The sequence below is a fragment of the Streptomyces sp. NPDC007088 genome, assembly GCF_042869355.1.
Taxonomy (GTDB): domain Bacteria; phylum Actinomycetota; class Actinomycetes; order Streptomycetales; family Streptomycetaceae; genus Streptomyces.
Genome location: NZ_JBIAFO010000021.1, coordinates 1 through 57,671, shown reverse-complemented (window position 1 = coordinate 57,671; position 57,671 = coordinate 1). Strand labels below are relative to the sequence as shown.

General features: G+C 69.7%; 46 protein-coding genes and 5 pseudogenes (1 of these 51 running past the window's edge). 35 read left to right on the top strand and 16 right to left on the bottom strand.

The annotated features are described in order from the left end of the window. On the top strand, window positions 1-2,977 hold the 3' portion of the coding sequence (locus ACFYMP_RS26750; protein WP_388862275.1) for a right-handed parallel beta-helix repeat-containing protein. Its footprint begins 335 nt before the window's first position; only the last 2,977 of its 3,312 coding nucleotides appear in the window; its start codon lies beyond the left edge, outside the window; the stop codon is at window positions 2,975-2,977. A 231-nt stretch (window positions 2,978-3,208) separates the two neighbouring features. On the opposite strand, the gene ACFYMP_RS26745 is transcribed toward ACFYMP_RS26750, so the two are convergent. Further along, the gene (locus tag ACFYMP_RS26745; protein WP_388862273.1) at window positions 3,209-4,102 is read right to left on the bottom strand and encodes an NADP-dependent oxidoreductase; all 894 of its coding nucleotides are present in this window, start codon (window positions 4,100-4,102) and stop codon (window positions 3,209-3,211) included. 70 nt (window positions 4,103-4,172) lie between these two features. On the opposite strand from ACFYMP_RS26745, the gene ACFYMP_RS26740 reads away from it, so the two are divergent. Both ACFYMP_RS26740 and ACFYMP_RS26735 read left to right on the top strand, forming a co-directional pair. Next, window positions 4,173-4,760, top strand: a complete 588-nt coding sequence (locus tag ACFYMP_RS26740; protein ID WP_388862271.1) for a TetR/AcrR family transcriptional regulator — start codon at window positions 4,173-4,175, stop codon at window positions 4,758-4,760. Between the two features lie 506 nt (window positions 4,761-5,266). Next, on the top strand, window positions 5,267-5,461 hold the full coding sequence (locus tag ACFYMP_RS26735) for a hypothetical protein (RefSeq protein WP_388862269.1): 195 nt from the start codon (window positions 5,267-5,269) through the stop codon (window positions 5,459-5,461). 282 nt (window positions 5,462-5,743) lie between these two features. On the opposite strand, the gene ACFYMP_RS26730 is transcribed toward ACFYMP_RS26735, so the two are convergent. Next, window positions 5,744-6,793, bottom strand: a complete 1,050-nt coding sequence (locus ACFYMP_RS26730) for an alpha/beta fold hydrolase (RefSeq protein ID WP_388862267.1) — start codon at window positions 6,791-6,793, stop codon at window positions 5,744-5,746. Window positions 6,794-7,384: 591 nt separating this feature from the next. On the opposite strand from ACFYMP_RS26730, the gene ACFYMP_RS26725 reads away from it, so the two are divergent. Beyond that, the gene (locus ACFYMP_RS26725) at window positions 7,385-7,594 is read left to right on the top strand and encodes a hypothetical protein (RefSeq protein WP_388862265.1); all 210 of its coding nucleotides are present in this window, start codon (window positions 7,385-7,387) and stop codon (window positions 7,592-7,594) included. A gap of 94 nt (window positions 7,595-7,688) precedes the next feature. On the opposite strand, the gene ACFYMP_RS26720 is transcribed toward ACFYMP_RS26725, so the two are convergent. Then, complete coding sequence (locus tag ACFYMP_RS26720; protein WP_388862263.1) at window positions 7,689-8,918, bottom strand: acyl-CoA dehydrogenase family protein; 1,230 nt, start codon at window positions 8,916-8,918, stop codon at window positions 7,689-7,691. Window positions 8,919-9,209: 291 nt separating this feature from the next. Here ACFYMP_RS26720 and ACFYMP_RS26715 point away from each other — a divergent pair, with 291 nt between their 5' ends. Both ACFYMP_RS26715 and ACFYMP_RS26710 read left to right on the top strand, forming a co-directional pair. After that, complete coding sequence (locus tag ACFYMP_RS26715) at window positions 9,210-9,788, top strand: TetR/AcrR family transcriptional regulator (protein ID WP_388862261.1); 579 nt, start codon at window positions 9,210-9,212, stop codon at window positions 9,786-9,788. A 333-nt stretch (window positions 9,789-10,121) separates the two neighbouring features. Further along, window positions 10,122-11,039, top strand: coding sequence for a TIGR03619 family F420-dependent LLM class oxidoreductase (locus ACFYMP_RS26710; protein ID WP_388862316.1), 918 nt, complete (start codon window positions 10,122-10,124; stop codon window positions 11,037-11,039). 201 nt (window positions 11,040-11,240) lie between these two features. Here the strand turns inward: ACFYMP_RS26710 and ACFYMP_RS26705 are convergent, their stop codons facing one another. Then, entirely contained in the window at window positions 11,241-11,777 is a 537-nt protein-coding gene (locus tag ACFYMP_RS26705) for a GMC oxidoreductase (protein WP_388862259.1), read from the bottom strand. Between the two features lie 561 nt (window positions 11,778-12,338). Here ACFYMP_RS26705 and ACFYMP_RS26700 point away from each other — a divergent pair. Together ACFYMP_RS26700 and ACFYMP_RS26695 are read left to right on the top strand one after the other, a co-directional pair. Further along, on the top strand, window positions 12,339-13,916 hold the full coding sequence (locus tag ACFYMP_RS26700) for a tannase/feruloyl esterase family alpha/beta hydrolase (protein WP_388862257.1): 1,578 nt from the start codon (window positions 12,339-12,341) through the stop codon (window positions 13,914-13,916). A 53-nt stretch (window positions 13,917-13,969) separates the two neighbouring features. Beyond that, on the top strand, window positions 13,970-14,560 hold the full coding sequence (locus ACFYMP_RS26695) for a DUF308 domain-containing protein (RefSeq protein WP_388862255.1): 591 nt from the start codon (window positions 13,970-13,972) through the stop codon (window positions 14,558-14,560). Between the two features lie 66 nt (window positions 14,561-14,626). Here ACFYMP_RS26695 and ACFYMP_RS26690 read toward each other — a convergent pair whose 3' ends face one another. Next, entirely contained in the window at window positions 14,627-15,463 is an 837-nt protein-coding gene (locus tag ACFYMP_RS26690) for a maleylpyruvate isomerase N-terminal domain-containing protein (protein WP_388862254.1), read from the bottom strand. A gap of 502 nt (window positions 15,464-15,965) precedes the next feature. Then, on the bottom strand, window positions 15,966-16,577 hold the full coding sequence (locus tag ACFYMP_RS26685; protein WP_388862252.1) for a GPP34 family phosphoprotein: 612 nt from the start codon (window positions 16,575-16,577) through the stop codon (window positions 15,966-15,968). Between the two features lie 361 nt (window positions 16,578-16,938). On the opposite strand from ACFYMP_RS26685, the gene ACFYMP_RS26680 reads away from it, so the two are divergent. The 4 genes from ACFYMP_RS26680 (at window position 16,939) to ACFYMP_RS26665 (ending at window position 20,244) form a co-directional block, all read left to right on the top strand. Next, a complete protein-coding gene (locus ACFYMP_RS26680) occupies window positions 16,939-17,307 on the top strand; it encodes a hypothetical protein (protein WP_388862250.1) in 369 nt (122 codons plus the stop codon). 1,330 nt (window positions 17,308-18,637) lie between these two features. Continuing rightward, window positions 18,638-18,913, top strand: coding sequence for a hypothetical protein (locus ACFYMP_RS26675; protein WP_388862248.1), 276 nt, complete (start codon window positions 18,638-18,640; stop codon window positions 18,911-18,913). A 93-nt stretch (window positions 18,914-19,006) separates the two neighbouring features. After that, window positions 19,007-19,330, top strand: a complete 324-nt coding sequence (locus ACFYMP_RS26670; protein WP_388862246.1) for an alpha/beta hydrolase domain-containing protein — start codon at window positions 19,007-19,009, stop codon at window positions 19,328-19,330. Window positions 19,331-19,551: 221 nt separating this feature from the next. After that, on the top strand, window positions 19,552-20,244 hold the full coding sequence (locus ACFYMP_RS26665; RefSeq protein ID WP_388862244.1) for a carboxylesterase family protein: 693 nt from the start codon (window positions 19,552-19,554) through the stop codon (window positions 20,242-20,244). Window positions 20,245-20,437: 193 nt separating this feature from the next. Here the strand turns inward: ACFYMP_RS26665 and ACFYMP_RS26660 are convergent, their stop codons facing one another. Next, window positions 20,438-21,640, bottom strand: coding sequence for an MFS transporter (locus ACFYMP_RS26660; protein WP_388862242.1), 1,203 nt, complete (start codon window positions 21,638-21,640; stop codon window positions 20,438-20,440). A 90-nt stretch (window positions 21,641-21,730) separates the two neighbouring features. Here ACFYMP_RS26660 and ACFYMP_RS26655 point away from each other — a divergent pair, with 90 nt between their 5' ends. Continuing rightward, window positions 21,731-22,330, top strand: a complete 600-nt coding sequence (locus ACFYMP_RS26655) for a TetR/AcrR family transcriptional regulator (protein ID WP_388862240.1) — start codon at window positions 21,731-21,733, stop codon at window positions 22,328-22,330. Window positions 22,331-22,401: 71 nt separating this feature from the next. Here ACFYMP_RS26655 and ACFYMP_RS26650 read toward each other — a convergent pair whose 3' ends face one another. Then, window positions 22,402-22,485 carry a hypothetical protein gene (locus ACFYMP_RS26650; RefSeq protein WP_388862314.1) on the bottom strand — a complete coding sequence of 28 codons (84 nt, stop codon included), beginning with the start codon at window positions 22,483-22,485 and terminating at the stop codon, window positions 22,402-22,404. A 195-nt stretch (window positions 22,486-22,680) separates the two neighbouring features. On the opposite strand from ACFYMP_RS26650, the gene ACFYMP_RS26645 reads away from it, so the two are divergent. The 4 genes and pseudogenes from ACFYMP_RS26645 to ACFYMP_RS26630 all read left to right on the top strand — a co-directional run bounded on the left by ACFYMP_RS26645 (window position 22,681) and on the right by ACFYMP_RS26630 (window position 28,282). Further along, window positions 22,681-23,400 carry a hypothetical protein gene (locus tag ACFYMP_RS26645; RefSeq protein ID WP_388862238.1) on the top strand — a complete coding sequence of 240 codons (720 nt, stop codon included), beginning with the start codon at window positions 22,681-22,683 and terminating at the stop codon, window positions 23,398-23,400. Between the two features lie 71 nt (window positions 23,401-23,471). Then, window positions 23,472-23,711 (top strand): hypothetical protein, encoded by a 240-nt coding sequence (locus ACFYMP_RS26640; RefSeq protein WP_388862236.1) that lies wholly within the window; start codon window positions 23,472-23,474, stop codon window positions 23,709-23,711. Window positions 23,712-23,790: 79 nt separating this feature from the next. Then, the gene (locus ACFYMP_RS26635; protein ID WP_388862234.1) at window positions 23,791-24,633 is read left to right on the top strand and encodes a helix-turn-helix domain-containing protein; all 843 of its coding nucleotides are present in this window, start codon (window positions 23,791-23,793) and stop codon (window positions 24,631-24,633) included. A 2,547-nt stretch (window positions 24,634-27,180) separates the two neighbouring features. Then, a pseudogene (locus tag ACFYMP_RS26630) lies at window positions 27,181-28,282 on the top strand (IS701 family transposase). 273 nt (window positions 28,283-28,555) lie between these two features. Here the strand turns inward: ACFYMP_RS26630 and ACFYMP_RS26625 are convergent. Next, a complete protein-coding gene (locus ACFYMP_RS26625; RefSeq protein WP_388862232.1) occupies window positions 28,556-29,137 on the bottom strand; it encodes a hypothetical protein in 582 nt (193 codons plus the stop codon). A 66-nt stretch (window positions 29,138-29,203) separates the two neighbouring features. Beyond that, entirely contained in the window at window positions 29,204-29,368 is a 165-nt protein-coding gene (locus ACFYMP_RS26620; RefSeq protein WP_388862230.1) for a hypothetical protein, read from the bottom strand. 355 nt (window positions 29,369-29,723) lie between these two features. Here ACFYMP_RS26620 and ACFYMP_RS26615 point away from each other — a divergent pair, with 355 nt between their 5' ends. The 3 genes and pseudogenes from ACFYMP_RS26615 to ACFYMP_RS26605 all read left to right on the top strand — a co-directional run. Beyond that, entirely contained in the window at window positions 29,724-33,242 is a 3,519-nt protein-coding gene (locus ACFYMP_RS26615; RefSeq protein WP_388862228.1) for an RHS repeat-associated core domain-containing protein, read from the top strand. 466 nt (window positions 33,243-33,708) lie between these two features. Further along, a pseudogene (locus tag ACFYMP_RS26610) lies at window positions 33,709-34,519 on the top strand (IS5 family transposase). Window positions 34,520-34,562: 43 nt separating this feature from the next. Then, window positions 34,563-34,883: pseudogene (locus ACFYMP_RS26605) on the top strand (transposase); the annotation flags it as partial. 170 nt (window positions 34,884-35,053) lie between these two features. On the opposite strand, the gene ACFYMP_RS26600 reads toward ACFYMP_RS26605, so the two are convergent. The 5 genes and pseudogenes from ACFYMP_RS26600 to ectA form a co-directional block, all read right to left on the bottom strand. Beyond that, window positions 35,054-36,334: an MFS transporter gene (locus tag ACFYMP_RS26600; RefSeq protein WP_388862226.1), complete on the bottom strand. Its 1,281-nt coding sequence runs from the start codon at window positions 36,332-36,334 to the stop codon at window positions 35,054-35,056. A 181-nt stretch (window positions 36,335-36,515) separates the two neighbouring features. Next, a pseudogene (locus tag ACFYMP_RS26595) lies at window positions 36,516-36,839 on the bottom strand (DUF4291 family protein); the annotation flags it as partial. A gap of 58 nt (window positions 36,840-36,897) precedes the next feature. Further along, window positions 36,898-37,398 (bottom strand): hypothetical protein, encoded by a 501-nt coding sequence (locus ACFYMP_RS26590; protein WP_388862224.1) that lies wholly within the window; start codon window positions 37,396-37,398, stop codon window positions 36,898-36,900. Window positions 37,399-37,417: 19 nt separating this feature from the next. Further along, a complete protein-coding gene (locus tag ACFYMP_RS26585; RefSeq protein WP_388862222.1) occupies window positions 37,418-38,200 on the bottom strand; it encodes an enoyl-CoA hydratase-related protein in 783 nt (260 codons plus the stop codon). A gap of 5 nt (window positions 38,201-38,205) precedes the next feature. Beyond that, window positions 38,206-38,778, bottom strand: a complete 573-nt coding sequence (gene ectA / locus ACFYMP_RS26580) for a diaminobutyrate acetyltransferase (RefSeq protein WP_388862220.1) — start codon at window positions 38,776-38,778, stop codon at window positions 38,206-38,208. Window positions 38,779-39,650: 872 nt separating this feature from the next. On the opposite strand from ectA, the gene ACFYMP_RS26575 reads away from it, so the two are divergent. The 14 genes and pseudogenes from ACFYMP_RS26575 (at window position 39,651) to ACFYMP_RS26510 (ending at window position 54,186) form a co-directional block, all read left to right on the top strand. Then, window positions 39,651-40,040 carry an acyl carrier protein gene (locus ACFYMP_RS26575; protein ID WP_388862218.1) on the top strand — a complete coding sequence of 130 codons (390 nt, stop codon included), beginning with the start codon at window positions 39,651-39,653 and terminating at the stop codon, window positions 40,038-40,040. Between the two features lie 38 nt (window positions 40,041-40,078). Then, window positions 40,079-41,350: an acyl carrier protein gene (locus ACFYMP_RS26570; protein WP_388862216.1), complete on the top strand. Its 1,272-nt coding sequence runs from the start codon at window positions 40,079-40,081 to the stop codon at window positions 41,348-41,350. Beyond that, a complete protein-coding gene (locus tag ACFYMP_RS26565) occupies window positions 41,347-42,846 on the top strand; it encodes a class I adenylate-forming enzyme family protein (protein ID WP_388862214.1) in 1,500 nt (499 codons plus the stop codon). The genes ACFYMP_RS26570 and ACFYMP_RS26565 overlap by 4 nt, the downstream gene beginning before the upstream one ends. Further along, entirely contained in the window at window positions 42,843-44,183 is a 1,341-nt protein-coding gene (locus ACFYMP_RS26560; RefSeq protein ID WP_388862212.1) for a type III PLP-dependent enzyme, read from the top strand. Before ACFYMP_RS26565 ends, ACFYMP_RS26560 begins: the two co-directional genes overlap by 4 nt. A 52-nt stretch (window positions 44,184-44,235) precedes the next feature. Next, the gene (locus ACFYMP_RS26555; RefSeq protein ID WP_388862210.1) at window positions 44,236-44,508 is read left to right on the top strand and encodes an acyl carrier protein; all 273 of its coding nucleotides are present in this window, start codon (window positions 44,236-44,238) and stop codon (window positions 44,506-44,508) included. Beyond that, window positions 44,505-45,674, top strand: coding sequence for an acyl-CoA dehydrogenase family protein (locus tag ACFYMP_RS26550; protein ID WP_388862208.1), 1,170 nt, complete (start codon window positions 44,505-44,507; stop codon window positions 45,672-45,674). Before ACFYMP_RS26555 ends, ACFYMP_RS26550 begins: the two co-directional genes overlap by 4 nt. Window positions 45,675-45,867: 193 nt before the next feature. Then, window positions 45,868-46,500, top strand: coding sequence for a 4'-phosphopantetheinyl transferase family protein (locus tag ACFYMP_RS26545; RefSeq protein WP_388862206.1), 633 nt, complete (start codon window positions 45,868-45,870; stop codon window positions 46,498-46,500). Continuing rightward, window positions 46,490-47,545 (top strand): hypothetical protein, encoded by a 1,056-nt coding sequence (locus ACFYMP_RS26540; protein ID WP_388862204.1) that lies wholly within the window; start codon window positions 46,490-46,492, stop codon window positions 47,543-47,545. Before ACFYMP_RS26545 ends, ACFYMP_RS26540 begins: the two co-directional genes overlap by 11 nt. Beyond that, window positions 47,542-49,254: an amino acid adenylation domain-containing protein gene (locus tag ACFYMP_RS26535; protein ID WP_388862202.1), complete on the top strand. Its 1,713-nt coding sequence runs from the start codon at window positions 47,542-47,544 to the stop codon at window positions 49,252-49,254. Before ACFYMP_RS26540 ends, ACFYMP_RS26535 begins: the two co-directional genes overlap by 4 nt. Beyond that, window positions 49,251-49,754: a flavin reductase family protein gene (locus tag ACFYMP_RS26530; RefSeq protein ID WP_388862200.1), complete on the top strand. Its 504-nt coding sequence runs from the start codon at window positions 49,251-49,253 to the stop codon at window positions 49,752-49,754. Before ACFYMP_RS26535 ends, ACFYMP_RS26530 begins: the two co-directional genes overlap by 4 nt. Window positions 49,755-49,834: 80 nt before the next feature. Beyond that, the gene (gene ectB, locus ACFYMP_RS26525) at window positions 49,835-51,094 is read left to right on the top strand and encodes a diaminobutyrate--2-oxoglutarate transaminase (RefSeq protein WP_388862198.1); all 1,260 of its coding nucleotides are present in this window, start codon (window positions 49,835-49,837) and stop codon (window positions 51,092-51,094) included. A gap of 86 nt (window positions 51,095-51,180) precedes the next feature. Next, window positions 51,181-51,924 carry a LysE family translocator gene (locus ACFYMP_RS26520; protein WP_388862196.1) on the top strand — a complete coding sequence of 248 codons (744 nt, stop codon included), beginning with the start codon at window positions 51,181-51,183 and terminating at the stop codon, window positions 51,922-51,924. 1,427 nt (window positions 51,925-53,351) lie between these two features. Continuing rightward, window positions 53,352-53,984: pseudogene (locus ACFYMP_RS26515) on the top strand (replication-relaxation family protein); the annotation flags it as partial. Window positions 53,985-54,015: 31 nt separating this feature from the next. Continuing rightward, complete coding sequence (locus ACFYMP_RS26510; protein WP_388862194.1) at window positions 54,016-54,186, top strand: hypothetical protein; 171 nt, start codon at window positions 54,016-54,018, stop codon at window positions 54,184-54,186. A 63-nt stretch (window positions 54,187-54,249) separates the two neighbouring features. Here ACFYMP_RS26510 and ACFYMP_RS26505 read toward each other — a convergent pair whose 3' ends face one another. After that, a complete protein-coding gene (locus ACFYMP_RS26505; protein WP_388862192.1) occupies window positions 54,250-56,802 on the bottom strand; it encodes a Helicase associated domain protein in 2,553 nt (850 codons plus the stop codon). A gap of 316 nt (window positions 56,803-57,118) precedes the next feature. On the opposite strand from ACFYMP_RS26505, the gene ACFYMP_RS26500 reads away from it, so the two are divergent. Continuing rightward, a complete protein-coding gene (locus ACFYMP_RS26500; protein ID WP_148002520.1) occupies window positions 57,119-57,355 on the top strand; it encodes a hypothetical protein in 237 nt (78 codons plus the stop codon). Window positions 57,356-57,671: the final 316 nt, after the last annotated feature.

The following is a 57,671-nucleotide window of genomic DNA, read 5'->3' as shown; positions in this document are numbered from 1 at the left end:
CTGGACGGCGCTGCTCGCCCGCGAGAGCGGCTCGCTCGCCGTGCGGGACTGCCGCGTCTCCAACCCGGAGGGCGCGGGCGTCGTGGACACCGCGCCCACCGGCAGTGTCGTCGCCAACTGCGTCATCGAACACCTGGGCACCTCCGCCGTCGTCCTCGGCGAACAGGCACGCACCTCCGTACGCGACTGCCGCATACGCGACGCGCGCGGCAACGGCGTCCTCGCCAACGGCGAGGCGCAGGGCCGCGTCGAGGACTGCGACATCTCCGGCACCGAGAAGCCCGCCATCGCTCTGGAGGGCAGGTGCGCCACCCGCGTGGTGCGCACCACCGTGCACGACACCTCCGTCGGGGTCTACGTGACCAGCGCCGCCCGCCCCGTGCTGGAAGAGGTCACGGTCACCGACACCACCGGGCCCGGCATCGTCCTCGCCTCGGGCAGCGACCCGGAACTGACGCGCTGCGCCACCTCACGCACCCAGGGCAACGGCCTGGCCGTCACCGAGCGGTCGCGCGGCACCTTCCAGGACTGCCGGTTCGACAGCTCCACCGCGTCCGCGATCCGCGTCAGCGGCAGCAGCTCGCCCCTGCTCACCGACACCGCCGTGCGCGACTGCGCGGACCGTACGGCGGCCGTGATGCTGGCCGAGGAGTCCTCCGCCGAGTTCGACCGCCTCACGGTGACGGACGCGGCCGGCGTCGGCATCGCGATACGCACCGGCGCCAACCCTCTGCTGCGCCGCGCCCGGCTCGAAGGGATGGGCGGCCACGGCGTGGAGGTGGCCGACAACGGCCGGGGACGTCTGGAGGGCTGCGCGGTCGAGCGCGCAGCCGGCGCCGGGGTCCGGGCCACGACCGGCGGCGCGCCCGAACTCGGCGACACGGTGCTCCACTCGACCGGCCAGGCCGGGGTCTGGATCGGCACCGACGGCCGGGTCGCCGTGCGCGACACCGAGATCCGCTCAAGCGCGGCCGCGGGGATGCACGTCGAGAGCGGCGGCGAACTGCGCGCCGACCGCGTCCACGTGACCGGGTCGGCGGCGCACGGCTTGCTCGTCGGCAACGGCGGCCGCGCCGCACTCACCGGCTGCCGCATCACGAGCAGCGTCGGGGACGGTGTCCGCGTCGACAGCTCGGAGCAGGTCACTCTCACCGACTGCGTCGTCCGCGACAACCGGGGCGCCGGACTGAAGCAGACCCGCGCCGGTGAACGCCTCACCGTCGAGCGGCTCGACTCCAGCGGCAACGCGACGCCCGACTCCTGGGGCGAGAACGCCGTCGACGTCGCCGCCGAGGGCTCCGGCCCCGCCGGGCGGGACAAGCGGCCGGCGGGCCCCCTGGCCGAGCTGGAGGCGCTCGTCGGCCTCGCCGACGTCAAACGCCAGGTGCACACCCTGGTCAACCTCAACCAGCTCAACCAGCGCCGCGCCAGCCTCGGCATGCCGGCCCCGCCCATGAGCCGTCATCTGGTCTTCTCAGGCCCGCCCGGCACCGGCAAGACCACCGTCGCCCGCCTGTACGGCGGCATCCTCGCCGAGCTCGGCGTGCTGCGCTCAGGGCACCTGATCGAGGTGTCCCGGGCCGACCTCGTCGCCCAGGTCATCGGCGGTACGGCCATCAAGACCACCGAGGCGTTCCAGGAAGCCCTGGGCGGCGTCCTGTTCGTCGACGAGGCGTACACCCTGCTGTCCGACGGCAAGGGCTCCGGCGCCGACTTCGGCCGGGAGGCCATCGACACGCTGCTCAAACTCATGGAGGACCACCGCGAGGACGTCGTGGTCATCGTCGCCGGGTACACCGACGACATGACCACCTTCCTCTCGTCCAACCCGGGCCTCGCCTCCCGCTTCACCCGTGTGGTCGAGTTCGCCAACTACTCCGTCGAGGAACTGGTGACCATCACCCAGAACATGTGCGAGACCCACCGCTACGAACTGGACGCGCGCACGCTCGACGCCCTCGCCACGCACTACGAACGGATGCCGCGCGACGCCGGGTTCGGCAACGGCCGCGCCGCCCGCCAGGTCTTCGAGGAGATGGTGGACCGGCAGGCGTTCCGCCTCGGCTCGATGGAGAACCCCGCCGAGTCCGACCTGTCCCTGCTGCTGCCCGAGGACGTCGCGGAACTCGCGGCGGGCAGCGGCCCGGCCGTTCCCAGCTCCGCCGGCCTGCTGGCCGAACTCGACGCCATGACGGGCCTGCACGCCGCCAAGCGGGAGGTGACCGACCTCGTCAACCTCCTCTCGGCGTCCCGGCAACGCCGGGCCGCCGGCCTGCCCGCACCCCGTATCGGGCACCATCTGGTCTTCTCGGGTCCGCCCGGCACCGGCAAGACCACCGTCGCCCGCCTCTACGCCGGCCTGCTGCACTCCCTCGGTGTGCTGTCCACCGGTCAGTTGGTCGAAGTGGCCCGCGCCGATCTGGTGGGCCGCTACGTCGGGCACACCGCGCAGCTCACCAAGGAGGCTTTCGAACGAGCTCTGGGCGGCGTCCTGTTCATCGACGAGGCGTACACCCTGACGCCCGAGGGCGGCGGTTCCGACTTCGGCCGTGAGGCCGTCGACACCCTGCTGAAACTCATGGAGGACCACCGCGACGAGATGGTCGTCATCGTCGCCGGCTACACCGAGGAGATGGGCCGGTTCCTCGGCTCCAACCCGGGTCTGGCCTCCCGCTTCGCCCGCACCGTCGAGTTCGAGAACTACAGCACCGACGAACTGGTCGAGATCATGAGCGGATACGCCTCGGTGTCCGGCTACAACTGCGCGCCCGAAACCCTGGAACACCTTCGCGCCTACGTGGACACCCTCCCGCGCGACCGCTCCTTCGGCAACGCCCGCACCTCCCGCCAGATCCTGGAGGCCATGATGACCCACCAGGCCCGCCGGATCGGCGCCATGACGGCCCCCGATCTGGAGGACCTGCAACTCCTCCTCCCCGAGGACCTGCCGGCCGCCGCCCGCCAGCCGGCGGGGTGACGGGGCCGGAGCACCGGCACGCTGTCCTCGGTGTGGGGGCAGCCCCCGGCGGACAGCGCGACCGGCACGTAGCGCAGGCCCCTCCCGGCCGCGCGCACGACGGTGCGGCCCCGTCGGACGCACGGACCGGGAAGTGACGAGGTGGTGGACGGGCCGATCGGGCGCCGGCCCGTCCGCTTCAGGTGCCGCGAGCGCCCCGGCCGCGGAGGGGGAGCGGGGTCCGCGAACGGCTCAGACGACCATGACCCGGCGCCCGCGCGTGTGACCGGCCTGGCTGTCGATGTGTGCCGCCGCGGCCTCGGCGAGCGGGTACGACTTCTCGACCGGGATGTGGAGCTTTCCCCGTGAGATGAGTTCCGCGGCCTCGGCGAGCGCGTCCGGCACGCTCCCGGCCACGCCGGAGAACCGGACACCGAGTTCCGGTGCGCCGAGATCGGCGATGGAGATCACCGTCCGCGGGTCTCCGGTCAGCTCGACGAGTTCACGGATCACGCCCGAGCCGGCCAGGTCGAGCGCCGCGTCCACCCTGCCGAGCCGCCGCACCCGCTCCACCCAGCCCTCCCCGTAGGTCGTGGCGAGGGCGCCCAGGCCGCGCAGATAGTCCTGGTTCGCCGCCCCGGCGGTGCCGATCACCGTGACGCCGCGCTCGCGGGCGATCTGCAGCACCGCCGATCCGACCCCGCCGGACGCACCGCTGACCAGCAGTGTCTGTCCGGCCCGTACACCGACCTCACGGAGCAGGCGCAGCGCCGTCTCCACGACGGACGGGTATCCGGCGGCCTCTTCGAAGGACAGGCCCTCGGGCATACGGGCCCAGGCCGTCAGGACGGCGAACTCGGCATACGTGCTGGACCCTTCGCCGAACACCCGGTCGCCGACTGCGACGTCCTCGACGCCCGCACCGATCTCGTCCACCACCCCGGCGGCGTCCAGCCCCACTCCGGCGGGCAGGTGAAGCGGATGTGCCGCGAGGACCTGGCCCTCGCGGACCCTCCAGTCGACGGGGTTCACCCCCGCCGCCCGCACGGCGACACGTACCTGACCGGGACCCGCGTGGGGCTCCTCGGCATCGATGAGGTGCAGAACATCTGGACCGCCGAACTCGGCGAAGCTCACTTTCTTCATGCGGTGGACCGTAGCACTAACCGTTAGCCTTTTGAACCTGTTGTTGATTCGTACCTGATAGGGTCAGGGCATGACCGTGCCGCCCGGACGCCGCGAGCGCAAGAAGGCCGCGACCCGCCAGAAGATCGCCGACGCCGCCCTGCGGCTCTTCCTGGAACGCGGGTACGACGCCGTGGGTATCCGAGAAGTCGCCGCCGAGGCCGATGTGGCCGTCACCACGCTCTTCTCCCACTTCGCCTCGAAAGAGGCCCTGGTGTTCGAGCAGGACGAGAACTTCGAGCAACGTCTCACTCGGGCGGTCACCGGCCGGACGCCCCACGAGCCGCTCATCCCCGCGCTGCGAAGGGAGATCCACGCCCTGGTACGGCACTGCACGGCGGACGGTGCCGCCCCGATCTGGCACATGATCGACACCTCGCCCGCCCTGCGGGGGTACGAGAAGTCGATGAGGCTGCGCCACGCGGAGTCACTGGCGGCGGCCGTCGCCGCCGATCCCGGCCTGTCACTGTCCACCACGGCCTGCCGGGCGATCGCGGCCTTCGTGATCGACGCCTTCGCGCTGGCCCGCGCGGCGGACGAGCCGGAGGCCGCGGTGGACGAGATCTTCCGGATGATCGAGGCCGCCTGGGACGTAGCCACCCTCTCTGAGCGTGCGTGAGCCGCTACTCCTTTACATGGACGGGTGCGCGTGCCCGTAGGAGGCTCGCGGTACAGCCCCCGCGGCCTGCCCCGCGCCGCGGGCGCTGAGAGTCGAATCGCTCAGCCCCCAGGTGCGTGTCGCGAAGTGGCGGAGGCGGTCCAGGGCACCCTGTCGACGGTGACGCGCCGGAACGGAGTCGCCCAGGCCCCGCGGGCGGCCGGCCGTCCGGACGTAGCGGCCACTGGTCAGGATCGGGGCGGTTCACCGGTCCCGAACCGGTGAGCGCCGCCCCACCGCCCACGGCGGGGCCGAGGGCCGCCCCCGGCCCCTCGGCGGTCAGCGCCGCCGCCGCACGGTCCGTGGGGGCTCCGCGCGGAACGGGCCCCGCGTAGCAGACACGCCGGACGTACCAACTCCTCACGCGCGCAAATGCGTCACCGCCTTGACAGGTGACGGGAGTGTGTACATGCTGGATGTCACGGAACAGGGCGGCCAGCCCGCCACCGATGGAGCGGAGGCTCACGGTGAACACCGAAGGAACCATCGACAACGCCGCAGCGGTACGTCACGCCAGGTTCGGCACGCTGCCGGAGCGGATCCGCTACGAGGACATGAGCGAGGCGAAGGTAGCCACGCCGGACGACGGGACGGGCAACCGGTACAACCCGGAGGCTTCGTGGAACCACTTCTCCTGCCTGGCCCTGGACCTGAGCCTCTGACAGGCTCACACCCGACGGACTGGTCCCAGCCGCCAGGTGTGACCTTTCCGGCCGGCCGGAAAGGTCACACCGGCAGATGTCCCGCGCGGTGGGGCGGACGAGGTCGGCCAGGGCCGTCTTCATCGCTTGCACCGTCCGGTGACGCCGGAGAGGCAGAGCCGGGGCCAAGGGCTGGCCGGGAGGTCTCTCGCCTTGGTGGTTGCCGCGGCGAGCGGCCGGCTACCGCGCGGTGGCGTCCGCCCGGCCGTCGTCGCGCTCGAAGCCTTACGGGAGTGGCGGGCCTCAGAGTCGGTCGGCGTCGACGACGGCCTGGGCGAAGGCGGTGGGCGCCTCCTGCGGCAGGTTGTGGCCGATACCCTCCAGCGTCCGGTGCTCGTACGCGCCGGTGAACCGGTCACGGTAGGAACTGCCGTCGCCGGCCGGTGTGAAGGGGTCGCGCTCGGCGTCCAGGGTCACGGTGGGCACCGTGACGAAGGGCCGCGCGGCCAGCCGCTTCTCGTAGCGGTCGTAACGCCGTTCACCGTCGGCCAGACCCAGGCGCCAGCGGTAGTTGTGGATGACGACGGCGGGGTAGTCCGGGTTCTCGAACGCCCTCGCCGTGCGCTGGAAGGTGGCCTCGTCGAAGTCCCAGGTCGGAGAGACGGTGTCCCAGACCAGCCGGCACAGCTCGGGCCGGTACTCGTCGCTCTCCATGGCGCTGCGGCCGCGCTCGGTGGCGAAGTAGTACTGGTACCACCACGTGTGCTCGGCCGCCGGGGCCAGCGGGGACTTCTGGGCCTCGACGTCGGTGACGAGGTAGCCGCTGACCGACACCAGCGCCCTGACCCGTCCGGGCCACAGCGCGGCCAGGATGTCGGCGGTGCGCGAGCCCCAGTCGAAGCCGGCGAGTACGGCCTTCTCGATCTTGAGCGCGTCCATCAGGGCGATGACGTCGAGCGCGATCGCCGACTGCTGCGCGTTGCGGAAGGTCCGTGGGGAGAGGAAGCGCGTCGTGCCGTGCCCGCGCAGGTACGGGACGATGACGCGGTAGCCCAGGTCGGCCAGCAGCGGGGCCACGTCGACGAAACTGTGGATGTCGTAGGGCCAGCCGTGCAGGCAGACGACCACGGGGCCGTGCGCGGGGCCCGCCTCCGCGTAGCCGACGTCCAGCAGACCGGCCCTGACCTGCTTCAGCCTGCTGAAGGACGTGTGGGAGCCGGGTGTCACGGCGGGCACGGCAGGGGCCGGCCCTGCGCCACCCTTCCCCGGGGCGGCGGAGGCCGGGCCCGTCAGTGAGACCGCCGCGCCCGTGGCCAGGCCGACGGCCTTGCTGAAGGTACGCCTGTTGATCATCTGAAGCCTTTCGTCGTGCGGGTGAACTGGTGTGGGCAGGGGCATCGGTGCGAGGGGCCTGTACCGGAAGCGGGAGCCGGGAGCGCCGGTCCGCTCCGGGAGCCCCCGCAGTGTGCCGGGGTGTGACCCCGTGCGGCGTGCGTCCGCCGGAGCGTGTCGCCCGGTCCGTCGTGCCGTAGGAGTCGAGTCGCAGCCACGCCGTAGCCCGCCCGTGGTCCGTACGGGGCGTCGGGCACACCTGGACGACACCGAGGTCCGCATAACGAGAACCGCGGCCGGGGCCCCCTCGGCAGGATCGGCCTGGACACGTGCGCGGACCACTACAGACACAACGGCCCCGGCCGCCCGCCCCCGGACCCCGGGGACCGCGGTGAGCGGGTACGGGCTCGTGTCCCTGCCGCGCGAACGCTCCCGGCACACGTCTTCGCCGACACGGCCGGACCGCACGAGTCCGACGGGCTCGGCTCTTCGAGCGCTCTGTGGTGCCCGCGCCGCGCCGCCCGCGCACCGACCTCGGCCTCGCGGACACCGTCCGCCGCCCCGGCCGCCTTCGCGGACGTCGGCAAGGCGGCGCGCGGGCCGCTACTGCTGATGTCGAGGCAGGAGGACCGGACGGTGCCCGGCCCCGTGACCCGCGCCGGGTACCGGCTGTACGGCGACTCCGTGGCCGTGAGCGAGCTGAAGGCGTTCGCGGACCGGGGCCAGTCCTTGGTCGTCGAGTGCGGATGGCGCGCGGTCCCCGGGCACGTCCTGGGCCGGCTGGGCACCCTCGGCGTCCACGCGTGCGCGAGGGAACGCTGAACGAGCCGCGTCCGGGGCGGGGACGCGTGGGACCTCGCGACCCAGCGCCGGAGGACGCGCGGGCACATCGTGTCGGAGCGGGCGGGCACCGCTGTCACACCATCGGGCTGACGGGCCGCTGGTCGCCCACCAGAGCGCGGCCGTACATCTCCCGGGCGAGGCCGGGGTTCAGGGTCGGGTGCCGGGCCGCCGTCTCCAGGTCGCGCCAGTAGCGCTGGACGGCCCTGGCCCGCGAGAAACCACTCGCCCCGTTCACCGTCAGCAGCAGTCGTACCGCCTGGAGCAGACACGTGCAGGCGTGTCCCACGTCCATGCGCACCCGTGCCCGGTCCAGGAGGGACGGGGCGGCCGGTGAGGCCGCCGCCGCGTCGACCGCCGCGGCGGAGCGCGCGAGGTGCAGGGAGGCGGAATCGATCAGAGTGGTCGCGTCGGCGAGCGCCGCCTGGACACTGGGGGAGTCGGCCAGGCGCGGATGGAGGGACATGGCCATCGGCTTGCCGCGCTCGACGGACTCCAGGGTCGTACGCAGGACGGCGCGGGCGGCCCCGAGCAGCGGCGCCGCGGTCGTCAGCGTCAGGGACCCCGGCGGGACCCGGTACAGCGGCTCGCAGGCCCGCTCCTCGTGCGCCACCACCTCGGCGAAGGGCCGGGTCCTGTGGTGCGGGACGAAGACGCCGTCGGCCACGACGGTGTCGCTGCCGGTACCGCGCATGCCCGCCATGTCCCACGTCGCCTCGACGGCCAGACGGCTCATCGGCAGGAGCGCGACCCCCGGCCGGGTCCCGGGACCGGCCCCCGGCTCGGTCCCTCGCGCCCCGGAGCGGGCCAGAGGCACTCCGAACACCCCCCACTCGGCCTGTCGGCAGCCGGACGCCCACGACCACCGGCCGAAGACCAGAAGCCCGCCCTCGACCGGCTCCGCGGTGACCCCCGCGCTGCCGAACACCCCGCACATCGGTACGTCCGCACCGTCGCCCCACAGATCGAGGCGGGCCTGTTCGCCGAAGGAGGCGGCGATCTGCTGGGCCCCGTAGGAGAGCATGACGACCCAGGCGCTGGACGGGCAGGACTGGCCGAGTTCGGCCAGGACGTCGACGCAGGCGGTGAGGGGGAGTTCGTGACCGCCCAGGCTCCGGGGCACGCCGAGCCGGAACATGCCGGCGAGCCGCAGCGCCCGCGTCGCCTCAGCGGTGAGCCGGCTCTCCCGCTCCGCCTCGTCGGCCTCGCGGAGCAGTACGGGGGACAGGGCGCGGGCCGCCTCGACGAGCGAAGAGGCCGAGTCGAGGGGCGGGGTGTTGTCCTGCGGATCGTTCAACCGGTTCATCAACGCTCCAGCCGATCATTCGGATCTGATGATCCGCTTGCTGTCTCCGGATAGACGGAACCAGCAGAGCAAAAGGTTCACAGTCCCGGAACAGGCCCGGCCTGCCCGGAACGAGCCGGACCTTTCCCACAAGCTACGAAACGGCTGCGAACGTGCCCGGCCGACATCCGCGGGGCCCTTCCGGGTACAGGGAGGTCTCTTCCGGGTGGCAGGGCAGTTCGCCGCGGCACAGGGCGGTGTCACACGGCGCAGGGCGGCACCGCGGAGGCGGCCAGTGGGCACAATGGGTGAGTGAAACCCGTGGAGACGAGCCCGAGCCCCGCCGTGTCCGGCCCACCCCGGCGCCGCGCCGACGCCCGTCGCAACCACGAGCGCGTGTTCGCGGCGGCGCTCGCCGTCTTCCAGGAGGCCGGCCTCAAGGGCACCGTTCCCCAGATCGCCGAACGGGCGGAAGTGGGCAAGGCGACCGTCTACCGCAGCTACCCCACGAAGGAAGACCTCGTGGCAGCCGCCGTGGAACACCGGCTGGCCCGGCTCCACAAAATCACCGCTCCCGCGCTGTCCCAGTCGGACCCGTACCGGGCGTTCAGCGACTACGTACTCCTGCTCTTCGAGAGCCTCGCCGACGACCGGCTGCTGTCCGAGGTGCTCGCCGACGCCGGGTTCAGGGGCACCTCCGGCCTGCTGACCCAGCTCTCGGACCTCATGGAGGCGGCCAAGACCACCGGAAAGGTGCGCGCCGACGCCACGACCCGCGACCTGCGCGTGGTGCTGTGCGGCTCGGCGGTCCAGCTGATCGGGATCGCCGAACGGGAACCCGCGCTGTGGCGCCGGTACGGCGAACTGACACTCCAGGCCCTGCGCCCCTGACGAGCCCCGCGGTGTTCACCTGACCGTGTGACCGCCCTCGCCCCGCGCCCGGTTGACGACGCCAAGCGTCAACGGGCGCCCACCGCGCTCGGATGCGTGAGCACAAGCGCCGACACACGCGCCACCGCCACCCAACTGACCGTCCACAAGACCGAACCGGCCGACACCGTGCAGCCCACCGGCGTCGAGGGCACCGCTGGGTGTCCCCCTGTCCGCGGGGCGGGTCCCAACACCACCCGCCTGCATATAGTCGTGCGGTACAGGACACGGTCGGTCGGCTGAGCCCCCGGATGAGCGGCACCTCTGCCGGCCTGGTACAGGGAGAACATGCATATGCGCATAGGTCTGGCCCTCCCCACGTTCGGTCCCGAAGCGGGGCCGGAGGCGATCGCCGGCGTCAGCCGCGCCGCCGAGGAAATGGGATACGACTCCCTGTGGAGCGGGGACCGCGTGCTGGCCCCGGCCACACCGAGCGTGCCCTATCCGGGCGAGGACGGTGTGATGCCCCGGGCCTACGAGAACCACCTGGACCCCCTGGTGGCGCTGACGTTCGCCGCGGCCCACACCACCCGCGTCCGGCTCGGAACGAGCACGCTGAACGGACTGTGGCTGCCGCCGCTCATGCTCGCCCGGTCGCTGACCACCCTCGACCTGCTCAGCGCCGGACGCCTCGACGTCGGCCTCGGGCTCGGCTGGATGCCCGAGGAGTACACCGCGGTCGGCGTGCCCTGGAAGGGCCGCGGCGCGCGGCTCGACGAGACGCTCGACATCCTGCGGGGGTACTGGACCAGTGATGTCTACGCCCACGACGGGCCGTTGTTCACCATCCCCGAGACCAAGGTCGGGCTGAAGCCACACCAGCGGCCCGGACCCCCCGTCCTGCTGGCGGCCTTCACACCCCGGGGCCTGCGACGTATCGGACGGCGCCTCGACGGCTGGCTCCCGGCGGCCATGCCACTGCCGAACCTCCTGGGCATGTGGGCCACCGTCGTGCGGGAGGCCGAGGCGGCGGAGCGCGACCCCGCCGCCCTGCGGATGGCCCTGCGCGTCAACGTCGGACTGACCGACACCGGGACCGGTCCCGACGAGGTACCGCGGCGGGGAACGCTCCAGCAGTACATCGACTACGCGCGGGCCGCGGCCGAGGCCGGTGTGCACGAACTCTTCGTGGACTTCGGGCAGCGGACCACCACGCTCGACGAGAGCACCGACCTGGCCGGACGGTTCCTCACGGGCGTCCGCGCGGGCTGACGGACGACGCCCCACCCGGGTACGCGCCCCGGACACCGGCGCCCGCACGCGCGTATCCGCACCGGGCGCCTCACCGTCGCGAGGACGCGTCCGTACGACCGAGCGGGCACCGGGTGCCCGGAGGGAACCCGAGAAGGACCCGGGCCCCGGGGCGGGCCCGCCCGTCGGCGGAACGGCCCTCGCGCGCTGCCCACGGCGCGGTCAGATGCGGCACGGCAGGTCGGCGGCGCGTCCGGCGATCGTGTGGACCGTGGCGTCGGTGCTGTCGGCCGGGATCGAGGGGATGACCGACGCGTCGGCGACACGCGGACCGTCGAGTCCGGGCACGCGCGGCACGGACTCGGCGACAGACGTCCCGTCCTCGCCCAGGGCGCAGGCGCCGACGGGGGCAGTACGAGCAGTACGAACCGAAGTGTGTGCGGGCACGAGCGCTGGTCGACTGCTCGTCCACGGCGTCGAACCCCGTGCTGACCTCCTCGACGCCCCAGTCGGCGAGCGCCGGGGAGCAGGCGATCCCACCAGCCGCCGTAATACCCGCGAGTACCACCCGTACGTCCCCCTCGCCGGCGAAGTAGCGGGATGGATCAGGGGTGGTGGGGCATACGGATCGGCCGAGGTGATCCTGAGCGTGCCAAGGCCGGCCGCGGAGGGGAGACGCCGGCGGTGAAGTCGTTCGTCACCGGGGCGACCGGACGGTACTGAGCCGAGGACGGCACCCGTGTGCCGGGTTCCGCACACCGGGCGCCGACGTGGCGCGCTCCCGGCCGACCGCGGCGGACGACCCCGCGGCGTACCTGCGCCGCAGGGCCGGAGAGCGGCCACCGAGGTCCCGACGGCGGGGACTGACCGTCAGCTGACAGACCGGCCGTGCCCGGTGACTGGGCGAAGTGAGTGGTGTCAGTCCCGCCTCGGAGGCGGAGCGCGCCTCGCTCTCTACGAGTGGCGCTCCATCGTCCGGCACGTCGGGGGACATCTCATCGCGCGCAAGCGCCGCGAACGCCGCACGCCTGGCACAGGCCGCCCCGGGACCGACGACTCCGGCTAACCGTCACCTGCTTGACCGGTGACGGTTAGCCGTGTCAGTCTTTTCCCGTCACCCCGAGGCGGCAGAGGGCTTCGGGTGAGAACGGCATGTCGTCACCCGTCGCCGGGCGAAAACCGGGGGAACCCAAGTCGCGGGCGTGCGGCGGGAGTCGCACCAGAGCCCTACCCGCGTCGACCGGCCGAGCCGTCCGCCCTGTCGCGGTGCCCAGTCCTGTGTCTCCGGGCAGACACGCAACTTCTCGGAAGAGGAAAGTCATGAAACGACTTCTGACCGTTCTCGCGGCCGGTGTGCCGCTGGCGGCGGCGGTGTACCTGCCGACCGCCTCGGCGGCCGGCGAGGGCTCCGCCGCCGCACCCCTCAACTGCTCGGCCGTCTCCGTGAAGGCCCCGCCCGGCACCAAGGTGGAGTCCGTGACGGCGACCCGCCAGGCCGGAGGGACCGTGAACGGGACCGGAGTCCTGGGGGGCCAGGTCCTCGACGTCCCGGCCTACTGCGAGGTGACGGTCACCCTCACCCACCCGGGCGCCGGTGACCACGCCAAGGTGCGCACCTGGCTGCCGGAAACACACTGGAACGGCCGCTTCCAGGCGTTCGGCGGCGCGGCCTTCGCCGCCGGGGACAACAACCCCGGGCTGGCCACGGCGGTCAAGGAGGGGTATGCCGCGGCGACCACCGACGCGGGCGTCGGTGACGCCATCGACAGCGACTGGGCGCTGAACAGCAAGGGCGAGGTCAACACCGGGCTGCTGAAGAACTTCGCCGAGCGCTCCCAGCACGAGACGGCGATCGTCGGCAAGGCACTGGTCGACGCGGTCTACGGCAGGGCCGCCACCTACTCCTACTTCAACGGATGCTCGACCGGCGGACGGCAGGGGTACATGGAGGCCCAACGCCACCCCGACGACTACGACGGCATCCTCGCCAACGCGCCAGCCATCAACTGGGACGAGTTCGAGGTCGCGACGCTGTGGCCGCAGGTCGTGATGAACGAGGAGAAAACCCGCCCCACCGACTGCGAGTTCAACCTCTTCACCGAGGCCGCGATCCAGGCCTGCGACCCGCTCGACGGCGCCAGGGACGGCCTGGTCTCGGACGCCGCGCGCTGCGACTACGACCCGCGCCGGCTGATCGGTACGAAGGTCCTGTGCGAGGGCGAGGAGGAGACCGTCACGGCGGCCGACGCGGCCGTGGTACGCAAGATCTGGGACGGCCCGCGCGGCGGCTCGGGGGAGAAGCTCTGGTACGGCGTGCCGGTCGGCGCCGATCTTCCCCACGGCCTCGCCGGTCCCAGGCCCTTCAGCGTCCCGGACGACTGGACCGCGAAGTGGGTGGAGAAGCAGCCCGGCCTCGACACCGCCAAGCTGACCTACCGTCAGTTCGCCCAGGCGTTCAAGAAGTCCCAGGCCGAGTACGACGAGATCATCGGCACGGACGACCCGGACCTGTCGGCCTTCCGCGAGTCGGGCGGCAAGCTCCTCACCTACCACGGCCAGTCCGACCAGTTCATCCCCACCCAGGGCACCGTGGACTACCGCGAGCGCGTCGAGCGCACGATGGGCGGACCGCGGAGGGTCGACGACTTCTACCGTCTCTACCTCGCCCCCGGCACCAGCCACTGCGGACTCAAGGGCCAGAGCGGTGACCTGACGGCCCTGACCAAGTGGGTCGAGCAGGGCAAGGCACCCGCCACCCTCACCGCCGACCTCACCGACTCCACCGGCCGGACGCTCACCCGAGACCTGTGCCGCTACCCCCTGGTGTCCCGCTACAGCGGCCACGGCGACCCCACCGCGGCCGACAGCTTCCGCTGCGTCACCGCTCACCGGCGCTGACCAGCCCACAAACTCCCACCACACCTCCCTCCCCCCGGAAAGGCCGGTTCCTGATGACCGCGCGCACCCTGACGACCGGGACGCCCACCGCGAACGGTGAACGCTCCCCCCTGCTGAGGCTGTACCTGAGCCGCGGCGTCCTGGCCGTGGTCTGGGCCGCGGTCTTCGCCGGAGCCCATGACCGCCTCGACGGCCCGGCGATCACCCTGCTCGTCCTCTACCCGTTGATCGACGCGGTGTCCTCACTGATCGACCACCGCGCCCTGCCGTACGGCCCCGAACGCCGGGTCACGGCGTTCAACGCGGTGCTGAGCGCCCTCGCCGCCCTCGCCGTCGGCATCGCGGGCGCCGGCTCCTTCGCCACGGTGCTCGGCGTGTTCGGGGCCTGGGCCGCGCTGTCCGGAGCGGCCCAGACGGTGGTCGGCCTGCGGCGGCGCGGCCCCGAGCTGGGCACGCAGTGGCCGATGCTGATCGCGGGCGGCCTGTCCTTCGTCGTCGGCATCTTCTACGGCGTCCAGGCCGCGGGCGACGCCCCGACCCTCGACGTCCTGTCCGTGTACGCCACCGGCGGGGGCGTCTTCTTCCTCGCCCAGGCCGCCCTGCTCGCCCAGAAGGCCCGTCAGCCGCGGGTCCGTACCGCCTGACCGCCTTTCGGCCCGTCCTGACCCGCACCCTTCGGGGCGCGGGTCGCGACGCGTCCGGGCCGCCCTTCAGGTCACCCTTCTTCGCAGGAGCGAGAGTTGCTCGACGGCGGGGGAGGAGCCGTCCAGGACCTCCGCCAGGTCCGGGCCGCGACCGGCAAGGCTGTCCAGCGTCGCGCCCACCGCACCCGTCAGCTCCTCCGACCCGTCGCCCGGAGTCCCCAGCACGCGCAGGACGCCGTCGACCGCCGTCAGGACGTAGGCACCGTCGGCGCCGCCCTCCAGCCGAAGGCGGGTGTGCACGTAGTCCTCCCGTCGGCTCGCCGGGGCGGCGGCGCACAGCAGTCCGTACATCGTGGCCAGTCGCGTCTCGTGGACCGGGCACTCCACCAGCTGGCCTCGGGGCAGCACGACATCCCGTTCGTGCATCCACGCGTCCCAGAACGTGTGGGCCGAGGCCACCGACCAGTCGAGGGTTCGCCCGAGCGGCCCTACCGCCGCCTCCCCGGGATCCGCCCCCGCCTTGGCCCGCAGCAGGCGCTCCTCCTCCCGCACCAGCCGGGTCAACTCCCGCATGGTGTCCGACGGGCTCTCTCCGGACGAAGCCTCCAGCCACCGCTTCGGCGTCACCACCGGATCGAACTCCCGCGTGAGAGGGAAACCGGGTGGAGGGCCACCGAGCTGGAACACGTGCAGCGAGGCCACGTCGCGGACATGCCGCACCACGTCGTGGACGTTCCACTCCGCACACCGGGTGGCCGAGCCCCACGCCGCGCCGACGAGACCCCGCGCGAAACCCAGGAAACGGGCGCGCTGGCTGACGAACGCGTCGACGACGGCGAACGGCCCTCCGCTGTAACCCCTCAGCTCGTCGAGAACCCTGCCGGGTACCGCACCGGACGCCATAGGGAATCCTCCACACCTCCGAGGGGCGCGACGACCGCGCCGTCCTCCCGCACATCCTCGCCCCCGCAGGCACCTACGGGGAGACCTGCGAACGGGCGAACCGCGAACAGAAGGCGCGCCGCCGGAAACCCGCGGGCGGACGACGCGTGAACGGATGACTCGCGGGCGGAGGGCTTCGCGAGACGCAGCGAGCCCGACCTGACGACGTCCCACGGACACGTGCTGTTCGCCCACCACAGCAGGGCCTATCCGGCCCTACTGGCCGCGAGGCGACGCCAGTTGGACCGCGCGCGCGAGTCGCAGGCCCCTCTGCTCCTGGCACGCCCGCGCGGCGTGGGCCTCCTGACCCAGAACGCCGACGCCGTCACCACACGGCGGCTGCGCTCAGCGAAGGGGACACGAGACCGCGTACCCGTACGCGACCAGCATCACGTCACCCCAGGCCCTTAACCCCTGGAACGGGCCGGTGTCCGGTGATGCCGGGACGCGTGTGACGCGGGCGTCACAGTCCGGGGCCGCGCCAGACGTTGTCGAACGCCTTCCGCTCGATGTCCCTGCGCTGCCGCTCCGCCTCCAGCTCCAGTGTGGCGTCACCGACACCGGCCAGAATGGACGCCACCGTGTCATCGGTGACTGAGGGTGCTTCCTGGACCCGATCACCGGGGACACCCACGGTCGTCGCGAGGGTCACCAGCACCGGGTCCGCTGAGGACCACGACCGCGCCGCCTCGCTGCGGACAGCCGAATTCTCCAGCACCAGATCACCGGCCTGGAAGGGATGTCCGCGGCGCCGCCGCCTGGTCAGCAGCCCCGCTGCCTCGAAGTCGGCCGTGTAGGCATCAGCAAGCCCCTCCCCCCGGCGCCACAGCCAGTCACCGACCGACTCGTACGGCTCCTCCCGGCGTAGCGACGCGAAGGCCCGCTCCAGCATCCCGTCGGCCGGCGCCGAAGGGCGAGCGGGCACGACGCGGTCCTCACGTACCTCCACCGCGCCGGCCCGGAACAGGTCGATCAGTTCGGCTCCGGCCAGCGCGAGTGACAGCTCACCGGACCGGACGGGGTGGTCGTCGGCCGCGTCCATGCTGATCACGAGAAGGTGCCGCGGTGTGGTCATGAGGGCTGCACGTCCAAATGTCGGGGCCGGCACCGAGGGGACCGGCTGTCAGGAGCGGGGACGAGACTGAACGAGTCACATGGCCATCAGCGTACGTGGCCCGGCCGGAGAACGACCCGCAACGGAACACGCGAGGGCGTGGCCAGACACGCCCGTCAAACAAGTCCCCCATGCCACCACCGCACCGCCACGATCACCGCCATTCGAGGCCGCCTCGGGCATGCGCGTGAGCGAGCTGATGGAACTCCGCCGGGGCTGCCGCCGACCGCCCGAGGAACTGGTCCCGCGCCTGGTCCGATACCGAATCGCCAGCAAAGTCGTCAAAGGCCAGCCGCTGGGAGGGGCCGCGGACCAGTAAGTCGTGATCGAGCCGGTCCATCGGGCGATCGCCCTGGCCGAACTCCTCCACGCGACACCGGCGGACGGCGCCCCGCTGTTCGGGCGGTTCGCCTTCGGCGTCCGCTGCAAGTGGTTCCGGAAGCGGGTCAACTCCGACGCCGCGGGCAGGCTCGGACTCGCCTGCCTCCCGGCAGGACCAGCGAACCTCCGGATGCTGCGAAGAGCACTCGCGCGGGAGATGGCCTACCGGCCCGGCGGCGTCCTGGCCACCAAGACCCATCTCGAGCACATCAGCGTCGCCACCACTCCATCTAGGCCCGGCCAACTACTGCTGGTTCACCGACCCGCACCCGGCCCTCTGCCTGAAGCCGGCCGGGACCCCGACGGCTGACCGGCCACCGATGGGGATGTGTGACTCGGCCTGCTGCGCACAGGCCACCCACCCCCCTGCCACCGGCCTGTCCGGGCTGAACACGCCGAGCGGACCCAGTTCTTCCTCGGCCGGCTCGGCACCACTCGCAAGGCCGAACGCACCCGGCTGCGAACCGACTTCGACCGGGCAGCCCGCGTGGTCGCGGAGATCGATGCGGCCTCCGGCGCGAACAATGGCGAGAAGTCAGCATGAGGATCTCGGCAGCCCAGCGGGCCGAGAACGAGAACCGCATCAGGTCCGCGTTGACCGGCTCCCGCGCGGAGAGGTCCCGCCCGGCGGGAAGTGCGACGTCAAGACCCTCGGCCAAGAGGCAGGAGTCGACCGCATCGCGTTCTATGGAAACCGCGCCTGCGGCCATCTTCGCGCCGAGTTCGAACGGCGCCTGCAAGCCCTACAGCGGGCCGGCGAGACACCCGACCCACGAGAGGCACAGATAGCCCGCCTCAAGGGCCGAGAACGTCAAACTCAAGGAGCGACTCGCGAAGGCCGAGCAGTCGAACAGCGAGCTCGCCGACTTTCGCCACCAGGCCCTTGCTCGGCTCCCCGCCCAGCACGAGGAAACCACCCGACTTCACGATGCCGCTGCGGGCCAGAGCCGGGTGAGTCGGCTTCCTGCACCCCGGACCACAGTCTTCGGGACCTGCAGTTGGGGCCGACCACGGCAGTCGGACTGGTCCTCACCGGCGGGAACGCGCACGACGCAGTGGCGGTTCTCCATGAACACTGTCCCTCTGGGGGAAGGAGGAGGTCGCGGCACTCGCCAGAAAGGGCTCGCGGCGCATCAGCGTCGACGGCGGCACCTACAGATGGACGGTCCGCGGACGGGCGACTTACGCTCGCGGCCTGGCCTGGCGGCCGCTCGCCTACGCGGTCGAACGAGGAGACGCCGGGCGCCACGTTGGTGGTTACCACGGATCAGCCAGACCCGAGCAACTGGTTTGGTTTGCCTGCTCGCGCCGTCCTTCCCGCCCGCTGCGGTGGCTGCTGCAATCCGGACGGCCCGAGCCGGTGGCTGGACACCCGAGAAGCCCGGCTCGCCCTTCTGCCTCGACCAGTCAGAAGGGTTCACTCCTGCCAGCTGAGCGGCAACGGAGCGAACGGCACCACAGTGGCAGGGGCGTAATGCAACACTCGCTGATCTCAGTGCCCGCGTACGCGGCGTCGGCGACCGACCAGTTCAATGACCCACACGCACCCGAGCGCACACGGCCTCTGTGGACACAAGGCACTCCTTCGCCCAGCGCCACGCGGAAGCCGGTGTCGCCTTCGACGACCTCCTGGTCGAGCTGTGGACCACGACAGCTACGAGACCATCAGGTCGTACCACCGGGTCACGCAAGTACGCCTGCGCGAGGCGGTCGAGCGCGTCAGGAAGATGCAGTTCGACCGCCAGGGCAAACGCATCTGGGGCACGGTCACCACCGTCCTCGACGCCGGACGCACCCGCCGGGCCGTCGGCGCGGTCGTCGTCCCCATCGGCACCTGCTCCTCACCCGCCAACGTCGCCGCCGGCGGCGGGGCCTGCCCACTGCGCTTCGGACGCATTCCGCGAGTCCCACCTTGAACTCACTTTCATGACTCAGGGACCTCGCGCGAATCACCGTGCGGAACGGGGCCGGGAAACTGGGCTGGGCCGAGGAGACGACCGCGAGCGTGGTTGAGTGGCTGCCGGTCTTTCGACGCGGCCCTCGGGCACGTCGAGCGCTGGGCCCGCGAGGGCGTGCTCGTCCCTGCGCAGCCGCGGGTCGCGCTCGATGCCTCCGAGGATCTGGCCAGAGACGAGTACGGCAACGCGCGTGGTGGCATCCGGGTCCCCGAACTTGACGTGCCTACTGGCACCCATGTGGGCCCGTACCCCGCGAGCCGCCTCACCGGCCACACCGAGCCCTCCCCGCCCGAGCGGCCGCGCGCCCTCCATCCCGACCATGCGGACCGCGTGGCCCGGGTGAGCCGGGCGGCCCTGGGCCGCGCTCGCCGTTGAGATGCTGCTCCCTGAGCACGTGGAACGGTACGAGGCCCAGGCGCGCGCCGCGGACGTACCCCCTGCGTGCTGAACCGCGCGCCGCCTCGGGACCGAGCCGCCCAGGCCCTCGGCCGGAGCCCTGATCCCCGGCACGCGAGCCCAGCGCCCCGGCCCCCCGCCGGTGGCCGCCCCCGCCCCGGCCCGACCGCTCACCGCCCCGCACGACCTGAGAGGTTCCCATGAACGCAGTCACGCCGCCCCGCGCGAGTAGGCCGGTCGAGACGACAGGTGGCACGGTGCGGGGACGGCACGCGCGGCGCGTCGTGGAATTCCTTGGCATCCCGTACGGGGAACCGGCGGGCAGCGCACACCGGTTCCCTCCGCCGCGCCCCCGCGCTCCGCGACCGGGCGTCCTCGATGCGCATGCGCACGGTCCCGCCGCACCGCAGCTCACCCGGTGCCCGCAGCCGTGGAGCGAGGACTGCCTCGTCCTCAACGTGTGGACGCCCGCGCTCGACGCGCCGCGCCGCCCCGTAGCCGTCTACACCAACCGCCGCCAAGCTGGGCGGTCACGCCCCGTACTGGCAGTCCTCACGACAAGGCGGGCAGCCCGCTCACTACCGCCGAGGGCGGGAAGGCAACGGGGACGGTCGACTGTGGCTACGACGCAACCGGGAACACCGCGGACCACGACGCCCAGCTGTTGGAGAGGGACGCGGAGGGCCCCGCCAAGGTGGTGGAGCCGGTCGCCGCTCTCCTCCGCCCTCGGCGCCGACTCCCGGCGAGACACCGAGTGCGAAGAGAGTCGCAGCGAGCTTCGCGAGGACGCCGAAGCACGACACACCTTGGAGAGCCTCGCGGCGGGCGGCGGCCCCGAAACCCCTCCCCACCTCGTCCGCGCACCGTCTCCCCGAATGGGGGCCGGCCTGTGAGCCCCCGGACCACGAAGCAGGCGCCCGACGCAGAAGCGGGAACCAGCAAGATCGCCTCTCGGCGGACGACCTGGATCGTACAGATGCTGGAGCGCACGGCCCCTCCTGCTGACGGAAGGTGGCCGGGGCGGAAGACACCATGACGCCGCCGGGTGCGGGTCCCCGGTGGCGCCACGGTATCTCGCGGAGGGGGTCAGCGCACCGCCTCGTTGCGGCGGGCGGACCAGATCGCGAGGGCGGCCAGCAGGGCGCAGGCGCCGCCGAGCCATAGGACACCCCGCAGGGTGACGGTGTCGACGATGACGCCGCCGGCGAGCGCGCCCAGGCCGATGGAGAGGTTGAAGACCGCGACCCACAGCGAGGAAGCAGCCTCCACGGCCTGGGGGGCGGCCTTGATCATCCAGGTCTGGAGCGCGACGGAGACACCGCCGTAGGCGAGACCCCAGAGGATGAGCAGTATCGCGCCGCCGACGCGCGTCTGGCCGAGGAGGAGGAAGAGCGGCATCGCCAGCGCGAGGGAGACCGCGATCACCAGCGCGCTTCGGTGCACACGGCGCGAGAGGGCGGAACCCGCGACGAAGTTGCCGATCATGCCCGCGACACCGAAACCGAACAGCAGCGGACCGACGTAGCGTTCGTCGATGCCGGAGAGCTTCTGGAGGGCGGGACTCACGAAGGTGTAGGCGGCGAAGTGCCCGAAGACGATGAGGATCGTAGCGAGGATGCCGATGCGCACGCCCGGGTTGCGGAACTGCTCTGCGAACAGCTTGGGACGGATGGCCTGCGAGGCGGCGAGCGCCGGAAGGACGACGATCAGGGTCACCAGGGCGACCAGGGCCAGGCCGCTGAGCGAGGCGAAGGCGACGCGCCAGCCGGTGAAGTCACCCAGGAGCGTACCGAGCGGCACGCCGAACACGTTGGCCGCGCCCACACCGCCGAAGATGATCGCGGTCGCCTTGGGGACGTCCGCCGGGGTCACGAGCCGGACGGCGAGTCCGCTGGCGATCGCCCAGAAGCCGCCGATCGCGATACCGACCAGGACGCGTGAGCCAACGAGCAGGGCGAAGTTCGGCGCCACGGACGTGGCGAGGTTGGCGAGCGTCATCAGCGCCATGAGGCCGAGCAACAGCAGCCGGCGGTCGAGGCCGCCGACGAGCATGGGGACCAGGGGGGCGGCGAAGGCCGCGACCAGGCTCGGCACCGTCACCATCAGGCCCGCGGTGCCCTCGGAGACCGACAGCGCCGAACCGACGGAGGTCAGCAGGCCGATAGGGAGTTGCTCGGCGGTCACGAGCAGGAAGGTTCCCAGGGCCACGGCACTCACCGCCGCCCAGCGGCTGACTTCCGGGGTTCGCGGTTCCTTGGTCTCGCTCGCGAACTCTTCTGTGCTCGTCACCGGGGGCCTCCCTCTCATTGGGGAGCGATCGCTCCCAAACGAGAACGTAGTATGGGAGCGATCGCTTCACAAGTGCGAGAGGGTGAGGACATGGCACGCCCCCGGCAGTTCGACGAGCAGGACGCGGTCGCTTCGGCTTCCCGGCTGTTCTGGCGGCGCGGTTACCACGCCACCTCGGTCCGCGACCTCGGCGACGAGCTGCACCTGACACCCAGCAGCCTGTACCGGACGTTCACGGATAAGCACACCCTGTATCTCCGCGCGCTCGACCACTACCGCCGCACCGAGTCGACGCAGGCCGAGCAGTGGCTGCGGGTGGAGGAGCGGCCCGTCCGCGACGTTTTGCGGGAGTGGATGACGCGCCTGCTCGACTGCCCGGCGGGGGGTGAGGCCGGGATGGGCTGTTTCGTGGTCAACGCGGCGACCGAACTGGGCACCGGCGACGCGCAGGTGCACGCCAGCACCGAGGCGGCGTTCGAGGTCACGCGGACGGCGCTGCGCGCCGTACTGGACGAGGGGCGGGAGCGCGGCGAACTGGCGGCGGGAATCGACCTGGACGCCGCGACGGAACTGCTGTTCACGACCGTGCTCGGCCTGCGGGTGCGAGAGCGCGCGGGCCACGAGCCCGCCCGGCTGACGGCCGCCATCGACGCGGCGATCGGCACGCTCGGGCCCGTCCCCACCTCGTGAGGGACCGAGAGGCCGGCCGTGCCCCGAGGCCGGGGGCGGTACCCCGGGGCACGACCCGTTCACGGGCGCGGTCAGGCCGGAGTGCCGAACCACGCCTCGGCCACCGCAGTCAGTGTGGGCACACGCTCCGCGCCCCCCGGGGCGCTCCACAGCACGTACCCGTCGGGACGGATGAGGAGTGCCGGAGCGGGCAGGGGGGGCGGGGCCGTTCGCGTGCACCTCCACGACACGGACGCGGTCGGTCCAGCCCTTGAGCACTTCACGACTGCATCGCCCACCGGCCCCTGCTCCGCTACTCCCGCCGTCACACGTTCACGAAACCCGGCCGGGAAGCGCCGGCGGCGGACTGGATGACCTACACCGCCGACTTCCCCATGCCGCACCGGTGGTGGATCGCTTCCCCCGAAGGGCCGCCGCCGCGGGAGTCCAGCCGCTACGAGCGCGCTCAGGTCGCCACCCTCGCCGTGCAGAACGCGATCCGCGACGCCCGCATCCGAACCGACACCGCCACCGAGGCGACGACGACCTCGGCCTCGGCCGTCTCCGCACCCGCCGATCACCGCGACCTTGAGGGCGAGACCGCGTCCGCTCCCCACGCCGTCGACCACCTGGGCCCCGACACCGCCCTGACCCCGGAGCAGCGGGCCGAGATGCCCGAGGAGTATTTGGAGGGCCACACGACCGACCCGGCGACATGGCTGAGCACACCCAAGAACCTGGACCGGCTCGCCGCCTACACCCGCGCCGCCGACACCCGCCGCCGCGTCATGGGGGGCCGGAAGGCCCCGGCCGCCGACCCGGCCAGTCCGGTTGACCAGCACTGCCAGGAGCACGAGCAGCGGCGCCAGCAGCCGGGCCCCGGCCAAGGGGCAGGGCCTCCGGTCGTGAGGCGCCGTGCGGGCCGCCGACGGGACGGACGACGAAGTCATCGCGCGCGTCGCGCTGGAGCCGGAGTACTCCGGACGGCACTCAGATCTCGGTTGAACACGGGCGTTCTGCGGGGAAATGCACTGCAACTTTACGCAAGTATTCGCTGCGCACGGGAAACTTGCGCAAGTATGCGCAAGTAACTGGATGGTGACCCTGCGTGGCGGTCATGCTTCCAAGGGTCGGTGAACCCGAGCTTTTAGGGAGAAAAACCATGGCCATTCGGCTGGTGTGCAAGGACCCGGCGAGTCCGAACAACAACAGTCCCACCCTCTACTACGACGAGGAGAAAGGCACCTTCCTGCTCCAGTCCTGGATCGTCCAGGACTCCAGCCGCCTGGACTCCCTCTCGGTACCGGACCACGAGACCGTGGTCGAGTTCCCCAGGCGGCTCTTCGCGCTGTTCCCGAGCGCGGGCGAGGTCCTGGCGATGGAGCGCGACACCGGGAATTAGGGCGCGGTTGCGGACAAGCAGGGCGATCCGGGTGGCCGGGGGCTGGGGCGACACCTTCGCGCACGCCACACTGAAGGGCATGTCTGCCTCCTCCGATTTCGACGCCGCACGGATCGCCCTGGGCAACCGCTTACGCACTCTGCGACGGCAAAAGGGCATCACAGCGCGGGCGTTGGCAGCCACCTGCGGCTGGCACGAATCCAAGATCAGCAGGATCGAGAACGGCAAAGCACTGCCTTCCAACCAGGACATCACCAAGTGGGGGGAGGCGTGCGGTGCCTCCGCCGAAGTCGACGAACTCGTGGCGATGGCGCAGAACATCGAGCTGCTGTACGTCGAGTGGCGCCACCTGGAGCGCAGCGGCCTGCGCCGCGCCCATGACCAGGCGCGCCCGCTGTGGAGCGCGACCCAGCGCTTCAAAAGCTACAGCCAGTGCCTGCTCCCGGGCATCCTGCAGACCGAGGCGTACACGCGAGCCGTCCTCGAAGGGATCCGTCGTCGCCGGTCAGTGCCGGACGACCTGGAAGAGACCATGTGGGCGCGCATGGAGCGGCAGAAGATCCTTAAAGACGGCAGCCGGCGCTTCTCCCTCGTCCTGGAGGAGGCCGCCCTGCACTACCAGCTCGGCGACCGTGCGCTCATGATCGAGCAGCTCAGCAGGATCATCACCGTTTCCGCGTACTCCAACGTCAGTATCGGCATCATCCCCCGTTCGGTCCCCCGCACGGAGATGTGGCCGGTCGAGGACTTCTGGCTCTTCGACGACCGCGAGGCCAGCGTCGAGACCGTGTCCGCCCTCCTGACCCTGAAACAGCGCAGCGAAGTCGCCCTCTACCAGGACGCCTTCACGCGCTTGCACAAACTGGCACGGCACGGCAGCGACGCCTTCCCCCTCATCATGGGGGCCTTCCCGAGCGAGTAGCCGCAGGCGGAGGGCCCCGGGGCCAGGCAGCGTTGCCAAGGCCGTCGCCCTTTCGCTGGAGGCACTGTGTCACCCCTGGTTCGCCGCGCGGACCCCTCACCGAAAACCCCGACACTGCGTGGACGGGAGACCCCCTACCCGAAGTCGCTGCGCCGCGCGGCCCTCGCAGCGGCCACCGCATGCTGCCTGGTCCTCGTCGTTCTCTCAAGCACGGGAGATCAACGGGAAGAGCAGCTGGGCGGCGTACACGAGCAGTTCCTCCAGCGCCTCCAGCGGGAGCCCCTTCCCGGCGAACGCGTCCGGCGTAGCGGTGTCGCGCGCGTTGATACGCAGCGGAGAATCCGGCTTGACGGGTCACCGAGCAGTGGCAACGAGATCATCCTGACGTGCCCGGGCACGGGAAACCTGAACATCGTCATACGTCCCCCTCAGCCGATTGGCGCTCCAGCCCGGCGCTGCTCGAAATCGGCTCTCATCCGGATCCGGACCGACCAGGCCCTGAACATCGAAGTGAGTCCGTCTGCCGCGAATGGGGATGTGCAGTGGGTGATCGCCTTCTCTTCGTCATGCGCCATGTGCGCACATAGATGAGGCTGGCATGCGACCGGGCTGACAGGGGGGCGCATCGCGTAGACGCTGCCTGCCTACAAGCACCGCGACCCCTGCCCGGCTGCTCCGTCCTTCGCGTTCGCAGGCAGGAACGGGAACCCCGGAAGAACCCGGTCGTCGCGGACCGGACGAGACGATCAGCCAGCCAACCGGTGGCTCGTGGACGCCAGGGGCACAGCGGACGCGCTTGATGCGGTGGCCGGCGCGGAAGGGGCATCTGGAGCGGAGGTCGATGACGAAGGCGTTGACGGCCTGGAGGAAGGCACGGCGTTGGGCGAGGGTGAGGCGGTGGTGGTCGAGGAGGCGTGGTCGACGCTGGCCGCGGCGCCGGACACCAGCGCGGGAGAGGCCCGCTCCCGTCTCCACCGGTACGTGCGCGGCTCCTGAACCGGTCCCCGGCCGCCCTGCTCCAGCGACTGGCGTGCGTCGTCAACATCGTCGGCTTGGACGCCCGGAGGTGGCTAAGGCGCTGACGGCCGCGTGCGGGACTACCGGGGCGAGCGCCGTGGGCCGGACATGTTTGCTCCTGAACGTCGGCCCGGTCCGCTCGGCTTGGCTCGGCTCGTCAAGACCTCGCACGACTTCCGGCCGTTTTTCCAAGAGGCTGCGCCGACGTGCCCGGGTACGCCGCACACTGTCTAAGTATCCGTCCCTGCTCGAAAGGACGTTCGCGTGCGTCGGTTCACCGTTGCTGTTGTCGGTCTCGCCGTTGCGGCCACTCTTGGTTTGGCCGGGGTTGCCTCGGCGGCTCCGGCTTCCTCTCCCGTCACCCCGGCTCGGTGCGTGCTGGGTGGTGGCAGCATCCTCATTACCGCCGGTGCTGTCCCTGTCTGTAACGGCGGCACCTACGATGGCAGGTCTCTCACCTTCAGCTGACCCTCGTCCCGTATACCTCGACGCTTTCCCTCGCCGGAGACGGGGCAGGCGCTGGATCCCGCAGCGTGCCGTCCACATTCGAGTCCGCCCGGATTACCAGTCTTTCTCCGTACGCGCGCTCGCCGGCGTGGGGTTCCTGCGCGTCACGCCCGCCCTCCGGCCCTTTTCTGCGAACCGGACGCCCACCACTCGCGCCGCCGGCTTGCCCCCGGTCGTGCGCGCCGCGCGCCCGACGCGCACGCAGGCCGCGTTCACCGTGTCACTGCCCCCGATCTGCGGGCCTGCGCCCGTTACCGGGCCTCAAAGGCTGACGCTCCGCTGCTGAGGTCCGCGCCCGCTGCCCGCCGTGCCGGTCACCGCCCGCTCCTCATGGGGCGCCGGAGCCGGGACCCCGGTCCGCTGCTGCCCAGGCCTGTGTCTGAGCGCCGTTCGCGGCTCCGCCCGCGCTGTGCCGTCACGTCCTCTGGGCCCCCGGCCGCGCCCGTCTGTCACTGCTCCCCGCATCCCCGCCGAGCCCTCCCTGAAGGGATGGGAGGGCGGGTGCGGGCGGCGGCAGAGAGGGCCGGGGCGGCATCGGGCTCCCCGCGCGTCGGCGGGGCCGCCGCACCGCCGGGCGGGAATCCCTAGCCGTTCTCGGCGTGGTGAGCATTCGACCCCCTATCAAGAAGTAGGGACTGCGGTGAGCTAACAAATCAGCTCGATCGCACCACAACTCGGATAGGGGTCGTCACGGCCTGGTGGGCTTGCGAGTCTCCGTCGGGCGGCTGCTCGTGCTTCGGATCGGCATTCCTTATGCGCTGTGCGCATAAAGCTGTTGCCGTTCCAGGGCTAGTGAGGGGTTGCGGGGCTAGTCCTACGAGGCAGCCCTCACCCTCGCATCGCTCCTGATGTGGGCGTGACATTTGAAGACAGCTCCTAGTAGGGCTTTGTTACGTCTCTAGGCAGGTGGTCGTTCGGTGGTTTCCTGCTGGTATGAGGGTGGATGAACTTGCTGCGTGTCGGGTTCGGTTGGAGGAGTTCGCCGGGGAGGTGTTCGCGCCTCTAGCGCGTGCTGATTAGCGAGTGAAGGGCGGGCTGTACCTGCGAGGCCTGCTGCTGGACGGGCGTCGGAAGTCGATGCAGCCGATGGCTGGACGGCTCGGCGTGGACCATCAGCAGTTGCAGCAGTTCATGACCTCGTCGACCTGGCCGGTGGACATCGTCCGCGCCAGGCTGGCCCGCCGGGCAGTGGCGGTGGTGCGGCCGCAGGTGTGGGTGGTGGACGACACCGGGTTCCCGAAGGAGGGGACGTCCTCGCCCGGGGTGGCCAGGCAGTACTCCGGCACCCTGGGCAAGGTCGGGAACTGCCAGATCGGGGTCAGTGTCCACGCGGCGTCCGACGCCGCGTCGTGTCCGCTGTCCTGGCAGCTGGGACGGGAGCGAGGCTGCCGGTCGTCGGGCCCGGTGCCGGGTCCCCAAGAGTGAGCATCACCGGCCGAAGTGGCAGCTTGCGCTGGACATGCTCGACGAACTGGCCACGGTTGGGCTGCGGCCGGCGGTGCTGGTCGTGGACGCCGGCTACGGGGCGAACGCCGAGTTCCGCCATGGCCTGGAGGACCGCGGCTTGGCCTACGCGCTGCAGGTCAAGGGCGAGATGACAGCTCACGCCGAGACAGCCGAGCCCTACGGGCCGCCCTACGGCGGGCTGGGGCCCAGGCCGCTGCCCCGTTACCGCACCCGCCCGATCAGTCTGCGCGAGCACGTCCTGGCCGCTGGACGCGACAAGGCAGTCGCGGTCACCTGGCGCAAGGGCTCGAAAGCAGCGATGTCCGCCCGCTTCGTGTTCATGCGCGTCCGTATCGCCGGCCGCCGCCCCCAACCCGCACCGGACGGTGTCATCGCACTGCGGTGGCTGATCGCCCAGTGGCCGGAAGGGGAGAACGAGCCGGTCAAGTACTGGATCTCCAACCTGCCGGCCGACATCCCGGCCCGGGATCTTGTCCGGCTCGCGAAGCTACGGTGGCGCATCGAGCACGACTACCGCGAGCTGAAGTCGACGCTCGGCCCCGACCATTTCGAGGGGCGCTCGTTCACCGGCTGGCACCGCCACGTCACCCTCGTGACCGCCGCCCACCTCTTCCTGACCGAGCAGCGGTACTGCCCAAAAGTCCCTGCCAGGGCCTGACCCTCTACCAGGCCCTGGCACTCCTCCAACACCTGTTAGCCACCTGGACCGGCACCTGCCCCACCTGTCGGCAACCCACCCCATGGCAGCCCTACGACACCACCTAACAAAGCCCTACTAGGACACGCTCGGCTTCGGCTGACTCGAAGGCAGCGGGCCCGGACAGGGTCACCCCGTTCGGGCCTGCTGCTCGTTCCCGGTTGCTCACCGGCTGAGGCGGATGTGCGGTCCCCACGCGACCTCGAGGTTGCCCAGGAAGACGGTCTCCAGTTCCTATTCCCACTGACCGTGCAGGAGGAACGGCACGCTCTCCATCCGCTCCACGATGACCAGGGTCCCGGGCTCTCCGATCAGCGTGTGACGGCCGTGCGAGGCGGGCGTGCTGCCCGGCCCGTGCGTGCGCAGCATCTCTTCCAGGCGGGCGCGGTGCTGTTCCACGAACGCCTCCAGGCGCTCGGCGTACCCCTCGCGTTCCTCGGGGTGCAGCGTGCTCAGGGCGACGTCCAGGAAGTCACTGCCGTCCGGCCAGTGCCACTCGCCCGGCGCCGCTACGGCCCACGGGAAGCGTTCCGCTGCCGCCGGGACGTCCCTCGCGTCCAGCGCCCGGAACCGCGACCGGGTTCGGCTCCTCCACGGGACTCTCCTGCGCGGCGGGGAGGCGGGCCGCTGCAGGTGGGCGGCTGGCAGGGCGCTGGATGCGGCGGTGATTGGCAGCTGCGTGCCCAGCGCTTCCAGCTGGGCGAGGAGGAGGCAGGCCAGGGTACGGCCGTGGTCGCTGCTGCCGTCGTCTTGATCGCCGGGGTAGGCGAAGTGCCAGGGGTGTACGACGGTGCGGTGGAAGAAGTCGGCGAGCACCTCGGACAGGTCGCGGGTGTCGGGTCCGGGCTCGTACGCGCTGGCCGCCCGGTTCGCGGGTGTGTGTCAGCCGGTTTTGTCGGTGGCGGGCCGTTCGCGCAGGACGTGTGTGATGTGGAGGCGGCTGGGGCGGGTGCGGCGGCGGACAGCAGTGGCAAGGAGGAGGCCGGTAATGACGGCGCTGGCGGTCCAGATGGTCATGAAGATGATGACGGTGTGAAGGCTGGGCATGGGTGATCCCTGGTCCGGGAGGGGTGGGTGGGATGCTGGGCCTCGTTTACCCAAGCCGATCACACTATTCCTGTGGCACATGTCACAAGCCTTGGTGAAAGCTTCACATTCGAGCGAAAGCGCTTGCTGAATCCGCGTAATCTCAGGCGTCAAGCGCTCGCATGCCTTCGTTTTCCCTGTGGCAACTATCTGAATCCATGGGATTACGGTGTGACATCGTTATCACAGTGCGTGTTTTCCGTGAGGAAGGTGCGCTTCCGGTGAAGGTGGGGGGTGACGATGCGTGGGCGTGCCGGTGCGGTGCGCTCATTCTCGTGGGGGTTGCATGTATCGCTCTGGCGTACACAGACGCTCGGTGCAGATCGGTTTGTCGGTCGCGGTGGTGTCCGCGATCACGGCGTGGGGGATGACGCCGGCGATGGCGGCGGCGCCGGAGGGCCCGTCGCAGTTGGTGGCGTTGACGGACAGTGTGACGCCGTATGTGACGGCGAAGGTGAGCGCGCCTTCGGGCAGCGGGAAGGTGACGGCGAGGTTCTACGCCGGCACCTACGCGGCCAACGGTGCCAATGATCTGGCCGACGGCAAGGAGGTGACGGTCGATTCGGGTGAGGTGGCGCGCCTGAAGCTGCCGGACATGCGGATCGGGACGCAGTTCCAGTGGCAGGTCAAGGCCTGTGTGGACGACGCGTGTTCGGACCTGTCGCCGTTGCAGTTGACGCGGGTGAGCCCGATGGCGGGTGCGGGGGAGCGCCCGGGTGCGACGCGGCTGAAGTTCGCCACCGGCGACTCGACGGCCGCTCAGGTGGATGTCGGCTCGGGCAACCTGCTGCTGAACGCGAGCGGCCTGAGTCTGCCGGGGATCAGTGGTGACGTCGGGCTGGGCGCGGCGTACAACAGTGCGGCGCTCGGCACGGACGCCACCTCTGCGACGGCCCCCCTGGGCTACGGCTGGCGCCTGACGCCCTATGACATCGCGCTGAAGATCCGCGGGGAGGGCTCGGTCACCTACTACGGGCAGGGCGGTGTCACCGGCCTGTTCGTGAAGAGCGGGTCGGGGTTCACGACGCCGGGTGGCTTCAAGGCGGACCTGAAGAAGAACGACGACGGCACCTACACCCTCACCGACCACGGCTCGCAGTCGAAGCAGACCTTCAACAGCTCCGGCAGGCTTACGAAGATCACCGACCGCAACGGCAACGCGACCACTCTGGCCTACAACGGGGACCTGCCCTCGACGATCGTCTCCACCAGGGGCACCCAGGCCCAGAAGACGGCCGTCTACGCCTCCGCGGGCGGCCGTGTCACCACGCTGTCCCAGACGGGCTCGGACGGCAAGAAGCGCACCGTCACCTACACCGTCGACGGCGCCGGCGACCTCGCCTCCGTCAAGGACACCCTGGGCCGGACCACCAGCTTCACCTACAGCGGGCACCAGCTGGTCTCGGTGACCAACCCGGGCGGCGGGGTGACGCGCTTCGAGTTCGGCGCGATCGGCGCCACGAAGATCACCCAGGAGAACAAGGCGGCCGGCTCGCCCGGTGACTCGGTCACCCGCCTGTCCTACGCGGACCCGGCCAAAACGGTGGTGGCCTCCCCGGACACGGATCAGTCCAAGGCGGTCACCGCGGTCCCGCACATCACCTACGAGCTGACGGACAACCACTCCGCCCGGGTGGCAAAGGCGACGGACGCGGAGGGCCGGGAGCGCTCCAAGACCTATACGGCGAACTTCGACACCGCCTCCTCCACGGACGGTTCCGGTGCGAGTGCGGGCACGACGTCCAACAGCTTCGGTGCGAACGACGGTGAGTCGCTGACGAAGTCGGAGAGCGCGGACGGCTCCACCTTCGCCGCCGCCTACGGCAACACATCGGCGAGCTCGAAGTACTCGCCCTCGGAGTCGACGGACGGGCAGTCGAACAAGTCGACCTACTCCTACAACGGCGCCGGGAACATGGCTTCGTCCTCGAACGCGGAGGCGGCGGAGGCGAAGGTCGACTACAACGACGACGGCACCGTCAAGACGTCCACCGACCCGGGAAACAGCACCGACACCTCGTACTCGTACAACAGTGACAAGCAGTTGACGGGGGTGAACCCGGCGGGTGGTTCGCTCAAGGCCCAGTCCTACACCTACGACACCTTCGGGCGTCTGGCGACGGCGAAGGACGGCCGCGGCATCACCACGACCACGACGTACGACGACGCCGACCGCGTCCTGAAGGTCGACTACTCCGACGCCACCCCCGACGTCTCCTACACCTACGACGCCTTCGGCCGCACCAAGACCCGCACGGACGCCTCGGGCACGACGACGTACGGCTACGACGACCTGGGCGCCATGACCTCCCGCACCGCCACCTCCGGCGGCGGGACGCTGTCGTACACCTACGACAAGAACGGCAACCGCCTCACCACCACGGACGCCCGCGGCACCACGCAGTACAAGTACGACCAGGCCGACAAGCTCACCCAGGTGATCACGGACGCGCCCTCGACGAAGACGAAGATCGGCTTCACCTACGACGACCGCGGCCGGCGCACCGACACCTACTACGGCACCAACGACGCCAAGAGCATCTTCAAGGCCCGCGTGCACCAGGACTACGACAAGTCCGGCCGCATCAGCCGCGTCTGGGCCGACCAGGGCCCCGCCACCGACACCACCCGGCAGTTCGACGCCACCTACTGCCGCTCGGCCGGTTCCACCACCTCCTGCTCCACGGCGAAAGCCGACAACCGGACCCTGATTCAGTGGAGTAAGGACAACCTTTCGGGCAAGACCACGAAGTACACGTACGACAAAGCGAACCGGCTGACGAAGGTCGCGACGGACGGGGGTGGCAAGACGTACACCTACGGCTACGACGCCCGCGGTAACCGCAAAACCTCCTCCGACGGCACGACCGACCAAGCGCTGGCCTACGACGCGGCCAACCAGATCACCACCTCGGGCTACACCTACGACGCCAAGGGAGGCCTGACCAAGACCCCCAAGCTCTCGGCGCTCACCTACGACGCGGCCGGCCGCATGGCCACCGCGAAGACGGACACCGGCACCGGCACCTACACCTACGCCGGTGAGGACGCCACCGAACTCACCCATCAGACCACCGACAAGGGCGAGAGCGTCGACTACGTGTACGGCGCCCCGGACCAGTACGGGATGCCGGTGATCGAGCAGGTCGGGCTGAAGGAAGGCACCGCCTTCATCGACCACGACCCCACCACCGGCCAGCCCCTGTCCCTGCGCACCACGAACGGGTACGAGGCGTACTACATCGTGGACGGCATCGGGAACCCGGTGCAGTTCATCAACCAGTCCACCGTCCAGTCCGCGGTCTTCGACTACGACCCCTACGGCGCCGTCCAGATCGACAAGCCCACCGGCACCGCCGCCGTCCAGAACCCCTACCGCTTCGTCGGCGGCACCTACGACCGCACCACCGGCTACGTCAAATACGGCCAGCGCTGGTACGACCCTTCGACCGGCCGCTTCACCACCCAGGACCAGTTGAGTTTCCTCGCCAATCCCGTTCGAGGAAACCGCTACGCCTACGCCGGCGACGACCCCATCAACAACATCGACCCCTCCGGCCGGGCGAGTGGACTGAGCGGCTTCGTGGACAAGGTCAGTAAGGTCAAGGACTATGTCGATATTGGAAAGGATGCCTATAATGGCGACTGGAAAGGTGTCGGCTCGACAGTAGCTGGAATGGTCGGTGGGGCGATGACGGGAAGCACCTGTGGCGCAATAGCTGTCGGGTTCGGAGTCGCCACCGGAGGAGCCGGACTGGTTACTGGAGCCGCCTGCCTGGTTGCAAGCGAAGTCGGAAGTTACGCCGCAAGCGACTTTGTCGACCGGCAGTTCTGAAAAGGGTTAATCAATGATCGGTCCGCTTATTGCGGCTCTCGCTGGCGTCGTCTGCATCCTGATCGGCATTTATGCCGCTCGAGGGCAACGGAAGATGTTGTCGCGGCAGGCTAGCGAATCCGGGGCGAAGGTGATGGCGGCAGTAACCCGTACCATATGGCTATGGATCGGGATAGTCCTCATCTTGGCGGCATTGATAGGATTCATCGGCGAGATGAGTCGACAATAGTGCGGATTTTGTGGGCGGTCGACCAACTACGTCGACCGCCCCTCCCGACTTGTCACCTACGTCGCACGGAAAGAGAATCAGATGGAACTTGCCCGTGAGTACGCATTCGAAGGGAAAGCCGCTGGCATCGCGGGCCTAGTGGCTCTCGCGTTGCTTTTGGGGGCTATCGCTTGGCGTAAATTCAAGAGGCCACGCTAAGAAGTCATCTCATTTGGGTGACTCGGTATTCTGTGGGTCATGGTGGGGATCGTTGAGCGGCTGGTGCCGGACGAGTTGTGAGTTGTTCCAGCGGGTGGTGCCGGAGGCGCCGTCGCGGCCGCAGGGTGGTGGGCGGCGTCGGCACGGTGACCGGGAAGTGCTGGCCGCGATCGTCTTCGTGGCCACGTCGGGTTGTACCTGGCAGCAGCTGCCTTCGGCGTCGTTCGGCCCGTCTGGAGCGACCGCCCACCGACGGTTCTCGGAGTGGTCGAAGGCCAGGGTGTGGGCCAGGCTCCACCGCCTGGTCCTAGACGAACTCGGTGCCCGCGGCGAGTTGGACTGGTCGAGGTGCGCGATCGACTCGGTGAACATGCGGGCCTTGAAAAGGGGGACCTGACAGGTCCGAATCCTGTCCACCGGGGCAAGTACGGGTCGAAGTTCCACCTGATCACCGAACGGACCGGTCTGCCCATATCCGTCGCAATCTCCGGCGCCAACCTCCACGACAGCCAAGCCCTGATCCCGCTCGTGAAGGGCCATACCGCCTATCCGCTCCCACCGAGGCCTCCGTCGACGCCGGCCCGGCAAGCTCCACGCCGACAAGGGCTACGACTACCGTCACCTACGGCAATGGCTATCCAGGCGCGGCAGCCGGCACCGCATCGTCCGCAAAGGCATCGAGACCTCACAGCGACTCGGCTGCCACCGCTGGACCATCGAACGCACCATGGCCTGGCTCGCCGGCTGCCGACGACCCCACCGCCGCTACGAACGCAAGGCCGACCACTTCCTGGCCTTCACCAGCATCGCCTGCACCCTCATCTGCTACCGCAGGGCTCGCCAAATGTGATGACTTCTGAGCCGCAACCGCCGCCAGCCGTGCCTCCCTCAGCGACCGCGAATCGGCCAAGGAAATCCTCTTCCGCCTCCGCCTCACTCACCCCGAGATCACGATCGTCTGGACCGACTCCGCCTACGCGGGCAAGCTCGTGACCTGGGCGAAGACCTACCTGAACCTGACGATCAAGACCGTCAGCCGCCCGAAAGACGTCCCCGGGTTCGTCGTCCTGCCCCGACGCTGGGTCGTCGAACGCTCACACGCCTGGGTCATGCACGCCCGTCGGCACGCGCGCGACTACGAACGGCTCATCCAGCACTCGGAATCGCTCATCACCTGGGCTGCGATCACGCTGATGACCAGGCGAATTACCCGCCGCAGCTCCCGCAGGAGCGGACAGTCGGCCTCCCGCGAGGCCCACCGCGACTGAATCCTCCTGGCACTGACGGTCAGCAGCCCCACCGAGAGGCCACCAGGCCCGGATCGCAGCCCCTGAGTACTACCCTCCCACCGGCAAAGCCGTATCACTGCAATCCGGCGAAACCGCTATGCGGAGGGACTATCCGTCACCGGCGACGGAGCCGCTTCCGTCGCGGGCGCCGGAACATTCCCCGTGGCGATGCGTTCCTTCCGCCATGGCAGGAGCAGCGCGCTCGCCGTACACAGCAGCCCAGCGATGAGCAGGGCACCGCGCACCCCCAAGGGGGCGACGATGAGACCACCAGCGATCATGAAGGTGGCCTGGCACGTCTTCGAGCCGACGGACCAGGATGTGCCGACGCGGGACATGAAAGCGTCCGGTGTGGCTGCCATGCGATACGTGGTGAAGGACGGGTTGAAGACTCCGGCGGAGAAGAGCAGGCCGAAGTCGGCAGCCACGATGACGAACACGCCGAGGGCACCGGAGGGCGTCAGTGGCAGCAGGACCGTCCAGAGCGTGCGCGCGACACCAGACAGCAACAGAATGCGGCGCTGACCAAATCGACGAGTGAGCAGCGAGGCCAAGCGTGAGCCCAGCACGCCGCCCAGGCACGGCAGTCCCAGGGCGAGTCCGTACTGCCACGATGCCAGGCCGAGGTCATTCAGCATGAGGACGGCCATCAGCGGTGACGTCATCATGATGGATCCACCAAAGAGCAGCGCGTTGAAGAACAGCGGCCGCAGTCCTGGGTGCCGCAGGAGGTATTGCCAACCGGCAGCGATGTCGCGGCCCAGGTGAGAGGTGGCGGCGCGGGCCGGTGGCGCGGGTTCAGGCTGCCGGATGCGACGGATACCCAGGGCTGATCCGAGGAAGGACAGGGCGTCGACCGCCATCGTGGCAGCCGTGCCCAGTGCCCCGATGAGAAGCCCGCCGACGGGCGGGCCGGCGCTGACGCTGATCCAGTTGGTTGTCTCGAACAGGCTGTTGGCACGAAGGCGGTGCTCGGGCAGGACAAGTGCCTTCAGATGCGCGCCACTCGCCGCGTCGAACGCGACAGACGCCGCTGTGTGAAGAACGCCGACGACACACAGCTGGGTGTAGGTGAGCCTGCCGAAAGCCACGGCGACCGGAACACTCGCCAGCAGAACACAGCGGGCCAGGTCGGCGGTGATCATGACGGGCCGCTTGTACTGGTGCTCGATGCGCACACCGAGCGGCAGAGCGATCACTCCACTGGCCACTGCAGACAACGCAGCGAGTAGAGAGACCTGGAACGCAGAGGAGTCCAGGACCAGCAGGGCAATCAACGGCAATGCCCCCATGCCGACGGCACTGCCCGCTGCGCTGACCGCGTAGGCGCCCCACAACTGCCGGAAGTCCTGCCCGAGCGTGCTCCGCCGTACCAACCGAACCTCCCGAGGTGTGAAAGCGCTCAGCGTAGTGACTCGGACCAACCACCACCTCGTGATCAAGACATCACCAGACGCATCTCAGAGCTACTGATGGCATCACGTATTGGATTGTCGTGAGTTGCCAGACGGGCGGCGCCGGAACGAGGGGTGGCGGTATCGGGTTGCCGGAGACGGCTCAACCCCGCAGATGGGCCAGAAGCCTGTCGCTCGCCGGGTAGGGACGTTCTGCAGGTAGCAGTTGATGGGCGGCGTCCAGAGCTCCGTCCCTGACGTGGGCATGGATCGTGTGCGCGAGCGTGGTGACGTCGCTGATCGAGACGATCCAGTCCTCCGCGTAGCGTTCAGCGGCTTCACCGGCGAGGCCGAGTTGCAAGGAGCGGTGAGCAAGCGGTTGTAGGTGCAGGTCGCGTTCGGGGTCCCATTGCACTCGGGTCGGGGCTCGCTTGAGCTGGCGTTTCCAGGTGGCCCGGTCGGGGTGCAGCCCGTGCTCGTAGTGGGCTTTCGCTGCTCAGGTCCGCGTCGTGCATAGACTATTTCGCCGAGTCGGAGATCTCCGGTCATGCAGCTCTGAGGAGTCGGGTGCGACCCGCGGCGACAGCGCGCTCGCTGCGGACAACGCGGGTGGCGATCCGTAGTCGGGAGGCGTTGGCCGCGCAGCGGAAGGCATGCAGGGCCTGGAGTACGGCTTCGCGTTGCGCGGACGATCCGGTAGGTCCTGCGAAGACGAGGTCCCAGTCGTGGCGCTCTTCGACGTCTCCTTCCGCGGTGAGATGGGTGACGTGAAAGATGCCCAACAGGCCTACTGAGGAAGTCTGTTGTGTCAGGCGGCAGGTGATGTGTGCCTCGGGGTAGCGCACCTCGATCGTGTCGTCCGCGCAGGAGGTGAGCAGGGCGGAGGCGAGGCGCGGATCGCCGATGATGAGGGCGAAACGGATTGCGAGGCCGCGGATCACAGCGGGGCGCGGCCGGGGGTGCACCGGTGCGGGGGGGTGCATGAGGCCCTCCTGAAGGTCGAGGCGGTGGCTGGATCGGTGCATGGCAGGTCGGGCGGCATACATACGAGCAGTGTCGGCCAGTTCAGGTGCGAGCAGAGGCGAGTCGGGCGCTCATAGAGGCTTTGAGCTCTTCGGCGCCTGTGTGAGTGCTGTTCCACCGTGCGGCGTGATCGAGTCCTCGACGTACGGCGCTCAGATGCGCTTCGTCGAGTGTGCGTTTGATGCCGTCCATGACGTGCGGCGGGTGGGGCCGGAGCTCGTCGGTCAAAGAGCGGGCAGCGCAGAGCAGGGCGTCGGGTGTGGCGAAGATGTCGTTGACCAGGCCGATGCGCTCGGCGCGGGCAGCGTCGATGCTACGGCCGGTGAAAGCCAGTTCGCGCAAGTGCCCCTGGTTCACCAGGAGCGGGAGACGCTGAAGACCTCCGAGGTCGGCGACGACGCCCAGCTCGGCCTCCGGCAGGGCGAAGCGGGCGCCGGCGGTGGCGTAGCGAACGTCGCAGGCACTGACGAGTTCGAGAGCGGCACCTGTGCACTCGCCGTGGATGAGGGCAATCACCGGCTTGGGGCAGGCCGCGACAGCGGACACGGTCTGCTGGAGGAGTTGGACGTCGTCGTCCATGAACTGCACGTCGCCCGAGCGCTGGGCACGCCGCAGGCGTACGACGTACCAGCGCAGGTCCATACCGACGGAGAAGGTGTCGCCCGCGCCCCGCAGGGCGACAGCGCTAATGTCGGTCCGCGCGCGAACCTTGTCCATGAAAACTCGCAACGTCTCCCAGAAGGATCCGCCGAGGGCATTTCCCTCGCCGCTGCCGTGGATTGTGAGCAGGGCGAGCCCATCCTCGACCGCGATGTCGATTGCCATGTCGCTCATTCCGGGAGCCCGACGAACGAGACCACGTCAGGACGGGATTGTCCGGCAGAAGCGAGGGGAGCTGTAGGGGTCATTCGGTACAGGATCTCTGGGGGATGGCTGTGCTGCGCGTCGTCGGGGAAGTCCTCGGCGCTGAAGAGGACCTCGGTCTGGACATCGAGTCCGCGCTCGCGGGCGAACTTGCGCAGCATCAGTGCCACGGCGCGGTTCTCGGGGTTGACGGTCGTCTCGATGCAGGTCGCGCCGTGGCCGGCTGCGCGGTCAGCGAGATCGTGCATCATCCGCACGGCGAGGCCTGGGAAGCTCCGGCGGGGTTCGACGGCCGACTGCCACGCCATGAGGGTGTCCGGGCGGGAAGGCCGGACATAGGCGGTGACGAAGCCGACGAGCTCGTCGTCGTCCGCGACGGCGACGACCGAGGTGTTGGCGAAGTCGCGGAACCACAAGTTGTAGTAGTAGAGACTATTACTGTCTAAAATGTCCGATTCGTGGACCATTCGGCAGACTGCCGGAGCATCTGCGAGGCGTGGGGCTCGCAGAATGACCTGGGTGGCGTCGAGGTCGCCCATAAATGCGTTTCCGTTCTCGTGCGGCAGCGTTCGTGAAGTTCAGATGAATTGTTTCCCCGCTCGGCGATTTCGCGCGAACCCTGCATCGGTCCGTGCTGCGCAGTTAGCGGTTCTGTATGTGGCCATGAGTACCTGCGGAACTGCTGCGCGGGGGGTGCACTCCGGTCGCCGGAGCGAGCGGTGCCGAACAGGTCTAGCACAGGCTGCGCATTACGCGCCAGCACTCGCGCTCCTAATTTTCGATGGCTGTCCTTCGCCGCCGCCGGCGGAGGTATCGGAGGGTCGCGAGTCTCATTTTCTACCCTGCGACCGAAGATCGATTGTACGGACGTGCTGAGATTCTCAGAGTCCTACCGGCCCCTCCATGAAGCCAGTGAATCGCCCCGACCAGCACCTTCTGTGTAATTGATCTTTCCAAGAACGGTGACGGGGCTGACGGGCCCGGTCGTCGACGCGGGGCCCGAAGAAGATCATTCCGCTATTTCTTTTGAGCCATTAAGCTCACTTCCCGCATGGAAAACGAGTCAGTGGCTATCCGTACTTCTGCTCACTTGTATCTGTCAGGCAGTCCAAAACCATTCACTGGGACGAGACCCCTTCCATGAAGAATGTGTGTCTTCGCCGACCGCTCCGCGCCGGTTCCGCAGCCGCTGAAAAATCCTGCCCTACTCGCAGATGCCAGGTTTTGGCGAATGTTGTTCTGAGCACTCGGAGCTGTCCGGACACAGCTTCGCCGTCGCACTGTCGGTGAACCGTCGTCCCGCTTTGTGACCCCGGTCCAGGCTGACCGAATGGCGTGCCCAGCAGCCTGACGCTGGGCGGCGCTCTCGCGCCGTCAGATCGCCTCCGGCCTTGCGGACGTCAGCCGGCCGATGCCTCACACTGCCCCGGCATCCGACATCGCCCCTCTTTCCCCACCACTTGTGTGCCCGCACGCCCGACGAGGCCGTGCGTCGGCGCCCACCTTCCCCGCACGGAGGATTCACCCCGCTATGACCACGACGGACGTTCTGCAACGCCTCGCACCCCTCATACAGGCCCACGCCGGCCAGCCACCGGCCGACACAACCGAACTGGCATCCGGAACACGTCTCGAATCTGACCTGCGTATGGACTCCATGGCCGTCGTGCACGTGCTGGAGGACATCGAGGAGCAGTTCGACGTGACCATTCCCGACGAGCAGCTCGCCGTCGTCTATACGGTCGGCGACCTCGTGAACATCGTGCTGGTGGCGACCGAGACCACGGAGCGTGCCGCGTGAACGCCACGGCGATCGCACTCACCGGGTCACCCCTCGGTGTGCAACCCCCCAACGATCCGCTTGCCGAGGCCATCCGAGGCATCGACACCGCCGCGCTGGACTGCATCCAGGTCAATGCCGCCGTCCTCGCAGACGTCGCCCACGGCGCGGGCACCTACCTCGCACTGGGGGCCCGGCTGCGTTTCGCACCACGCACGCCTCCTGGCAGCAGGCTGCCCACCGTCGAGCAGCGGCCTGCCGACCAGATCGGCATCATGGGCGACACGCTTGGACTCGTCATGGAAACCGGCGTGACGGTCTCCGACGGCCAGGAGCTCCTCGCCCTGCTCCCGGAAGACGGATCCGCTCTCTATGCGGTCGGCGACGCCTTCCACATGCCGTGGCTGCCGTACCACCGGCACCAGCACATGGACCACAGCGTGTTGCTCCGCGCCGCGGACGCCGGCACCGCCGTGGAGGTCGTCGACGCCTACGACAACGAGACGCCCTACGGCCGGGCCGAGCCGGTGGTGTGCGCCTTCGACCGCGCTGGCGCAGCAGCCCTCTTCGACGGTTCCACCACCCTGCAGGTGACCGTGCGGCCGGGGCCGGCTGCACAACACCCCGTCGCGCACCTCACGGAGGCCAACGCCAGGGAAGCCGCTCTCCTGCTGGAAGGCGACGCACCACAGGCCTACGCGGCTGCCTTCCAGGACCACGACGACCAGCATGAGGCATGCACCGCCCTACTGCTGGAGACCTGGCTACTCCACCGGTCGCGTCGTCTGCACGCCGCGTGGGCAGCCGACCGCGCGCCCGGCACACCGCTTGCCGAAACAGCCGCCACGCAGGCGGCGCTGTGGGAGGACCTGGCCGCACAGGCCTATCTGGCGATGCGCCGCGTGCAGCGCGGCCGCCCCGTACCTCCGCAGATTTTCACCACCCTCGCCGACCTGCTGCGCGCCGACGCGCAGGCGGCCCTGGACACGCACCGGGCCGGAGGCCCAAGTGGGCCCGCAGCGGGAGTGGACGACCCCGAAGGAACAGAGACCGCCATGACAGATGACCGCGCGCCGGTGCGTGCCACGGTGGTGGACATTGTGGCCGGCATCCTCGGAGCCACCACTGCGCAGGTGGCCGCCGTCGACGACCTGAGCAACCTGGAGGGCTTCGCGTCCTTCCAGATGGTGGAGATGGTGGAACGGCTGGAGGGCACCTACGGCGTGGAGTTCGCCCCCGGCGACCTTGAGCCGCAAGTCCTGCGCCATGTCGAGGCACTGGTCGCCCTCGTCCTGAGCACCACCAGTCGGACGGAGGCCACCCGCCCGTGAACACCACCATGCTGCACGACCTTCTCGACACCCCGACAGCCGCCCCCGACGCCCCGGCGGTCACCTGCGCCGACCAGACCCTCAGCCGGTCCGAGCTGATGCATGCCACCAAACGGTACGCAGCCGCCCTGCGCGCCCGCGGACTCGGCCGCGGCGACCGGCTGGTGGTCGCCAGCGACAGCGGCCCCGCCCTGGTGCCCTTGCTCTTCGGGGCTTCCCGCATCGGCGTGGTCTTCTCCGTCCTGCACGACCAAGTCCGCGGCGACGTTCTACGGCACGTCCTGGGGGACTGCGAACCGGCCCTCGCGATCGCCGCCTCCGCAGCGACGAGGGACGCCGTCCGTGAAGCAGGCGTCCCTGTACTAGCCCCCGAGGAGCTGACTGCAGCCGCGGACGAAGCGGACTTGGACAATCAGGCGGCGCACGACGCCGGGCCGCTGCCCGTCGACCCGGCCTGCCTGATCTACACCTCGGGCACCACCGCCATGCCCAAGGCAGTGGTCTCCACCCACGAGCAGATGATGTTCGCCATCCATGCCATCGCGGAGCGTCTGCACTACCGGTCCGAGGACGTCGTCTACTGCCCCCTGCCGCTCTCCTTCGACTACGGGCTCTATCAGGTCTTCCTCTCCGCGCTTGCGGGAAGCCACATATGGCTCGGCTCAGCCACCGAATCCGGCCCCGCGCTCCTTGCCAACCTCCTGCGCAGCAGGGCAACTGTGCTGCCGGCCGTGCCACCCGTATCGCGCGCGTTGCTCCAGCTGCTGCGCCGGCGCAGCGGAACACGGCCGCCGCTGCGGCTGCTCACCAATACCGGTGCCGCGCTGCCCGCCGACATTCCCCACGGGCTGCGCGAGGTACTGCCCGGGCTGCAGGTCCAACTCATGTTCGGCCTGACCGAGTGCAAAAGGCTCACCATCGCCGAGCCGGACGAGGATCTCGTACGCCCTGGCAGCTGCGGGCTACCGCTGACGGGCACCGAGGTCTATGTCGTGGACGAGACGGGCACGCGGCTCCCGGTAGGCGAGGTAGGGGAGATCGTGGTCCGCGGACCCAACGTCATGGCCGGCTACTGGCGCAGGCCCGAACTGACCGCCGCACGCTTCCCCCGGCGCGACGGCTTGTTCCCCGAACTACACACCGGCGACTACGGCTGGACAGACGAAGCCGGCCGCCTGTACTTCGCCGGGCGCCGCGACGACATCTACAAACAGCAGGGTTTCCGGGTCAGCGCGATCGAGGTCGAGGCCGCCGCTCGCAGGCTGCCCGACGTGGACACGGCCGCCGTCCTGACTCCCGACGCCGAGCATTCCGAAGCAGTTCTCGTGGTCACGGGCACAGCCGACCCCACCACAGTGCTGCCAAGGCTGCGCGAGCACCTGGAGGACTTCAAGGTGCCGCCGGTCTGTCACGCGGTCGATGAGCTGCCGGTCAACGCGAACGGCAAGACGGCCAAGGCCCTGCTCGCCGACCAGCTGACAGGAGAACGGTCATGACGGACACCGCACCCCGCACTACGCACACCCCGGCACAGCAAACACCCGCCGTATCTGACCTTACGGCGGGCCCCCTCTTCGACCCCGCCGCCACACCGACACCGGCGTACGTCTACGACCTGGCCCTCCTACGCGCTGCACACGCCCAGCTGCGGTCGTGGCTACCGGAACCGAGTGAGCTGTACTACTCACTCAAAGCCAACCCGCACCCGGCCGTGGTGGCGACGCTGCACCAGCTCGGCTGCCGGGCAGAGGTCAGCTCGCCCGGAGAACTGGACGCCGCACTGGATGCGGGCGTACCGGCCCACGACATCCTCTACACCGGTCCCGGCAAACGCGACGAGGACGTAGACGCCGCGCTCAAGGCCGGCGTGCGCACCTTCGCAGTCGACTCCACCCATGCAATACGCCAGTTGGACACCGCAGCCGCCGGACACGGAGTCCGCGTCACCTACCTACTACGCGTCAACCCCGGCGGCGGCAGCCGCGGCGCCGGCCTGCGGATGACTGGCGACCCCTCGGCCTTCGGCGCCGACGCAGAAGAGATCACCGCCGCTCCCGAGCGCTTCACCGGCGGAGACCACGCCCGCATCGACGGCCTCCACCTCTACCTGGCCACCAACATTGCCGACGAGGAGGCCCTGGCCGGATCCTTCAGCGAGGCCATCACGGTGGCCCGCACCCTGCGCGAGGTGCTGGGCGTCCCGCTGCGCACCATCGACCTGGGCGGTGGCTTCGGCGCGCCGTACGCACGCGCCGGTGACCTGCCCACCTACCCCGGGCTGCCCCAAAGCCTGGCCAGTGCCCTCGACGAGGCGCTGCCCGGCTGGCGGCAGGGTGCGCCCGCCGTCGCCTTCGAATCGGGCCGCTACCTCACGGGCACCTGCGGCCAGCTGCTCACCCGAGTACTGGACGTCAAGCAGTCCCACGGGCAGCGGATCGTCGTACTCGACACCGGCATCAACCACCTGGGTGGCATGGCCGGATTACGCCGCGTACCGCCCCTCCACCCAGACGTCGTCAGCCCACCCGCCACCCATGCCGTTGCGTCCCAGACGCCGAACACCGAGGCCAACAACGAGACGCAGGAGACGCAGCAGCCTGCGCCCGCGATGATCTGCGGCCCGCTCTGCACCCCGCTCGACACCTGGGCACGCGCCCACCCGCTGCCCGCAGTCGTTCCGGGCGATCTGCTCGCCGTGCCGAATACCGGCGCTTATGGGCTGCACGCCAGCCTCGTGCTCTTCCTCGGCCACCCCGCACCGCTAGAGGTCGTCACCGACGGGGGCCGTGTGCTGCGCAGCGACCGGCTGGTCTTCACCCGGCGCGCCGCCTGACCTCCTCACCAACCCACCGCCCGCCCCCCTTCTTACAAACAGGAGAACCGCTATGGACCAGCTCTTCATCGACACCCTGCGCCCCCACCTGCGCTACCTCACCCCCGACCAGGACCTGCGGCCCGAGGACCGCCTGCGCGACCTGGGACTCAACTCCATGCAGGCCATCGACCTCGTCTTCGACCTCGAGGACAACTGCGGCGTCACCCTGCCCGACGAGCAGCTCACTGACGCCAACTTCGAGACAGCCGGCGCCCTGTGGCAGGCCGTGGAAAACGTCCGCAGTGCCGACGACCGTCTCAACACCCCTGCGGACGCCCGGTGAAGGCCCTGAATCCCGCCCTGGCCGAACGGCTGGCACCGGTACTGGAGACGGTAGAGGCCCACGCCGCCGAGAACGACGAAAAGGCAGCCTTTCCCCAGCAGGGACTGGCCGCGATGCGCGCCTCCGGGCTGCTGGGACTGCTCGTACCGGCCGAGTACGGCGGGCTGGGCGGCACGGTCCCCGACCTTCTGGCGCTCTCACAGCTCATCGCCCGCCACGACATGTCGGCGGCCATGGTGTACGCCATGCACGGCCAGCAGGTCGCAGCTCTGGTCCACCACGCCTCGCGAGAACTCCGCGAGCGGGTGCTGCCCGGAATCGCCCGAGGGGACGTGTACCTGGGCTCGGTGACCACCGAAGCCGGCAAGGGCGGCCACCTGCTCAGCTCGGAAACCGGCACCCGGCGCGAGGGGAACCACATCGAGCTGGACCGGATGGCGCCGATCGTCACCGGAGGCGCTTACGCCGACGCCTACCTCATCACCGCCCTCGCCCCCGAAGCGACCTCCGAAGGACAGGTCTCGCTGGTCTACGCCGAACGCGACCAGCTCGACGTGCAGGCACTCGGAGGCTGGGACCCGATGGGCATGCGTGGGACACACAGCGTCCCGATGCGGTTCACCGGATCCATCCCCTACGACCAAGTTGTCGGCGACCACGGCGATTTCCGGCGCGTCACCATCAACGTCTTCGCCCCGTTGGCCCATTTAGGCTGGAGTGCCTGCTGGCTGGGCACAGCCGCCGGCGCACTGTCCCGCACCGTGCACTTGCTGCGCAGCCCCCAGGAACGCCGCCGACGCGACCTCAAAGGCGAGCTCCTCTTGACTCGGCTGGCCCGGGCCCGTCAACGCATCGAGACCGTACAGGCCATGCTGAGCCACACGGCCGGCGTATACGGCACGCTCTCCGAGGAACAGCGCGGCAGCGCCCCCTGGCAGCTGCTGGTCAACTCCCTGAAGGTGACCGCCTCCGAACATTGCCTGGCGGCCGTGGAAGAGCTGATCGAACTGGTCGGACTGCGCCACGGCTACCTGCGCAACCAACCACTCGCCCTGGAAAGGGCCCTGCGCGACCTGCGTTCCGCCTCCCTGAACTACGGCAACGACCGGCTGCACCTAGCCAACGGGTCACTCAGCCTACTCGACCAGGAGACGACCCTTGTCTGACATGCACCCGCCCCTAACGTCACCCGGCGTGCACCTACCCCCGTCCGCGCACCCGCCGCCGCAGCCCCAACGGCCTGCACTGTCCGACCCAGCCGCCCTCTCTCACTGGATCCCGTGCCCCGACTGGGGAGCCGCCGCCCGGATATGGACGCCGGGCCAGGGCGTCACCCTCGCCCTGGCCCGCACAGCCGAAGTGCTCCGCACCCCCGGCGCATGGGACCTGCTGCATCCCGAAGAGCTGGCCACGGCCGCCGCCATGGCGGCCTGGCGGGCCGAAGAGCACCTGGCAGGCCGCGCACTACTGAGGCTGCTCACCGCCGAACTGCTCGGCAACACAGCCGCGCAACGAAAGCTCGTCGTCGAACCCAATGGCCGCCCCAGACTGCCCCACACACCGCCATACGGTGTCAGCATCTCGCACAGCGGCCCGTACGTCGCAGCAGCCGTCGCCGAAAACCGCGAAGTCGGCGTGGACATCCAGACACCGCGCTCACCCTCGCCGGGCATGCTGCGCCGCTGCTGCGTGCCGAAGACGGCGGCATGGCTGGCCACCCTGCCACCGGAGATGGCCGCCCACGCCTTCGCCCAGGTGTGGACCGTCCAGGAGGCGTGCGTGAAGGCGCACGGCACAGGCCTCTCGGGCTCGCCCTGGAAAGTGCCAGTCAGCCCGGAGAGCACGGCCGGGACCTGGCAGCTGCTGCGCTGGAACCGGGCGCCATGGCCTGCCGAGGCCGGCGAGACGGCCGCCCTCGCCTGCGCCATCGGCCCACCCGCCCCGGACAGGTCCAGTCCGACGCCCCCACTGGAGAACCACCATGCGCGTTGATCCAACGGCCCCAAGCAGTCTGGGCCTGAGCTGCTACACCGAGAACCTTGCCCTTCTCCTGGCCCAACGAGCCCCCGGCACCTCCGATCTGCTGGCCCGCTCCGTCCGCCTTGCAGTCCAGCAAGACACCGGACACTTCTCGCACCACGACCGTGCTCTGGACAATTTGCCGGGCGGGCGGCGCCTCGCCTACCGCGGAGCGCCGGACGCTACAACAGCACTGAGCGGTATCGCGGACGAACTGACCCAGAGCGGAAGCGTCCTGGTAGTCGCTGACAGCGGCGCTCTGCCCTGGCTTCAGGGCGATGCCGACGATCACGCCCCTCACCTCATCCTGGTTGACGGCCATGAGAGCCACTCAGTCACCAGCGCCGAACCTCACGAGGGTAGGACCTGGCACCTGATGGACGCCTTCTCGGCCCTCTTCACCACCGGCAGCGCTCAGGAGCCGTTCGCCGGCAGCATGAACGACGCTGAGTTCACCGCGCTGCTCCGCTTCCCCGGCGGACTATCCGAAATTCACCGCACCCGTAACGCTCTGGCCTTCGGATTTCCCGTCACCCCCGCCCCGCACGAGACGTTCCAATGGCTCGCCGAAGAGCCCGGAACTACCCAGGAGACATTGCCCGGAGAGCCGTGGCTCACGGACGCCGCCGCCCTGGAGGAAACCGCGCGGCTTCTGTCGGCGGAGCTGCCCGGGGAGGCCTCGCGCGGTGTGCTGGAGGACGTCTGGGCCGCCTCGCGACACCATCTGTTCCGCGACGCCCACCTACTGCGTTCGGCCGGCGACACCCTGACCCCCGCAGACAGGGAGATCATCGACGCCACCACCGCCAAATGGCGAGAGCTACCGCGAATGCTGCGCTTCGCCGTCAACTCCGCCCGCCGCGGACGCCCGCGCCCCACCTTGATCAGCGGCGCCTTCGCGTCTCTGGCCGAGGCCGAGGCAGCGGCTTCCCCGCTGCACGCGACACACGGCTACGGCGCGCCCACCGCCTCGCCCACTGCCCGCCCGCACGTTCGGCAAGGAGAGCGACCGGCATGAGCGACACCACCGATCGGTCTGACACCACCAGTAGGCCCACAGAAGATTCCAAGCCCCCGCTCACCCTGTGGGACCGCTTCGCCCGCTCCGTACAGCGCCACCCCAATCGCCCCGCCCTCACCGCCGACGCACGCACCCTGAGCTACGCCGACCTCCACGCGCACGCCACGGCGTTGGCAGAACAGCTGTACACCGCAGGACCACCACCTCACCGGATCGCGTTACTGGCGGCGCGCACCCCGGAAACCTACGCCGCCTACCTGGCAGTACAGCGCCTCGGCGCTGCAGTGGTGCCGCTCAATCCGGCAGCTCCGCCCGACCGCAACGAGACCATCGTTCGACAAGCCGGGGCCACCCTCGTGCTCGCCGATGCAGCAGTGGACCACAGCCCGGCCGGAGCCGGCGCTGCTCTCGTTCCGGTCTCACTCACCGATCCCGCCCTGGCGCACAACGACGCTCAGATCCCCGGGCCCGGTCCCGAGGACGACGCGTACATTCTGTTCACCTCCGGCTCAACCGGCCGTCCCAAGGGCGTGGTTATCCGCCACGCGAATACCGACGCCTACCTCGACCACGCGGTCGCACGCAGCGGTGCGAGAGCAGACAGCAGGCTCTCGCAGACCTTTGACCTCACCTTCGACCCATCAGTCTTCGACCTGTTCGTCGCCTGGAGCACGGGCGCAGCCCTAGTGGTCCCCACCCGCGAAGAGCTGATGGACCCCGCCGGGTTCGTCACACAGCAGAAGCTGACCCACTGGTTCTCGGTCCCCTCGGTGGTGTCACTGGCCTCCCGCCTGCGCCGCTTGCCGCCTCGCTCAATGCCGTCCCTGCAGTACGCAGCCTTCGCCGGTGAACCCCTCACCGTGCGGCAGGCCGAGGCATGGCACGCTGCCGCACCTCAGGCATGCCTGGAAAACCTGTACGGACCCACCGAGCTCACCGTCACCTGCACGGGATACCGGCTCCCTAGCGACCCGGCCCACTGGCCGCGCACTGCAAACGGCACCGTGCCCATCGGAAACGCCCACCCAGGAGCGACCACCCAAGTCGTCGATGCACAGATGCATCCCGCCAACGAAGGAGAGCTGCTGGTGCGCGGCGCGCAGCGATTCCCCGGTTACCTGGAGCCCACCGACAACCGCGGCCGCTTTGCCGCCGGCGAGCCCGACCGGCCGGACGCAGCTTTCGAACCGTACGACGGCGGACCACTGACCGACGCTTACTGGTATCGCACCGGTGACCGGGTAGTGACCGAAGACGATGGACTGGTGCACCTGGGTCGCCTCGACGGACAAATTAAGATCAACGGCTACCGCGTCGAACTCGGCGAGATAGAAGAGGGACTGCGGTCCCAACCGGGCGTGCAGGACGCCGTGGCGATCGCCAGGACCGATCGCCCGACACCCGTCATCGAAGCCGTCTACACCGGCAACGCCCCGAGCCCCGCGCTCCTGCTGGACGCGGTCAAGCAGCGACTGCCGTCGTACATGGTGCCCCGCACCCTGCTCCACCTGCCGGAATTACCGCTCAACCTCAACGGCAAGATCGACCGTGCCGCCGTATACGCCGCCCTGGGACCGGCCCGGCCAGACACCCATTCCCCGGCCCGTACTGGCCCTCCCACCCCAGCCGATGGACCCATCGCACCCGCACCGGTGGGCACCGCCTCCGCCGTGCGCCGCGACGCCCTGAAGGAAGGACCCCAGTGACCACCTCCGCCGAACAACGCATCCAGCTGCCCGCCCGCGAAGACTTCTGCACCGCCATGGCGCAACTTGCCACCGGAGTCGCCGTCATCACCACCAACGGCCCGGACGGACCGGTCGGGTGCACCGCCAACGCGGTCCTTTCGCTTTCCACGGAACCGCCGGCGCTCCTGGTCTCCCTTGCCAGCAACGGACGCACCGTACGGTTCGCCCGCGAACACGGCGGCTTCGCCGTCAACATCCTGAGCTGGCAACAGCGTCCACTCATCGACCGGTTCGCCCGGTTACCGGCCAACGAACGCTTCGTCGGCGTCGGCCACCGTGACGAGATGAACTGCCCGGTGCTCGAGGGCACGGCCGCCACCGTGGTGTGCCGGCTCGACCAAGCCACCCCCGCGCTGGACCACACCCTCCTGATAGGCGCCGCGCTGTGGACGAGCTACGACCCCGCGGCCCAGGCACTGGTCCTCTACCAACGGCATGAACATGTCCTGACGGAGTGACAACTCGCCTTTACACCAGCCCCACCGCGCGATCCCCGCACCCGCAGCCAGTACGCGTACCGACTCCGACAGGGAGCAGCATGAGCGTCTTCGACACCATGGAATCAGAGGTCCGCAGCTACAGCCGGGCCTGGCCCACCGTCTTCACCACAGGGCACGGCACGATTCTCCGCGATGAAGCCGGACGAGACTGGATCGACTTCTTCGCAGGCGCCGGCGCCCTGAACTACGGACACAATCACCCGGAACTGAAAGCTGTGCTGCTGCGATACCTGGCGCGCGACGGCATCACCCACGGCCTCGACATGAACACCGACGCCAAGCGTGTCTTCCTGGAACGACTGCGGGACTTGGTGCTGACGCCCCGGGGACTGGACTACCGCGTCCAGTTCCCCGGCCCCGGCGGCACCAACGCCGTCGAAGCCGCGCTCAAGCTCGCCCGCAAAGTCACCGGCCGGCACACCGTGGCCTACTTCGCGCGAGGCTTCCACGGCATGACGCTCGGATCCCTGGCAGTCACCGCCAACCCGACCAAACGAGCTGGCGCAGGTGTGCCTCTTTCGCACACCGTGGCCATGCCCTACGACGACCCGACCGATGACGACACCCAGGCGACGGCCCGCCTTGCCCGGTCACTCGAGATCGCCGCGCAGGAGGGACCGCCCGCAGCAGTCGTGGTGGAGAACGTGCAAGGAGAAGGCGGAGTCAACGTCGCGAGGCCTGCATGGCTGCGCGCCCTGGCCACCTGGACCCGGGAACACGGCGCACTGCTGATCGTGGACGACATACAGATGGGCTGTGGGCGCACCGGAAGGTTCTTCTCCTTCGAGGAGGCTGGCATCGTCCCGGACATCGTCTGCTTGTCCAAGTCCATCAGCGGGTACGGGATGCCGATGGCCTTAACTCTGCTGCGCCCCGAGCACGACGTGTGGAAGCCGGGCGAACACAACGGCACCTTCCGCGGCTACAACCCTGCCTTCGTCACCGCGGCCCGCGCCCTGGAGCTCTTCTGGTCCGACGACGCTCTGGCAAAGCGGACCGAGGCGCTCGGCGAGCGAACGGGCCGGGCGTTGCGGCGCATCGCCCACCGGCACGGGCTGCCGCAGCCGCGCGGCCGCGGTCTCGTCTGGGGTCTGCCCTTCGCACGTCCCGGACAGGCTCGTGAGGTGTGCGCCGCCGCGTACCGTGCCGGACTGCTGATCGAGACCGCCGGACTGAACGACGAGGTCGCCAAACTACTGCCGCCGCTCAACGTGCCAGAGGCGAATCTGGAGCGGGGGCTCGACATATTCGCCGACGCGGTCACTTCGGTGATCGGCACGAAGGCCCTGGCAGCGTGAGCCCGTAGGGAGCGGACGCGCGGAAGTGGCGGCTGGGCAGGCGACAGCCGGACAGATGACGGACCTAGGCAGGAACGGAGGACGCGATGTCGGTCGACCTCGTGGGATTTCTTGGTGTGGTGCTGGTGGCTTATGTGGTTCCCGGCCCCGATTTCCTCGTGGTCTTGAGGTCGGCCGCCGAGAACCCGGCGAAAGGACGGGCGGCGGCTCTCGGCGCGCAGAGCGGCCTGTGCGTGCACATGCTGGCCGCCGCGCTGGGTTTGTCCGTTATCGCCGCCCGCTCTCCCGTTGTCTACGACGCGATCAAATTCTGCGGGGCGGCTTATCTCGTCTATCTCGGGGTCCGAGCGGTCCTCGCAGCCCGGCGCTCCGCCCGGCTGCGGGAAACAGCCGGCACGGAGCGCAAGAGCGCTGCGGTCAGGGGGAGCGGAGCCGGAGACCGCAGCCTGCACCGATCCGAAACCTCAGCCGCCGAGGGCGAGAACGAGGAGGAGAGCGGACTGACCGGCGATGCGGGAAAGCCCGCCAACGGTGGAAGGTGGGCGGGCTTCACCCAGGGGTTCCTGACCAACGTTCTCAACCCGAAGGCAGCACTGTTCTTCCTGAGCATCCTGCCGCAGTTCATCAACGGTTCCGGCTCGATGACGCGGCAGATCTTCTTCCTCGGCATCCTCGACGTGCTGATCGGAGTCGTCTACTGGTTCGCACTGGTCCTCATCGCCACACAGCTGCGGGCCCTGCTGGCCCGTCCGTCCGTGCGCCGCCGCTGGGAACTGACCACCGGGTGGCTGTTCATCGCCATCGGTGTCGCGGTCGCCACGGTCGCGTGACCGCAACCGCGAGCCAGATGTCGCATTGACGGGCAAGACTGGCCGGTGCCACTCCCGGCGGCACACCCTGGCCTTGCGTGCGAACGGACGGTGCCGCATCTGGTGGAACTGCCGGCCCCGGTACCCGCCGGCGTGGCCGAGCCGGGCGGCACCGTCACCGCAGCAGCAGTCTGCTTTGGCTCAAGCCGTGAAATGCCGGGACCGAGCGCTCAAAATCCTGGGGTGGCCATGGCGCAAGGCCACGGGGATGCTGCCACAGGCGTGTGCGCTGTGCAGGCGTGTTCTGTCGAACACACCGATGACTTGAGCGCGGGCAGCATCCCCAAGGGGAACGAACCTCGCCCGCACTCGGTCCAGTAGTGTCTGAGCGTGCGATGGTTCCATCGTCGGCTGTGCTGGCGAGCACCAGTTACTCAGCGGACTCCGCGGTCTCCCCAGGCGCCGAAGCGAGGGGAACCGGGCTGTAAGTACACTGAGCGGCCCTGCTTCGAGCGCTCCCAAACGCCTCGCGCGACTCCCTGTTCGAGAGTGTTGCGCACCACCGTCACCTGCACCGTGCGCTGAGGATGTGAGGTCGAAAGCCCGGTTGCGATCTCCGCAGCAGACCTGTGGACAGAGGACGGAGATTTCTCCCCTGCTCCCGAATGCGGACGAATAACGCTGCAAGGGGTAAACCTGGCCCCCTTGTCGATCTTTCGATCCGGGTGCCTGGTCAGGCGGATAACCCCTTGTCCAGGTCGGCCGTATTGCCGCGAGCGCTGCGTTTTACCTTGACCACCGCTGGCTAGCGGCCACGATCAGACAGCGGACAAGGGGTGGCTCTGCACGATGGCGCCTGCCCTGGTGCGTACGGCACCGCTTCCTGCTGTGTGCGCCGGGGCCGCGCCTCTCGTCCGGGGGTGTGGAGCCGACCGACAGGAGAAGACCACCGTGACGACCACCGCCCACCCGATGCCCGAGCCGGCCTCCACGCAGACACAGAACCCGTCCCGGGGCACGGAGACGCCGTCCGGTCAGGGGCACACTCACGGGCCCGATGCCGGACTCACAGCCGACGCGGGCTCTGAGGGCGTTGTGCCTGTTCGCAAGGGGGATTCCCCCTTCGCGCGGGATGCCGACTCCTCTCTAGTACCTGCTTCCACCGAGTACGGAGTGGAACATGATCTGCGGATGCTGCAGCTGCTCGCCTGCACCCGGGTCGCCACGCCCCACCAGCTCCACACCTGGCTGACTCCGATGGCGACGGGCTCCAGCACCATCCGCAAGCACCTGCGCGGCCCGGCGAAGGGCGGCCTGGTGGCCGCGAACGAGAAGCGGCGCCCGCACATCTGGTTCCTCACCGACGCCGGCCTCGCGGAGGCGCGCCGCGCGGGGCTCGCCGAGCACCGCCCCACGCAGGTGACCGGTGAGCACGTCGCCGCCTCTCCCGCCTCTCCGCGCACGCCCTGGCCGTCACCGACACGGCCATCGCGTTCGGCCGCGACCTGGCGCCGGACACCAGATTCGGCACGGCCCTGGGCGAAGTCGGCGACTGGGAGGTCGAAGTCGCCCACCCGCTGGGAGCCGGCGGCCTGCTCATCCCGGACGCCGTGCTGCACCTCGAGGTCCAGAACCTGCCGCACGTCTTCGTCGAACTGGACCGCGCCACCATGTCGCTGGGCAAGCTGATCAACAAGGTCGCCGCCTACGACGGCTGCCGCCACTACACCCACCGCCCCACCGGGCCGCGCCCCGCACGCGCCGCCGGCGCAGGCCCGACCGGGCTGCCCGACTGGTTCACCCGCTTCCCGAGGGCCGGGGCAGAGATGAAGTTCCCGCCCCTGCTGATCGTGCTGGCCGACAAGAAGAAGACCACGCTGGACAACCGGACCGCCGACACCCTCGCGGGCATCCGCACCCTGCGCGGCATTCGCCGCCGCGAACTCGCCGTCGGCATCACCACCCTCCCCAACCTCCAGGAACACGGCCCCCTCACTCCGATCTGGCACAGTCCCACCAGCGACCAGCCGCTGCGCCTGGCCGCGCTCATCAACGGACGACGGGAGCACGGCGGCGGGTGACAACCCGGCCCCGCGGTTCGTTGATCCCCTCATGACACACCTGCCGTCACCCGAAGAGATCGAGGCCGCCCGCACACCCAACGATGGCTACGGCCGGGCACAGCTCGCTGCCTGGGGCATCGACTGGCCACCGCCCAAGGGGTGGAGCAAGAACCTGAAGAAGCGCTGGCAGGCCCAGCAGGACGGCGACGAACACGCCTGACAGCGACGGGCCGCACGGAAGACTCCGTGCGGCCCGTCGACGTCGTACGTCAGAGGTTCACCTTCACGACCACCGCATCCCGATGGCGGACAGCTGTTCCATCCGCTCCGGCGTCAGCGTCGCGGCCCGGTTGCGCTGGTTCCCGATCCATGCACCAAGCCGAAGCTCCCGAACCTCCTGGTCGTCGCCGTTGCCGCCCTTCCCATCGCCCTCGCAGACGATCCGCTCGACATGCTTCCGCGGCACTCGCAGGTGTCCCTCGCGCTCGTAGAACTGGCGGGCGGCCTCGTAGTTCAGCGCCCACTTGTCGGCCTGCGTACGGCGCGCCGGCGGCTTCTCGTCCTCGGTGGCGGGTTCGATCCCGAGGACCTGCTCACACATCCACTGCTGTACGCCTGTGAGCTGGTCCCAGCCGAGCCGGACCGACTGTACCCACCGTCCGAGGTCCTCGCCCTGGCGCACGACGTCGCCCGCCTCGGTGGGCAGCGCCTCGCCCGCGTCCAGGTGCATCCGCACGAGGTGGAAGGCGCGCTGCCAGGTCATCGGCCAGGCCGGGCACCACGACGGGTCGATCTCCTCCAGCTGCTCGCGCCGCTCGTCCGACAGCGTCCCGGCCGACGACTCCACCGGCAGGCCCTCCGCGCGCCGCTGCTCGTTCTCCTGCGCCTTGCGGGCGGCGGCCCGCGCGTTCTTCAGGAAGATGCCCACCTTCGCGCCCTGGAAGGTGGCGTTCAGCGGGGCCAGGAGGTGCCCGTGTTCGGCGGCCCACCCGCGCGCGGCGGACAGGCCCTCCTCCCAGGCGACGTCGAAGTGCGACCAGATCATGCCGAGCTTCTCCAACTGCTCGACACGGTCCTCGTCCATCTCGCCCCGGGCGTAGAACCGGCGCGCGTCGGCGGTCCACTGCCCCAGCGGGAAGCCCGCGAGCGAGGCTGGCCACCCCTCGCCTTCGGCCTCCTGGCCGTCGACGGCGGCGGGCACACGGAACGTGAACGGCACCCGCAGGTCGCCGTGCTCACGGGCGTAGATGACGGCCGCTTCCACGCCGCGCCGCCAGTGCTCGTGTTCCGGGTTGAGGACCCGCAGGTTGATGAACGCGGCGAGGGCGGCCGGGTCGCGCGGCGTACTGAACTTCAGCAGGGCCTTGGCAGGGGCGCTGACGCCCCCGGAGCCCTCGCCGCTCTCGTCCGTGCTCTTGCCGCTGTCGTCCTTGCTGACGGGCTTGTAGCGGCTCGGGGCCTGCTGCTCCGCGAGGCTCTCCACGATCCTGGCGTCGTGCGCCCGTAGTGCCTCCAGCAGCTTGGCCAGCCCGCCGAATGCCCGGCTCGTGAGCATGTTGTCGGCCGTCTCCCCGGGCCCGAGCAGGACCGGCACGACCAGGCTGGCCATCTTGCCCTCGCCCGGCTGCATACGCAGCGCCCGGCCGACGGCCTGGACCAGATCGGGCATCGAGCCGCGTACGTCGGCCCAGTAGACGGAGTCGCAGTTTTTGGTGTCGACGCCTTCGCCCAGGACCTTCACCGAGCACAGGAAGCACTTCTCCACCACGGTGCCGTCCGTGGCGATCCCGGCCGCGAACTCCCCGAGCAGCCGGCGGCGGTGGAGCGGCTTGTGGTCCCCGCACAGCCAGTCCGCCCAGATCGTCTTGGGGTACAGCTCGGGGTCGGATGCGTGCAGCTGGGCGGCGACGTCGGGGAGGCCGGCCGCGAACGCTTCGGCCTCCTTGACGACGTGGTGGAAGACGAGCGTGCGCCGGAAGTTCTCCTCCGCCGACGCCTTCACCAGGGCGGTCTGCAGAGCGGCGAGCCGGGCCCCGCGGACCTCTGCCGAGCGGCTTTCGGCGCCCAGGAGCTGCGCGGCCTGGAGGGCGGTGTCGGTGACGTCGACGCATACGACCTGATAGGGGGCACAGATTCCCCGGTCGATGGCCTCCGAGAGGGTCAGGGTGAAGCAGCGGCTGCCGAAGGGGCCCTCGGGGTCGTCTTCCATGCTCGCGACCAGCTCGCCGGGTGCGCCGGCCTCGTCCTGGTCCTCAAGCTGCCACAGCCGGGGCGTGGCCGTCATGTAGAGGCGGCGCAGGGACGGGATCTTCTGGTTGTCGTGGACGACGGCCCACGGCTTCCCGATCCGGCCCGAAACGCGGTGGGCCTCGTCCACCACGATCAGGTCCCAGGCCGCGAGACCCGCGGCGTGCGCCCGCTCCAGCGTGCCCAGACCGAGGCTGGCGTACGTGGCGTACACGGTGACCTTCTCCAAGCCTCGCGTCCACTCCACCAGCTCGTCCACGTCCGTGGTGTTGGGGAAAGACGCTTCCTCGCCCCGCAGCGAGGACACCCCGATCATCGGCCCACGACGGCCTCCCTCGCGCCATGAGGCCTCGGTCTGGGCGAGCAGGTCCAGAGAGGGCACGAGCACCAGCACATGGCCCGCGTGGAGCTCCTCCGCGCTGCGGACCGCCACTCGAGTCTTCCCGGACCCGGTCGCCATGATCACCTGCGTTCGAAGCCCCCGCTCGGGCACAAGTGATCTTGCAGGCAATTCCAGGGCACGTACGACCGCGTCAACGGCTTCTCGCTGGGCCGCCTCGCGCTGATCAACGCGTTCTGTGCTCGACATAACGCCTGCCTTCTCCTAGGGTGCCACCCGGTCGATTCGAGCGACGGGAAACGGGAAACCTGCACGTGGAGGAGCCACTAGGGCTACGGTTGGACTGACGTGATCGGGTGGCTGCTCTGCCTCACCGGAGCACCAGCAAGGCCGTGGGATGGATCTCGATAACCCTTCGGAGCGGTCCGGGGTTGTGTTCTACGAGTCCATAGTTTATCTCGGATCAAAAAATGAAGCACACAGTACCCGCGCTTCCCTGAAGCGCTGGTACGAAGAGTGCCGACACGCACGATCGATGTCAGAGCACCAGACATAATGACCAGTCATGGACAGGCACAGCACACAGCGGTCGACACTCGTGGTCGACGGAGAGACGTTCGACGTCACCGAACGTCCCGACGAGTTGGGCACGTACGACTTCACCTGGCTATCAGGCCCCAACCCCGGATACGGCTTCACTTCCGCAGTACAGCCGGCCAGGGCATTGAGCGAGCCGGAACTCCAAGCACTGGCGCAGGACTTCTTGAAGCAGGTAGACCCCACGACCGGGCACATCGAGTAGCCCGCTCCCGTAGCCAGCCTGGCCCGCGCCTGCGGGCCATAGGCCCGCAGGCGCAGCCGTAGGAGCCGTTGGTCGGGGGAGCGCAGCGGCTCCGCCCAACCTGGTGCGGAGCGAAGCGGAGCACCAGTCATGCCTTGCGCGGCAAGGCCCGGCCTGGGAGCGCAGCGGACAGGCCGTCACCACCCGGACGCAGTCCGGGTGGTGCGCACCTCGCGCAGCGAGGTGCAGCGCGGACGCGGAGCGGGAGCGCAACCACCGGGCGCAGCCCGGTGGTTCGCTTGCTCATCGCGCAGCGATGAGGTACCCGCTCCGCGGG

Coding starts and splice junctions, on each gene's coding strand:
- ectB (WP_388862198.1), top strand. CDS start 49,835: ATGAGCGTCTTCGACACCATGGAATCAGAGGTCCGCAGCTACAGCCGG.
- ACFYMP_RS26555 (WP_388862210.1), top strand. CDS start 44,236: ATGGACCAGCTCTTCATCGACACCCTGCGCCCCCACCTGCGCTACCTC.
- ACFYMP_RS26635 (WP_388862234.1), top strand. CDS start 23,791: ATGTCTGCCTCCTCCGATTTCGACGCCGCACGGATCGCCCTGGGCAAC.
- ACFYMP_RS26740 (WP_388862271.1), top strand. CDS start 4,173: ATGACCGTGCCGCCCGGACGCCGCGAGCGCAAGAAGGCCGCGACCCGC.
- ACFYMP_RS26720 (WP_388862263.1), bottom strand. CDS start 8,918: ATGAACCGGTTGAACGATCCGCAGGACAACACCCCGCCCCTCGACTCG.
- ACFYMP_RS26560 (WP_388862212.1), top strand. CDS start 42,843: ATGACGGACACCGCACCCCGCACTACGCACACCCCGGCACAGCAAACA.
- ACFYMP_RS26690 (WP_388862254.1), bottom strand. CDS start 15,463: ATGGCGTCCGGTGCGGTACCCGGCAGGGTTCTCGACGAGCTGAGGGGT.
- ACFYMP_RS26665 (WP_388862244.1), top strand. CDS start 19,552: ATGAACGCAGTCACGCCGCCCCGCGCGAGTAGGCCGGTCGAGACGACA.
- ACFYMP_RS26540 (WP_388862204.1), top strand. CDS start 46,490: ATGCGCGTTGATCCAACGGCCCCAAGCAGTCTGGGCCTGAGCTGCTAC.
- ACFYMP_RS26725 (WP_388862265.1), top strand. CDS start 7,385: ATGTCGAGGCAGGAGGACCGGACGGTGCCCGGCCCCGTGACCCGCGCC.
- ectA (WP_388862220.1), bottom strand. CDS start 38,778: ATGGGCGACCTCGACGCCACCCAGGTCATTCTGCGAGCCCCACGCCTC.
- ACFYMP_RS26685 (WP_388862252.1), bottom strand. CDS start 16,577: ATGACCACACCGCGGCACCTTCTCGTGATCAGCATGGACGCGGCCGAC.
- ACFYMP_RS26510 (WP_388862194.1), top strand. CDS start 54,016: ATGACACACCTGCCGTCACCCGAAGAGATCGAGGCCGCCCGCACACCC.
- ACFYMP_RS26655 (WP_388862240.1), top strand. CDS start 21,731: ATGGCACGCCCCCGGCAGTTCGACGAGCAGGACGCGGTCGCTTCGGCT.
- ACFYMP_RS26700 (WP_388862257.1), top strand. CDS start 12,339: ATGAAACGACTTCTGACCGTTCTCGCGGCCGGTGTGCCGCTGGCGGCG.
- ACFYMP_RS26710 (WP_388862316.1), top strand. CDS start 10,122: ATGCGCATAGGTCTGGCCCTCCCCACGTTCGGTCCCGAAGCGGGGCCG.
- ACFYMP_RS26645 (WP_388862238.1), top strand. CDS start 22,681: ATGACCTACACCGCCGACTTCCCCATGCCGCACCGGTGGTGGATCGCT.
- ACFYMP_RS26590 (WP_388862224.1), bottom strand. CDS start 37,398: ATGTATGCCGCCCGACCTGCCATGCACCGATCCAGCCACCGCCTCGAC.
- ACFYMP_RS26505 (WP_388862192.1), bottom strand. CDS start 56,802: ATGTCGAGCACAGAACGCGTTGATCAGCGCGAGGCGGCCCAGCGAGAA.
- ACFYMP_RS26500 (WP_148002520.1), top strand. CDS start 57,119: ATGGACAGGCACAGCACACAGCGGTCGACACTCGTGGTCGACGGAGAG.
- ACFYMP_RS26620 (WP_388862230.1), bottom strand. CDS start 29,368: ATGCCCAGCCTTCACACCGTCATCATCTTCATGACCATCTGGACCGCC.
- ACFYMP_RS26535 (WP_388862202.1), top strand. CDS start 47,542: ATGAGCGACACCACCGATCGGTCTGACACCACCAGTAGGCCCACAGAA.
- ACFYMP_RS26730 (WP_388862267.1), bottom strand. CDS start 6,793: ATGATCAACAGGCGTACCTTCAGCAAGGCCGTCGGCCTGGCCACGGGC.
- ACFYMP_RS26575 (WP_388862218.1), top strand. CDS start 39,651: ATGCCTCACACTGCCCCGGCATCCGACATCGCCCCTCTTTCCCCACCA.
- ACFYMP_RS26585 (WP_388862222.1), bottom strand. CDS start 38,200: ATGGCAATCGACATCGCGGTCGAGGATGGGCTCGCCCTGCTCACAATC.
- ACFYMP_RS26640 (WP_388862236.1), top strand. CDS start 23,472: ATGGCCATTCGGCTGGTGTGCAAGGACCCGGCGAGTCCGAACAACAAC.
- ACFYMP_RS26745 (WP_388862273.1), bottom strand. CDS start 4,102: ATGAAGAAAGTGAGCTTCGCCGAGTTCGGCGGTCCAGATGTTCTGCAC.
- ACFYMP_RS26695 (WP_388862255.1), top strand. CDS start 13,970: ATGACCGCGCGCACCCTGACGACCGGGACGCCCACCGCGAACGGTGAA.
- ACFYMP_RS26520 (WP_388862196.1), top strand. CDS start 51,181: ATGTCGGTCGACCTCGTGGGATTTCTTGGTGTGGTGCTGGTGGCTTAT.